This is a genomic window from Paenibacillus sp. MZ04-78.2 (genome assembly GCF_024213375.1).
GTDB lineage: Bacteria > Bacillota > Bacilli > Paenibacillales > NBRC-103111 > Paenibacillus_G.
In genome coordinates this window covers 1-57,026 of sequence record NZ_JANAVJ010000015.1, presented here as the reverse complement: position 1 = coordinate 57,026, position 57,026 = coordinate 1, and the positions used below count along the sequence as shown (strand labels likewise).

Here is a 57,026-nt window from a genome sequence, read left to right as displayed (position 1 = left end):
TTCACGGGCAACTCCGACGCCGGGGCGGTACGAATGCTGCTTGAAGGCAAGTTTTTGTTCGACGTGATCGATCCGGACGCCGATTTTGGCCGATACAAAGTCCTTATACTGCCGGACTACGTGCTGATCTCGGACCAACTGCGCGCGAAGCTGGAGCAGTTTCTCCGGCAGGGCGGGAAGCTGCTCGCTTCGGGCAAGTCCGGCCTGGACGCGGAGGAGCGCGATTTCGCCATCGATTTCGGTGTGCGGCGGGTCGGTGAGAATCCATTCAAGCCGGATTACTTCCGCCCGAAATTTCCGCTGCGGAGCCTTGGCGAAGCGTCGTTCGTCATGTACGCGGCGGGGCAGAAGATCGCTTTGGACGGCGGAACCGAGCTGGGGCGGCGCGAAGATCCTTATTTTAACCGGGAAGTATTCGCATTCTCGTCGCACCAGCATACGCCCAGCTCGATGAACGACGGCGGCCCGGGAATGGTGGAGGGAGCCAGCGGCATTTACATCGCTTGGAACGTTTTTGAGGACTACGCGACGAAGGGCAGCCTGTTCCTGAAAGAAATGGTGCTCTACGCGCTGGACCGGCTGGTGCCGGACAAGACGCTGACGACAAGCCTGCCCGCCCAAGGGATCATCACGCTGCAGGAGCAGCGGGGCGAGCGCCGTCTCGTGAACCATCTGCTGTACGCCGTACCGGTCAAGCGCGGCGAAGGCGTCGAGATCATTGAGGACATCGTTCCGCTCTATCATATCGACGTGAAGCTGCGTTTGCCGGGTCGACAAGTAAAGGGCATCTATTTGGCGCCGCAAGGAACGCCGCTCGATTACAGAGCGTCCGCCGAAGGCATCGAGTATACGCTGCCCGAGCTCGAATGCCACCAGATGGTCGTCATTGATCTGCAGGATTAAAACAACTTCAAAGTTTTACCAATCCGGAGGTGTTCCAATGCACCTCCGTTTTGTCCTATAATAAAACTTTGATAGCGCTTACTGCGGAAGAGGTGACGGGGCTTGCTGACAGCTATGAAAAACCGCGTATTGGACTATTATTACTCGCTTTCCGTCAATAAAAAGATCACGCTCTCGTTTATGACCGCCCTGTCCTTGCTGCTGATTTTGCTGTCCGTCTTTACGTACCGCGTATCATCCGCGATTCTGATCGACAAAGCGGTGGAGAACACAGAGCAAAATTTGCGGCTGGTCTCGGAGAAGCTGGAGATCATCCTCGACAATTCGGAAAACTACTCCAAAATCGCGATTACGAACAGCAGCGTACAGCGCTACCTGAGCGCCCCGCCCACCTCGGACCCGCTGGAAAATTACAGCCGTTCGATTGAGGTTTCGAACGCCCTCGCCGATATCGTCGATTCCAAGACGTTCGTCGACGCTATGCTCATCTATGACCGCAACGGCTATTTGTACGATTCCGGCGGGCTCAAGAACGTCCGGAACGTCAACGACGATTATGTCCGCGCATTTTTGGGTTCCGCTTACGGACCCGTATGGAAGGATACGGCCAAAAGCAACTACGAGAAGGAAGCCGCGGCGCACCCCGTCGTATCGCTCCTTCAAAAATTCAACACCGCCAAGGACGGGAGCCCCCTCGGCGTCATCCAACTATCCATCGACGAGCGGTACATTGCCGATCAATATGCTCATATCAATATCGGGCACAGTGGTGAAATCTTTATCATCAATAAGCAGGGCACGATCGCTTCGCACAGCGACAAAAGCCGGCTCTACGCGTCCATCGGGCAGGAGCCTTATTATTCCTGGGTGATCGGGCATGAGGGCGGCCGGACGTTCAGCTTGAACGGCGAGGACAATCTGGTCGTGGCCCGCACCTATCCGCGCCTGAACTGGATTATTGTAGGCATCGTGCCGATTAAGGAAATTACCCGCGATAATCAGATTTTGACGGAAAAAACCTTTTATTTAAGCCTCATTTTCGTCGTTTCGGCCATCCTTCTGACCATTCTGATCGCCAGATCGATTACGAGGCCGCTGAATCAGATCAAAAAAACGGTCAAGAGCGTGCAGGAGGGCAACCTCGACGTCTGGCTCGAACTGAAGGAACGCGACGAGATCGGCGCTTTGGCCAGAGAGTTTAACAAAATGGTCATCCGCACCAAAACGCTCATGGAAAACATGGTGGAAGAGCAGAAGAAGAAAAAAGAGTACGAGCTCGCCGTCATGCAATCGCAGATCAATCCGCACTTTTTGTACAACACGCTGGAGAGCATCTGCGCGCTTGCGGATTTAAAGCGAAACGCGGATATCGTGAACCTTGTGAACCAGCTGGCGCTGTTTTACCGGGGCGTGCTCAGCAAGGGCAGTCATATCATCTCCATGGAAGACGAAATCATCATTACGCAAACGTACTTGGAAATCTTGAAGGTGCGTTACGGCGACCGGATCGATGCCCGTTTCGAGATCAACGACAACGTGTACCAATACTCAACGATCAAGCTGCTGCTGCAGCCGATTGTGGAAAATTCGATCAATCACGGGCTCCGAAACAAGCGGGGAAGAGGGCTGATCCGCATCCAGGCGCATGTCTTGGACGGCAAGGTGCGGATCGAGGTGAGCGATAACGGCACAGGCATCGCGCCGCAGCGGCTGCGGCAAATTTTGAAGCCGGACCCGGGGCATTACCGGACGAAAAGCTTCGGGCTAAAGAGCACCGACGAGCGCATCAAGCTCTATTTCGGTTCCGAATACGGGCTGGAGATCGACAGTGTGCCGGGGGAAGGAACGACCGTCCGCATTACGCTGCCGGCGATCGAGAACGGAGGGAAACCGCATGATTCAAGCGATGATCGTCGATGACGAATATTTGATCCGGGAGCGGCTGAAGGTCGGCGTCGACTGGCAGGAGCTCGGCTTCGAGATCGCCGGAGAGGCCGAGAACGGGGAGGAGGCGCTGCTGCTGCTTGAGCATGCGCCGATCCGGCTGGCAATCGTCGATATTAACATGCCGATCGTGGACGGCCTGGCGTTCGCGAAGGCGGCGCAGCACCGTTTTCCCGAGCTTCGCATCATCATTCTCACCGGCTACGGGAGCTTCGACTATGCGAGAACGGCTTTGCAGGCAGGCGTATCCGACTATTTGCTGAAGCCGGTCAACATGGAGGAGCTAACGCAGGTGCTGACCGGGATGTCGGCCAAGATTCGGGAGGAGATGGCGCGGCATTCGCAGCAGGAGGATTTCAGGCAGAGCATCCGGGAAAGCAATACGATTTTGCGCCGGACGTTCATTCAAGGCTTGCTGGACGGCACCGGAACCGCCCGACCCGAGCAGAGCCCGGACAAATGGCGGCAGTTTTGCCCGAATCTGCGGGACGATGCTTTGCTTGTCATGGTGTTCTCAATTGACAAATCGCCGGGAGGCGGGAAGGAGCAGCCGCCCTGGAAGCGGTTCGCGGTGTTCAATATCGTCGGCGAGCTGTTCGGCGGGCTTCGGCCTTGCGAGCTGACGCTGGATGACGACGACAGAACGGTGCTGCTGGTGCACCCGAACGCCGATCCTGCCGACGGCAGCCGGGAGAAGGAGTGGCTGGAGCGGCGGGGTGCGGAAGCCGTCGAAGCGGTTCGCCGGTTTTTGAAGTTTACCGTAACCGTCGGCGTCGGCAATATGGCGCAGGAAGGTCCCGGCGGCATTCCGCAGTCGTATAAGGAGGCGGTACTGGCCTGCAAGCATCGCACCGTTCTCGGCGGCGATCGGGTGATCATGTTCGACCGCCTGCCCAAACCAGCGCTAAAAGCCGACCTGTCCTTTATCCGGGAGACGCTGATGGTCCAATTGAGGCTGGGCAACAAGGCGGCGGTGGAGCACGAGCTGCGCCAATGGCTGGAGGGCATCGTCAGGCAGAAGCTGTCTTTGGATACGTTGTACATGACCGTTTATGAGCTTGTGGCCACGCTGAACCTGTATGCCGCCGAGAGCAAGCTGGATATGACGTTTTATGGGGGCGATACGTTCAATCCGGTGCGGCTGGTCGACGAGCTGGAGCGGATGCAGGAGATCGCGGACTGGGCCGCGGCGCTGTTCGGCCGGGTGCTGGAGCAGACGCACAGCTTGAAGCAGTCGACACCGGCCAAGCTGGTGGATAAGGCTAAGCAGTTCATCGACGGGCAGTATGCCGACCCGGACCTCGATTTGAACGCGATTGCCAAAAGCATTTTTATTCATCCGAGCTATTTGAGCCGCATTTTCAAGACTGAGACCGGTTATTCTGTCGTGGAGTACATGACGAGGCGGCGGTTGAACAAGGCCAAGGAAATGATGGAGAACGGATGCAAAAATTTGCTGTTCGTCTCCGAATCCGTCGGCTACAAAGATTCCCATTACTTCAGTAAATGCTTTAAAAAGCATTTCAGCGTGCCGCCTTCCCGATTTACCGGGAGCGATTCCCGCGAATGACTTTTCCGAGACGGCCCCGTTGCGCCGCTGTGCGAACGGTGCGGTCTTTTTTTGCATGGAAAGTTCACAAAATGTTAAAAATATTCCCGGTGGCGTAAAGATATTGCATTCAAGCGGCGAGCCGCGCCCCTTATAATGACACTATGTCGAACAGACAACAACAAAAAGATAACAAACGTAAACGGGGAGGTTGCTTAACACATGAAAAAAAGAGCGCTTACATTAGGGCTGGCATCGTTGTTCGCCGCTTCAAGCCTGCTGGCAGGCTGCGGCTCGAATGACGCCGCCCAAGGCAATGCCGGTTCCAAGGGTGACAGCAAAGGCGGCGACAAAGTCAGCATCCGCATCTTGACGCGTATCTCCGGTACCGATCCGAAGTCCGTGACGTTCCAGAACCTGCTCAAGCAATTTATGGAGAAAAACCCGGATATTACGGTAATCGACGAATCGTTGAACGACGAGGCGGCATTCAACAACAAATTCAAAACGGCCGTCGCGACGGGCAGCGTCCCGGAAATTTGGATGAACTATGGCGGGGTTGCATTTAAAGATTACGCCAAAAACATCGCGATGGACCTCGATCCCGTCCTGAAAGAAGACAAAGCGTGGGCGGACGCGTTCCTGCCGCTGTTCGACACATGGAAATACAAAGACCTGCCGGGAACGTACGGTGTGCCGAACGAGTTCTACAGTGTGGCGATCTACTATAACAAAGAGCTGTTCCAAAAAGTCGGCGCAGAGCCGCCGAAAACGATCGAGGAATTCGAGGCGGTCGCCGACAAATTCAAAGCGATCAATGTCGTTCCGATGGCGATGGCCGACAAAGACAACTTCCGCGGAGGCCACCTGCTGACGAATCTGGCGCTGAAAAAATACGGGTTCCAGAAAACGGAAGACCTGATGAGCGGCAAAGCAAAATGGAACGATCCGGACATGGTTTCCATGCTGCAAACGATGAAAAATTGGCAGGATAAAGGCATTTTCGGCAAAAACATGGTCACGACCGACGGCAACGCGATTTCGAGCATGTTCCTCGGCGGCAAGAGCGCGATGATGTTTGAAGGCGTCTGGGCGATTTCCTCCATCGCAGCTTCTCCGATCGCCGACAAAATCGGGGTCATTCCGTTCCCGGGCTACAAAGACAAGCCGGAATTCAAGGACAACTGGTTCGGCGGAGCGGGCGGTTACTCCGTTTCCAAGGAAGTCACGGGCGCGAAAAAAGATGCTACGATCAAGCTGCTGAAGTTCCTGACCTCCGTCGATGCGTTCAAGTATTTCCTCAAGGAAACGAAGGGCGGCGTTTATCCGGTCAAAATGGATTCCAGCTCGGCTCCGGTCGATCCGGTCACCGCAGAGTACGTCAAGGCGCAAAGCACCGCCAAAGACTTCAAAGGCGAGATTGAGGAGTACAGCCCGATCATGCAGTTGCAGGACAAGGTGCGCAACGAGGTCCAAGGCATGTTCGCCGGCAACCCCCCGCAAAAAACGGCGGATACGATTCAAAGCTTTGTCGATTCGAATAAGAAGTAGGCGGTGGGAAACCAGCTTCGCATTGTAGATTAATTCTCCGTCATAGACCGGTGGGGTATATCCCTCCAGCCGCTCTTGAACCCCGCGAAAGTTTGATTAAAAGTAGAGGTGTTTTCGCGGGGTTCAAAGGCGGACGTTTCACTCTTCCGGGATATACCCCACCTTCTATTTATTGGAGAATTGTTAAACTACAAAAGCTAGTTTTCCTACGGAAAACTCAGCGAATGCTTACGAAGTTAGTTTTCCTGCGGAAAACTCGGAGGAGGGGAACAACATGGTCGGCCGAAAGCCTTATTTTATCGCAGCCGTTTTTTTGCTGCCGGCGCTCTTGCTATATACGCTGGCGTTCATCGTGCCGATCTTTCAGACGGCTTACATGTCCTTTTTTAGCTGGAACGGCATCAAGAACGTCGCCATGGAATACGTCGGGCTGCAAAACTACAGCGCCATGTTTCAAAAGCCTGAATTTTACCGTTCGCTCAAAAATATCGGCGTGTTTATCCTGGCTTCGTTCTTGCTCATTTTGCCGGTCGCTTTCGCACTGGCGCATATCGTCACCAGCAAGATGAAGGGAAGACGGTTTTTCAAGATCGCCTTCTTTATGCCTTCCGTGCTCCCGCTCACGGCCGTCGGCTTGATGTGGCAGTTTTTGCTCAAAGGGGAGGGTGGCCTCGTCAACATGGTGCTGTCGGCGATCGGCGCAAGCTCGCTGACCCACGATTGGCTCGGCGAACCGGCCATTGCCATCTACGTTGTTGTGGTGGTCAACGCCTGGATTTACTGCGGGCTGAACATGATCATATTTGCCAGCGGGATGGTGGCGATTCCGGAGCAATTGTACGAGGCGGCGGCCATGGACGGAGCGGTCGGGTTCAAACGGCTTTGGTACATTACCGTGCCGATGATGAAGGAGACGCTGAAAATTTTCTCGATTCTGGCCGTTACGCAGTCGCTTCGCGTGTTCGGACAAATTTTCGTCATGACCGGCGGAGGACCGAACGGCGCTACGGATGTGCCTACCACGCTGCTCTATTACGAGTCCTTTAAATACAACAACTTCGGGATGGGCAACGCCATCGGGACCTTCATTATCGTAGCAGCGCTCTTATCGACGGTCGTACTCAACAAGCTGATGAACACGAAGACGATGAAATAAAGGCAGGTGAAATGGAACATGACGCTTCGCTCGTATAAAATTCCGGCATATTTGTTTTCTACGCTTTGCGCGGTTATTTTTATGTATCCGTTGTTTTTTTCGGTGATTTCTTCGCTCAAGGACAATCTGGAAATTTACAATAACGTCTTCTCGCTGCCCGAGGTATGGCGCTGGAGCAACTACAAGCTCGCTTTTGTCACCGCACATATTGATAAAGCCGTATGGAACTCCTTCATTTATGCGATTGCAGGCACGCTTTTGACCTTGGTCTTGGGAACTATGGCGTCGTTTATTCTGACCCGGATCTCGATGAGGTGGAACGGCGCTTTATATATTTATTTCATCATGGGGCTGATGATCCCCGTCTATTCTCTCGTCATTCCGATTTCCCGGATGATCGGCTCGTTCAACGGCTTTAACAACTATTTCGTCATGATCGTGCTGTACGCAACGTTTCAACTGCCGCTTACGATTTTTTTGATTACCGGATTTATGAAAGGAATTAACAAGGAAATCGACGAATCGGCGGTCATGGACGGCTGCGGTCCGGCGACGCTGCTGTTTCGGATTTTGACGCCTTTGTCCATGCCGGCCATCTCGACGGCGGGAATTTTGGCCTTTTTCGATATTTACAACGATTTGATTTGGAACGTCATTATGGTCAATGACCGGAGCATGTTCAACATTTCGATGGCGCTGATGTCCTTCGTGGGAGAACGGGGCAGCTCGCAGATGGGTCCGACGTTCGCGGGCATCATTCTCACGATCATTCCGACCATTGCCATCTATTTGCTGTTTCAGGAAAAGGTGGAGTCTGGTCTGAGCGCGGGAGCTGTGAAGGAGTAAAAGAAACGAGTGAGGCCGGCTTTCTTGGGAAGGACTCCGGCATGATCGGCTGAAAGCCCGGCAGAAGGGCTTTCAGCGCCTTGTGTTTTTAAGTAACCTTTACTGTACGTTTGAAAAATTCCGCAGCAGCGCGTTTTGCCCCCTGATTTGGACCGGCATCAACCGCTTTTCTCCCGTTTCCGGGTTCAAAATCCACCTTTTCGCATCCTTTAAGGTTCCCGGCTTCGGCGCAGAAATAAAGGAAAGTTCGTTGCGTTCCAGCGCAATCAGGTTCAGGTTATTGTGATGCTCGGTAGACGGCGGGAAAATCGTTTTAACCTGCGCGCTCGCCAGATCCATATATTCAATCGCTCCGCCTTCCCCGTTGGCCCCGGTGTAGCTGATGAAAGCAACATGCCTGCCGTCCGACGTCCAGACAGCATTCCCGATGGCCGAACGGTCGGAAGGGGAATAGATCATTTTATTTTGACCGCTCGTCAGGTCGTAGACCCACAGGCTTGAGGCCAGCCATAGCGGAACATGTTTTCCTTTGGCATAATTGCGGTTCAATGTGGCGCTGTACACGATCCGATTCCCGTCGGGGGAAAGGACCGGCGCAGCAAACTCGACCATCAAATACTCTCCGGCGTCGTCGAGCGGAACCGGCTTCCCTCCGTACATTTTGACGATTTGATCCAGTTCGTCTTGGGTCATATAAAACTTCATCCGTTCTTCCCCTTTCTCTTCTTCCGCTCGCTTGACCAACCGAATTCCGCCCTTGACCAAGGTCTCGACTTTTCCGCTGCCCGTATCCAACACACCGATCTCCTGATCGACATGAGTAGTTTGGTCGCTTTTCACGAACAAGATCCTCCGGTGATCGGGGAACCACGAGATCGTCTTGATTTCGTTCATCGCGGGGAGGTCGTCGAAAAATACGTGCTGCTTGGCGCTTGTCAGGGACTGAACAACCAGATACCTGACCGTCTGCTGCTCGTTCCATTGGGTGTAGGCGGCTTTTGTCCCGTTTGGGCAGATTACCCCGAAATTGTCCGGAGTCACGTTCGGCAGCTTTAAAATCGTCTTGCTCTCGACCGGCTCCGGACGATAAGCGACAAGCAGGCTCCCCGTGCCGTCGGCCGTAATGCCCGCAAGCCAGCCTTTATAGGCTTGAGCGCCTTTCAGCCCCTGATAGCTTGTGATCAGCAGGTGCACGATCCACGAAAGACCGACAATAAGGATTAAAATTAACGCGATGATATGAAAGCGGTTTACTATTTGCTTAGACCCCATAATTCCACCTCAGCCTGAAAATCTAAATAATACAATAAATAACTATATTTTCCTGACTATATCAAGGCTACAGGATGAGGTTCATATTTTCAATAGCTTCTGAATAAAATGGTAACTTCGAACTAGCCAGGGTCAAAAAAATAGCTTATACCGTCACAGTTTGTCGAGAGGATGAGAGGAGGAAACGCTTGGGGGAGAAGGATGCCATACTCGATTTTTGCGCGTCACATAGGAAAAAGCCGTCCGGCTTGTGCCGCACGGCTGTGATGAATCGAATGAAGCGCCTTTACTTGGAAAATCTTGCGACGATATCCGCCGCCGCCCGTACGAGCTCGGGGTCAACCGTATCCTGCGCACGGTTTCCGCGGCGCACGCCGGTGCCCATATGTACCTCTTGTACGTCGGTATCCCGAATAAACGAGGCCAGCGATTGGAGGTTCAGTCCGCTGCCTGCGAGAATGGCGATTGGACGCGACAACTCGGCGGCCTGCAGCCGGAGAATCTCGTCCCGGGCATCCAGCACGCTCGGCTTGCCGCCGGACGTCAGTACACGGTGGATTTGCGGATACCCGGCGAGCACGTGCAGCGTGTCTTCCAGATCGTCCGTTTCGTCAATCGCCCGGTGAAAGGTAACCGACAATTCGCCGACCTCGGCCAGCAGCTTCTCGAGCAGCTCCGTATCCACCTTGCGTTCCGGCGTCAAGCAGCCGGTTACGATTCCGGCAGCGCCGAGACGCCGCACCGTCCGAATATCCGTCAGCATCGTTTCGAGGTCCCATTCGTCGTAACAGAACGAATTGCTGTGCGGGCGAATCATGACATTGACGGGAATGCTGACCGAAGCGACAACCTGCTCGATGAGTCCATAGCTTGGAGTTACGCCGCCTTCGCAGATGCCGGAAATGAGCTCGATTCGTCCCGCTCCGTTTTTTTCGGCAATAATTGCATCGGTCACGCTCGTGGCAATGACTTCCAAGATCATGTTGACAAGCTCCTTTTATATATAAATTTGGGAAATATGCGAATTGAAAAAACAAGCGCGCATCAATCGGAACCATCGCGGGCTTTCATTCGCCTGAGCTCTTTCAGGGAATAGAAGGTGCCCCTCCAATAAATCCCGCCCTGTCGCAGGGTCAGCCAGACGGAGCGGGTGACGATATAACATAACAGAACGACGGTCAGCGGCATCAGCAGCGCCTCGAAGCCGCCTTCTCCGGTGATCGAGCGGATCAGCAGAAAATAGATGACGAGCATCAGCACAACCGACAGAGCGAATCCCCAGGCCGCCGGGCCGGACAGAAGCAGCATGCCTGCCCATGGAAATAAGAATAGCGCAAGCTGGCCGAGCACGCCGAGAGCTGCGACGCTTAAGCGGTAGCCGAAGCCGGAGAACAGATTTTTCTCCAGACCGCGAATCGCTTCGCCGAGGCTTGAGTACCATTCGACGGCAATATGCTCCGTGCCGGAGGCGATCCGCTGCCGGAGCCGGGCTTCCTTGACCCTCCGTCCGAGCTGGAGATCGTCGTCCGGCCGCAGCGCGATGGCCCGGTGCGTGCCGATCCGTTCGTACGCCTGTCTTGTGATCAGATTGAAGGCTCCGATCCCCATCCCGTGACGATGCTGGAAATCATCGTTCCCCCGCCACGGACGGACGTAGAGACTGAGCGTAAAAAAGAAATATTGCACGAACGTGCGAAGCCATAAGCCGCGGACAAGCATCCGGGGGGCCAGCGTCACATGATCCGCCTGCTGCTCCTGCAGGAAGCGGACCGCATCCTCCACCGTTCCCGGCTCGAACTGCACGTCGGCGTCCGTGAACAGCAAATATTTGCCCCGCGCCTGCAAATAGCCTTGGTACAGCGCATGATTTTTGCCAAGCCAGCCGGATGGCAGTGACGTGATGTGAATGACCCGCAGCGGCACGCCGATGCCGGCTCGTCCCTCGGACCACCGCCGCAGCTCGTCCAGCTTGCGGCCGGTCGTATCCTGCGAGCGATCGTTCACGGCGATGATTTCGAGCCGGGGGTACGTTTGCCCGAGCAGATGCTTCACCGTTTCGATGATGGACGATTCCTCTTCTTTCGCCGCGATAATAATCGAGACGAGAGGCGCTTCGGATTCTTTGCCGTCCTGAGGAGTCTTGCCCGTTCTCCATCCCGCTTGTCCCGGCTCCGGGCGGGGAAGCTTCAGCATCCACTGCCGCGCCCGCAGCGTGTCCCACAGCATGAACAGCCAGTAGGCAAGCGCCGCCAGCGCCCATATGTCCATGACCCCCATCGGGTTGATCCCTGCCTTCCGCCGGTTCTGAGCTGTACTTGCGCTCACCTTGCTTTGTTCGAATTATAGCACGTCTCGCGCTGTAGGAACAAATGTTGAAAGCGGTATTCCCATGCAGTATGCTACTATATAAAACTAACGGAAAGGGGAAACGAAATGACGAATGAGCAGGCGCAGCCGTTATTCCGCAAAAAGCTGAAGGCTGCCGAGCTGCCCGATTTTTTGCGTATGATTCGAATGCGCGGCCTGACGGCAGGAGACTTGGTGTTTCTGTGCATCGGCACCGACCGCTCGACGGGCGACGCTCTCGGACCGCTGGCCGGCACGATGCTGCAGGAAGCGGGGTATCCGCAAGTGATCGGTACGCTTGCCCATCCGTTCGATGCAAGCAACATGCGGGAGCGGCTGAATGAAATTCCGCAGGGGAAAACTGTGATTGCGATCGACGCTTGTCTCGGCCAGGCCGCCTCTTTAGCCTGGTACCAGGTGTCCAACCGTCCGCTGGAGCCGGGCAAGTCGGTCGGCAAGCAGCTTCCGCACGTCGGCGACTATTCGATTGCCGGGATCGTCAATGTGGATGCCGGGCAAAAATATGCGATTCTGCAAAGCACTTCCTTATTCCGCGTCATGAGCATGGCCCAAGAAGTCGTCTCGGCCATCCGCAGCGTATTCCCGCCGGAGGAAGCGGCTTGTCCGCAGATCAGGGAAGAAGCATGAAATAGAGCGGCCGTCCGCAGGGTCAGCAATATGCCGCCGGATGCCGTCGCTCAGCAACAGAGCCGCCGCTCCAGTTCTTGGAGCAGCGGCTCTGCTGATTTCTTTGCGCGCAATCGCATGAGGTTATGCCGTTGCCTTCAATCCGACGATGCCGCCGACGATGCACAGCAGGAACAGAAACCGCAGCAGATCGCGCGGCTCGCCCAGAAAAAGCATTCCCACGATCACCGTACCGATCGCGCCGATACCGGTCCATATCGCGTAAGCCGTTCCGAGCGGCAGCGTCTTGAGCGCTTGAGAGAGAAAATAAAAGCTTATAATCAACCCAACGATCGTCAAGACGCTCGGCCAAAACCGAGTCCAGCCTTGCGTATATTTTAAACCGACCGCCCATACGACCTCCATAACCCCTGCAATAGCCAAATAAACCCATGCCATGATAAATTGCTCCCTTCTAGGATGTTCTGTCTTCCGCAATGCCTTTCCAGTAGATGGACCAAACGGCTTTCAGCCGATGCTCCCAGTCGTCGGGCCGGTAATAGAACTGCTGCAGGAACGAACCGTCCAGCAGGCAGTAGAACGAGGCGGTCAAATCCTCGGAACGTTCGCGGCGCAGTACGCCCGAAGCCATGCCCTCCTCGAAAACCTTCCTCAGCAGCTCGGTAAGCTGCTCCTCCGACGCGGCAAACCGTTCGCGCAGCACTTCCTGCAGCGCATTCGGCGGGAACAGCATCGTCCGTTTAAGAAAGGTCGCGTATTCCTCGCTAAGCAAGTAGGTGCGGCACACGTCAAGCAGAATCGCCTGCAGCTTTTGCTCCGCGCCGAGCCCGGTCAGTGTATCGGTCAATTGCCGGACACGGGAGGCGTGTTCGGCCAGACAATCGTCGTATACGGCCAGAAACAGCTCTTCCTTGCTCTTGAAATGCGCGTAGAGCGAAGGCGTCTTGATCCCAACCTCTTTGGCGATTTCCGATAGCGGCACCGCGTCGTAGCTGTTCTGCGAGAAGAGCCGCAGCGCGGAGGCTTTGATTTTGTGTACTGTCATGAATACAACCTCCTAACTAACGATAATTAGGTTGTGTTCATTATAGACCAACTTTCCTTCCGGATCAACCTTCTTCATTCAAAAAAATTACACATATCCCGGTTCGTCCAGTGAGCGATCCGCATGTGGTCCGCGATCCGTACGCCGAACTGACCAGCAATCAAAAGAAGCAAATTTGGCCGACGGATCATCTGTCAACCTGCATGGTCTTTGGCGGATGAGAAAAAGAGGGATTTGGCAGGAAAATGTCGAATGCTATGCAGAGAGGTCGCAGGCCTGTTTTCCTCAGGCGTAACGACCTCCCTGCGGCGTTTATAGCATGTCCCAGATTTGCTTGCCGATCAATATGGCGGTAATTCCGATAAATAGCGGCTTCACGTACTTGGAGCCCTGGCGGATGGCAACCTGAGAGCCGACGATCGAGCCGGCGATCATGGACAAGCCCATCGGCAAACCGTAGCCGAGATGCACCGACTTTAGCCAGAAAAACGACGCTAAGGAAGCGAAATTGCTGGCAAAATTGAGCACCTTGGCATTGGCCGAAGCGCCTACGAAATCGAATCCCAGCATCAGAAACAGAAAAAGCAGGAACGAGCCGGTGCCGGGACCGAAAAATCCGTCGTAAAAGCCCAAGGCGAACGCGCAAACCGCCGTCGCAAGCCCGCTGGCGAACGTAAACCGGACCTTCTGTCCCGAACCGTCCCAGTTTTTTTTCAGCAGCGTATAGATGAGAATGACGATCAGAAGACCGACCACCATCGGCTTCAAAAACGTGGACGGCACCAGATGAATCGTATACGTGCCGAGAGCCGATCCGATGAAGGACAATGGAAACAGGAGCAGCACCAGCTTGCCGTTAATTTTGCCGGAAAATAAAAAGGAGACGGTGCTGGTTAACGAGGATAGCGTTCCCCCCAGCTTGTTCGTTCCGAGCACCATATTGGTTGGAAGTCCGGTGAACATCAGCGCGGGAACGGCGATGAGTCCCCCTCCTCCGACGACGGAGTCGATGAAGGCGGCGGCGAACCCGACAATAACAAGAAACAGGATCATATCGAATGAGGGCAGTTCCACGTGCAATTTCTCCTTACGACGTCAAGTGATATACTGGCGGACCGAAACGAATGCATTTAAAAAGTATAAAAAAAAATACGGGTTTGTACAATGTCAATTTGTTGGGGACATTACTTGGGAGAGGAGAGGGTCCATGATTCGTTTCATGCGGCCCCGGACGGTGAAGCAGCGTTTTCGTCTGTGGATTGCGCTGGCCATTCTCATGCTCGGGCTTTCGATCAACATCGCCTTATATATATTGTATCAGCAGGAAACTCAGGCGGAGGCGCTGCGCAATTTATCGGACAATCTGAGTCTGCAGACGTTGTTCATCGACCGGTGGGTGCAGGAGCGAACGCTGGATATGCGTCTGCTTACCGAGGAAGACGCTGTCAGAACGCTGAACAAGCCCTTGATGGAGGAAATCTTCCGCGATTTCACCGTATTGCAGAAAGATTTCTCTTCGCTATCCTATGTGAACACAGACGGTGTCACGGAAGTGGATACCTATTCGGCTATCGGCCTCCAGGTCAACGAGCGCGATTCTTATTGGGCTGCGAAACAGGGAAAATCGTCGATGTCGGATGTCGTCATCGGACAAGCCTCCGGCGAACCGGTCATTATTTTCTCGGCGCCTACCTATGACCAAGAGGGACGATGGAGCGGGCTGCTGCTCGGCTCGGTTAAGCTGGAGACGATTCAGCGTGTGGTGGGTTCCCTGAAGTCCGGGGAGACGGGGGATTTTTATCTTCTCGACCGGGTCGGCGTGCCGATGACGAAGCCGCGCTTTATCGAAGACGTACGCCAGAACCCGCTGCCGATCTCGACGGACATTACACGCCGGGCAGCGGCGCAGTCGGTCTCGAAGGAGGCGTATGCCAATTACAAGGGAGACATCGTGTTCGGTTCGTATCAGTGGATAGCCGGCCACCGCTGGCTGCTGATAGGCGAAGTGAGCAAGAAGGAACTGAATGCGAATTTGTACGGGCTGATGCTCGTTTTCATCGCCATCACGTTGGTTACGCTGATGCTAAGCTTCAGCGGTATCGTTATTCTTACGCGGCGGATCGAACGTCCGCTCGAATTTTTGCTGCAGGGCACCCGCATCATCAAGGAAGGGCAATACGGATACCGTATCGACCCGGCTGTCTTCAAGAATGCCCCCGCCGAGCTTCAGGAGCTGTGCGATAATTACAATCTGATGAGCCGTAAGCTGAAAACGACAGTCAAGCTGCTCGAAGAGTCGGCTATGATCGATCCGCTCACCGAGCTGTACAATCGCCGGTATATGATGCAGAACGCCAGCCATCGGCTGCTTCGGGCCTTGGAAGCGGGGTATCCGTGCTCGGTGCTGTTAATCGACATCGATTACTTCAAGCAGGTCAACGATAGCCACGGCCATTTGGTTGGAGACCGGGTACTGCGGCATGTGGCGGGTGTGCTGCAGAGGCAGACGGGAGGCGACGAATTAGCCGCCCGATACGGCGGAGAGGAATTTATGGTGCTTGCGCTGCGCTTGGGGGCGATGCAGGCCAGAGCCTTGGCGGAGACGATCTGCCGGGCCATAGCTGCGGATCCTTACGAAGAGGACGGCGTATGCATTGCACTGACGGTTAGTATCGGCGGCGCAGCGTGTACAGGATCAGTCGAAGGGTCGGCCGCGAGACCGCCGCTGGAGCACATGATCGAAAAGGGGGACAAAGCGCTATACCGGGCCAAGCAGCTCGGCCGCAACCGGGTTGAATGGGAGACCGATCCGGGGGAAGACGGCTGATCGGCCACCGCTGCGGCCGTACAAGCCGATCGCCGCGCAAACGGTGGCAAGCATGCTCGAAGCGGCGCTTCGCGGTAACTCCGGGCACTCATGTGTACCCGTCGGACCGGATCGAAGCGCTGGCTTCCGGTTATATCATGAGAAAAGGCCGCGGATGGCGGCCTGAAAAGGATTACTGCCCCGGCAGCTTCTTAGGCTTGCTGCCGAACCACTTCACGTATAACGCTTCGTACGTTCCGTCTTTGCCGAGAGCTTCGATTGCGCCGTTGATTCTCCCGAGATGCTTGCTTTTCTTTTTCGTAACAATGGCGTAGCTTTCTTTGTTCAGCACTTCTCCGACCATCTTCACTTTGCCTTCCCCGTCGTTTTGCAGGAAGTGGTGGACATTGCGCTCGTCGAAAATGACCGCGTCCAGCTTTTTATTTTTCAAATCGGTGTAAGCATCCGAGATATCGGGATAGCCTCGGACTTCTTTGGTGCCTTGGATTCCGCCGGCATAAATATAAGAGGTCGAGCCGTTTTTGGTTCCGATGACTTTCCCGGTCAGATCGTCCTTGCTCTTAATATCCTCATTGTCCGAAGTGGTAAGCAGGACCAGCCCGGTCTGAAAATACGGATCGGAAAACGCAAAGTTATCCTTGCGGGCTTTGTTGACGGTCATCCCCGCGATCGCCATGTCCACTTGGCCGGATTTCACGGCTTTGTTCAGCTCCCCTTGCGTCATCGGAACAAGCTCGTATTGCAAGTTTGCTTTTTGCGCGATCGCTTTCCACAGCTCCACTTCGAACCCTTTGTTCTCTCCGTCCTCGGTATACGTGAACGGGCGGAAATTGCTTTCTATCCCGACTTTGACCGGTTTTTCCTCGCCGCATCCCGCGATCAAGAGCGTCAAGAGGACGGCCAGCAGTCCGATTCCCCGTCCGCTGCGAATTGCGACATCCATTCCCTTCGTACCTCCTTTTCAGGTAAACAAAGGTATTGTTTGTCTTTCGAGGGGCGGTTATGCAATTCGGGAGGCCGGGCGGATAAAAAAAGAGGGACCCGCTTGGCGTCAGCCCCCGAACGAGTCCCGGAACGCTTTGGCCAAAGCGTCCGATTCCACTTCCCACAAAGCGGCCACTTCGCCGCAGACGTTCTCGTCGAACCAATCCGCCAGCACCTTGCGATTGTCCGCGTGTTCCGAAATATAAGGCAGGTTCAGCAGCACCTTTTTGTAATACAGCTTCTCCGCCTGCTCTACCGCTGGCTGAGGGACGTAACGTCCCAGCTTTTTGCGGGCGCGGTACAGCTCCCGGCTGCAGGTGCGGCGAATTTGCCGGGCGGACGGGTATGGCCGGCTGTGCTTCATTTGGTTTGCTGGATTCATTGATAGCGGCATCTCCTTCCTGCCATTATGCTATGCGGAAGAAGAGCGGGCGGGTACTGCGGAAGGCGGTTTTTGAAAAAGGGCGGGGCTCAATCGTCGATGACCAGATAACCGACCATCGGCCCGTTGTGCGCCATGTCGGGATGGGTCAGACAGAGGATTCGGTAGACGCCCGGCTTGGAGGCGCGGAAGGAAACGACGGTTTCTTTTCCTTTCTTCACCTCGCCTTTAAGGTTAAGGCCTTCGATGATAAAAGGATGGCTGGCGCCGTTGACGCCATAGATGCTGAGCCGGATGCGCTCGCCTTTCTTCATGTAGATCGTTCCCGGGTCCCAGCGGTAAGCTTCGATCGTTTTGCCGTCCGATGTCGTCGACTTGAACTCGCCGGTCACGAGCTGGATCGTCCGTTCGGGTCCGGAGGGGCTCATCGCGGTCCGAATCGTTTCGCGTTCCCAGAAGAGCAGCGCGGCACCGGCTAACAGTACGGCGGCGGCTCCGATTTTCAATCCCTTCAGCCCCTTTGGGCTCAGCACATATACCTTGGTCATCGGCATCCCCTTCGGTTTCGGATCGTTTGTACGAGTATATTCGGGTGCTTGTCTGAACATGCCGGATATCGGTTTCAAACCGGGAAGTGCCGGGTAAAGAAAGATCGCCCTCCCGGCTGTCGGCCGAATAGAAGGCGATCCTTTTTGTGTTGGCAGCTGTGGTACTTCGTTATTTATGCAGCGCAGTAGCTTGGGGCTTGCCTTTAACCAGCGTACCCGCGACGTAGACAGCCAGAAAAAGAAGCATCGCAAGCGCCGACAGCAGATACATCGTGGAATAGCTTGTCCCCGAAGCGATGCCGCCCAGCAGCAGGGAACCGAGCGCGATCCCGAGGTCGATCGAGTTGTAGAACGTTCCGTTCGCCGTACCGCGCATTTCCGGGCTTACCTGCTTTACGGTCCAGGCTTGCAGCGAAGGCTGCAAAACGCCATAGCCGATGCCGTAGCATAGCGCCGAGGCGAGAAGTACGGTCATGCTGGATGTATATGACAGCAGTACGAGTCCGACGGCTACCATGAGCGCGCCGAGGGGCAGGACGGCGATATGGCCTTTTTTATCGAAAATTTTGCCTGCGACCGGGCGAACGAGCAGTACCGCCCCGGCATTGCATAGAAAGAACCAACCGACGTTTCCGATATGCGCCTCTTTGCCGAACAAGACAAGGTAGCTGATCAAACCCCCGTACGTAATCGAGAGCAGCATGTTCAGAAAACAGGGCAGCGCCACTCGTTTGTAGGTGCCGCGTGTATCCCGGGCAGCGGTAGGCGAAGGGGCGGTTGCCGGCTGCGGGACGGCCGGGGTGCTGCGGATCAGCAGCGACAGCGGGATGATCAGGATCGCAAGCAGCGACGAGACGAGGATCAGCGTGCCGAACCCGTAGCTGCCGAGCAGCCACAACCCGATGAGCGGAGCGGCTGACATCGACAAGCTCGTTGACAGGCCGAAGTACCCCATCCCTTCACCCATCCGCCGGATCGGAATGATATCGGACACCATCGTGCCGAACGCCGTGCTGGACACGCCGAATCCGATGCCGTACAAGATGCGGATGAGCAGAAATAAAGCCAGCGTTCCTGCGGCATAAAAGCTCGCTGTTGCCAGCGTATAGACGGTAAGGCCGAGCAGCAGGATAAGCGCGGTCCGCCCGCGTTTAAGCCAGGCGCCAGCGAAGAACCGGGTGACGATGGCCGCTAAAGCGAACAGACTGATGACCAGACTGACGGTCCACTGGCCCGCCCCGAATCGTTCGGTAACATAGGCGGGCAGCGCTGGAGTGATCATTTGCAGATTCAAATACAAAAATAAATTGCTGATTGTAAGCAGGACGAAGTCCCGAGTCCATAATTTCGAAGCGGGTATGTCGTGTTGTTCCTTCATGCAGCGGTTCTCCTAGTCTTAAGGTTTCAGTAATGTATCCAGATGGGCGATAAGCCGCAGATGAGTTTGTCTGAAGGCTTCGAGCTCGGGTTCGGACATCCATGAGAAAATGTCTTCAAGCGTTTGCTGTTCGATCGGCATCAGCACTTGGAGCTTATGCCGGCCTTGCTCCGTCAGATAGACGAGAAACGATCTCCGGTCCGTCGCGCTCGTTTGCTTGCGCACCAGTTCTTTGCGGATCAGGCAGTCCAGGATGCGGGCGGTCGTAGGCTGATCCTTCACCGTACGGTCGGCGATTTCTTTCTGGCTGATGCCGTCCGATTCGTGCAAGCGGCACAGCACCGAAAACTGCTCCGGCGTCATGTCGTGCTCTTTCAGTCGCGAGGTCAAAACGTTCAGCATCTTCCGGTACGTTTGGCCGAGAATAAAGCCGGTCGACCATTCGTGCAGGTTAGGATTCAATCGCAGCACTTCCTTTATTCCGAATTAATTGTCACAACAATTATAAGTCTGACATGTAAAAAAGTAAACAGATTTCGACAAACGGAGCAAACGTCCGTGCCGAAACCTGCTTTGTTAAGATGCGGCATGAAAGAGGTTATGGTAGAATAGGATTGGTTGAGAGAGATAGCGGACAAAATAAGTATTCGGAGAGGAAGAGGACAGAGCAATGCTGCATGACTTGATTCAATCGGCGCTTCGGTTTATTGAAGGGCTGGGCGTATGGGGAATTCTGCTGGGCTTGATGCTCGAAGTGATTCCGAGCGAAATCGTCCTCGCTTACGGAGGGTACCTGGTTTCCATTGGCCAAGTATCCATGATCGGCGCCATCGTGTTCGGCACGATAGGCTGCATGTTTCAACAAATCATCTTGTATTGGCTCGGGCGCTACGGCGGCAGGCCGGCCTTGAACAAATTCGGCAAGTTTCTCCATCTGAAGAGCAAGCATCTCGATATTGCGGAGGGCTGGTTCAACCGGTACGGTCCCGTCATGGTGTTTCTGGCCCGTTTCGTCCCCGTGCTGCGGCAGGCGATTTCCATCCCGGCGGGCATGGCGCGGATGCCGATGTGGAAGTTTTTGTTCTACACGCTTCTCGGTACGATTCCTTGGACGATTCTGTTCGTTTACCTTGGACAGCAGCTCGGGGATAACTGGGAGCAAATTGGTGAAGTGGCCGCTCCTTATACGAAGCCTGCTCTGATCGTCGTTGCCGTCATTGTTGTGCTGTATGTGCTGTGGAAGGTGCTGAACCGCAAGAAGTCCGGCAAAAATGGCGACCGCGCCGACACGAACAACGGCTACGGCGAGGAAGGCGAGAAAAGCACGGCCCATCAGCTCAAATATATTGGCGGTGAGTACCGTGTCCTGCACGGACGCCGCGTACATGCAGGCGGGGGCACGCAGGAATTCGACCATATCGTGGTTGGACCTAACGGCGTGTTTCATATCGACTCGAAGCATTGGTCGGGGGACATCCATTTTACCGGTCAAGGGGTCGAACGCGTCAAGACGCGGTCCGATCAAGGAAAGCAAGACGAGCCGCACAGCCAGGACCCGACGGCGCAGCTGTACCGGCACGAGTACGTGCTGAAGGCGTTGTTCAAGCAGCACCAGATACAGGCGGATTTGGTCGGCATCGTATGCTTCACGCATCCGAACTGCCGTCTTGTGGGGACGAGCCCTGCTTTTGCGACGCTCAAGCTGGACCGCCTCGTCCATCACATCAAGTCCTACAAGCCGAAGCGGACGTTAAGCGCCGCCGAGGTAGCGTCCATCGAAAAGCTGATTAAAGAGAACAGCAAATAGCGTACCCGGTCCGTCTCCTTTGTTGGAGCGGACTCTTTTTTTTGGTACAATGAACCATAGTGTGACATATTCCGAAGGAGGAGAAACGTGATGAGCAAAAACTTGAGCGCCAAGCTGCGCCAAGGCTTGTCCCCGCAGCAGTTTACGGACGGCATGACGAAAAATCAGGAGAAATTCAAAGAATGGTACGATCTGTTCGTATGGGAAAGCGAAGAGGACAAGGAGTTTTTCGAATCACTCAATAACCGCGACGATCTTCGCTGCCTGATCCTTGCGGCGGACTGGTGCGGCGACGTGATATACAACGTTCCTGCCGTGTTCCGCGCGCTCGAAATTTCGGGCATCCCGACGGAGGTGCTGATCAAGGAAGAGCATCCGGACGTGATGGCGCAGTTTTTGACCGGTGGCGGAGAAGCGATTCCGATCGTCATTTTTACCGATTTCAGCGGTTTCGTCCTCGGCCATTGGGGGCCGCGCCCGGCGCACGTGCAGGCGGTCATGACAAAGTTCAAGCAGGAGAACCCGGACCGCGAAGCGCCGGATTATAACGACAAAATCCAGATTGCCCGCCAGGAAATGGTCAAGCAGTACGGCGAAGGAACCGGCTACCAGACGGTGATCGTGAAAGAGCTGCGCGAGCTGCTGTCCACATTCTAGTCCGACACCCGACGTATATGTAAAGGAGCTCGTCACCATATGGAAACAAAGCAAATCAAAATCGAAACCTTCCCGCTCGGCCCGCTGCAAACAAACGCTTATCTCGTCTCCTTGCCCGAAGAGAACCGCGGCTTCGTCATCGATCCCGGGATGAATCCGCAGCCGCTGCTCAAGCGGATCGAAGACATGGAGATCGAAGCGGTCGTCCTGACGCACGCTCATTTCGATCATATTGGCGGCGTGGACGCCGTGCGGCGTCTGAAGGGCAGTCCCGTGTACCTGCACGATGCGGAGGCGGAATGGCTGACGAACCCGAAGCGCAACGGCTCCACGATGTGGCCGGAGCTGGGCGGGGCGATCACGACCGACCCGGCGGAGTATGCGCTGGACGACGGGCAGGAGCTTAAGCTGCTCGGCCTCGTCTTCAAAGTGTTTCATACGCCGGGCCATTCCCCCGGCAGCGTCAGCTTGTTCTACGGAAACCATCTGTTCGGCGGCGACGTGCTGTTCCGGCTGTCGGTCGGACGCACCGATCTGCCCGGCGGCGACCATCAGGAGCTGCTGGATTCGATTCATGACAAGCTGTTCAAGCTGCCGGATGAGACCATCGTCTACCCCGGGCACGGAAGCCGGACGACGATCGGCTACGAGCGCGAACATAACCCGTACGTTTAAACGATATCCATTTTAGCCAATCGGCCGCCGGTTTCCGGCGGTCGTTTTGCTGCGCTACGGAGAGCCATGAGGGGGCGGATTTACGCGGATGGCTGCTACCGGGGCAGGCGTCTAATTTTGCGCGGCTAGGTGAATACCGTGTTCCCTATAGGTGCTACACCATAGACTGTTGGTGTGTTCGATAGGAACACGTAACCAGTCCAAGCGACTGCAAGTTGCAGGTACGGCGCCGCTGCCTACCTTTGCAATTTGGGTAAATATTACGGAGGTGTTCATCTGTATGGAAAAGTTTCAACCGAATGCGTTCCCCAAACAGAGCATGGTGTCGCCATTATCGTCGAATTTTCCGCCTTCCCCGAACGTATCGCCGTTTTCGGCGCCAGGGCCGAATATCGCTCCCTTCGCGGCTCCGATGCCGAATATTGCGCCGATGGCGAATATGCCTCCGATGCCGACAGCCGTCTCGCCTTCATACGTAGCTCCTACGTCGAACTATCCAACGGCAAATGTTCACAACTTTAATGAGGTCAACGTTTTTTTCCCGAAGAAGAAGAAAAAACACCACCACTTCTATCCTTCGTTCGGGTGTGGGACATCGCTAGGCATTATCCTCGTCTTGTTTATTTTGTTGGTCATTGTCCTGCGCAGCAGGCACCGTCACCATTGCTGACGCGTAGCGCAGGCGGTCATGCTCGGTAGTTTTCTGCCGGCTCCACCGCCGCTATGCCAAGGCTCCCTGCGGTAACGCCCGTCCTTCGATCCGAGCATCGCTCGTTGATTGCCGCGCGTTACGACGGTTCGATCGCAATCGGCGAAACCGTCCCATCCCGCAAAGAGTGCAGGGAGCCTTGCGAGGGTGGAAAAATTTAATTTAAATACATAACAACGCGACGCTGGCTCACAAGCAAATCGGCTGCGGCCGGACGGTGCTGTCGCTCCGGGACCTGCTTGTAGACGAGACGGCGGAGCATAAACGAGAGGGGAGAGCGCAGGGTGAGCAAGCTGCCTACGGTATTCCGCAGTGTCAACGAAAGCCTGGATGAAATTTTGACCGCTTTCGACAAAATCAATTCGATCTACCGGTCGGCGAAGCAGATATCCCCGATGCTGAAGCAGGCGGTCAACCTGATTGCCGAGGCGAATGCGGCGGCGGAGCAGCAGCAAGTGAGGCTAAGCGAAGCGATGAAGGCCGCAAGGAACAGGTCGTTCGGAGAAAAGCAAGGCCGAAGGGCACCGGTCCGCAAACGGAGACGGATGCTTTAAATCGAATCGGATGCCGGGCCCGGATAAGCCGGGCTTTTTTTGCGTGCAGCCGCTTCCCCTCCCTTCCATCGCTTTCACAGCAGGTTTTCAATGGCGCGTTTTGGTCCGAAGCGATATACTGGGTTTGGGAATTGACGGGATACGATAGGATTCGCTACAACGGGAGGTAACTCACATGGCTTTTATCGATTGTCATTTTTTCTCCGAGTCGCTCGGGCTGTCCACGTCGATGTACGTCCTATTGCCCCAGACGACGCCGGTTATCCGGGTATTCACAGGGAGCTTGTAGAAATTTACCCCTCTTTCTGGAGAAAATTATCCGTTACAACGTGGGGGAGAACCCTGATAATGGAAGCTAGGATGATGAGAGGAGGGAACCCTGCCGATAATTGATGATGATGTCAGCCCGATGGTTAAGGACGATATGCCGGAAAGGAAAACGTAAACAAAGGAGCTGTTGTAGTTTATGATGAAACGAAAAGCTTGGGCGCTGCTGCTGGTCGTCGTGCTGCTTGCCTCGCTGCTGCCGGCGGCCGCCTTCGCCGCTGCTGCTTGGGCGCCGAATACCTCGTACAAAATGGGCGATATTGTCACTTATGGAGGCTCAGATTATCAATGTCTTCAAGCCCATACCTCGCTCGCCGGATGGGAGCCGCCGAACGTTCCCGCCCTGTGGAAGACGCATAGCGGCGGCGGGACGGATACCCAGCCTCCTGCCGCACCGGCCAATCTAAACATTACCGGCAAAACATCGACTACCGTCAACTTATCCTGGGGCGCATCGACCGATAACGTCGGCGTAACGGGATATGACGTGTACCAAAGCGGGACGTTTGTTGGAAGCGCTGCCACGACTTCGTATACCGTGAGTGGCCTAACGCCGTCGACTTCGTACACGTTTACGGTGAAAGCCAAGGACGCCGCCGGCAACGTATCTGCCGCCAGCAATGCCGTCACCGTCACGACGGACGGCGCTCCTACCGACACGACGCCGCCTACCGCGCCAACAAGTGTTAGCGCTTCCAACGTAACATCAACCAGCGTGACGCTAACGTGGACGGCATCGACCGATAACGTCGGCGTGACGGGATATGATGTGTACCAAGGCGGGACGCTTGTTGGAAGCGCTGCCACGACCTCGTATACCGTAGCCGGTCTAACGGATTCGACCTCGTATACGTTTACAGTGAAAGCTAAAGACGCGGCCGGTAACGTATCCGCTGCCAGCAATGCCGTGACGGTTACAACATCCGGCAGCGGTAGTGGCGGCGACAAGAAAATCGTCACGTATTACCCGGCTTGGGCGGTCTATGGGCGCAACTTCAAGGTGCCGGAAATCGACGCTTCGAAGATCACCCATATCAACTACGCCTTCGCGGACATTTGCTGGAACGGCAGACACGGCAACCCGGAGCCGACCGGACCGAACCCGCAAACCTGGGCTTGCCAAGATGAAAAGGGCAATATCAACGTACCGAACGGCTCCATCGTTCAGGGCGATCCTTGGGCCGATACCGGCATGTCGTATCCGGGAGATACGTGGGATCAGCCGCTCAAAGGCAGCTTCAATCAATTGATCAAGCTGAAGAAGGCGAACCCGCATCTGAAGACGCTCATTTCCGTCGGCGGGTGGAGCTGGTCCAACCGGTTCTCGGACGTGGCGGCCGATCCGGCGGCACGGACCAATTTTGCCAAATCGGCGGTTGACTTCCTCCGCAAATACCAGTTTGACGGCGTCGATCTCGACTGGGAATACCCGGTCAGCGGCGGTCTGGCGGGCAACGGCAAGCGTCCGGAGGATAAGCAAAACTTCACGCTGCTGCTGCAGGCGGTCAGGAGCGAGCTGAATGCCGCCGGCGCAGCCGACGGTAAGCAGTACTTGCTGACGATTGCATCCGGGGCAGGCCCAAATTTCGTGAACAACACGGAGCTGTCCAAAGTCGCGCAAACTCTCGATTGGATCAACATCATGACGTACGATTTCCACGGCGGCTGGGAATCCAAATCCGGACACAACGCTCCGCTGTACTTTGACCCGGCGGATAACAGCGCAGATCCGGTCAACTTCAACGTTGACAAGGCGGTTACAAATCATTTGAACGCCGGCGTGCCCGCTTCCAAGCTGGTGCTCGGCCTCCCGTACTACGGCAAAGGCTGGCAGGGCTGCGCCTCGGCGAATAACGGCCAGTATCAACAATGCTCCGGCGTATCTCAGAAAGGAACGTGGGAGAAAGGAACGTTCGACTTCTACGATCTGGAAGCCAACTATATCAACAAAAACGGCTATACCCGCCACTGGAACAACGTAACTAAAACACCGTTCCTGTATCAGCCGAACGGCGGCGTCTTCATCTCGTACGACGACGCCGAATCGATTCAGCATAAGGTCGATTACATCAAGTCCAAAGGACTTGCCGGCGCCATGACGTGGGAATTGACGCAGGACCGCAACAAAACGTTGCAAACGATCGTGAAAAACGGTCTCAATCCGTAAAATACCCGATAATAAGAGCACCGCAGACGCTTCATATCGCACTAATGATTTCCGGCCTTCGCCCTCATCGGGCGGAGGTCTTTTGTTTGTCCTTTAACTTCCCTCCGAAAGAAGTCTCCCACTTCTAAATCTTGCGAAGCTTGATGAAAGTGGGAGATGAATTTCGGTAGGCGAAGCCTACAGTCTTTTTTTGTTGCCATATTTTCTATGATGAGATATAATCAGTCTTAGATTAAAAGAAATACTGTTATATAAATGAAATTAGACAACAATAATCATTCGGTGTTCTCTCTGTATTATCATCTTGTTTTGGTTGTGAAATATCGTAGAAAAGTGATGGATGATACCCTATCTGACTATGCGAAAGAAATGTTTGTTCGATTAGGTGAAAACTATAATATATCCTTAGTCGAATGGAATCATGACATGGACCATGTGCATATTTTGTTCAAAGCACACCCGAACACCGAATTGTCAAAATTCATCAATGCTTATAAAAGTGCAAGCTCGAGGCTGATGAAAAAAGAGTTTCCACAAGTGAGAGAGAAGCTTTGGAAAGAATACTTTTGGTCAAGAAGTTTTTGCTTACTTACAACTGGTGGCGCACCCCTTGAAGTGATAAAGAAATATATCGAAAATCAAGGGATGAAGTGAGGTGACTGGACATAGCAAACAAGGCCTATAAGTTCCGATTGTACCCAACGGCTCAACAAGAACAACTGCTTGTAAAAACCTTCGGTTGCGTTCGTTTTGTGTACAACAAAATGTTGGCTGAACGAAAGGAAACCTACGAGCAATTCAAGGATGATCCAGATGCGTTGAAGAAACAAAAGTTACCTACACCTGCAAAATACAAGAGTGAGCATCCTTGGCTAAAGGAAGTAGATAGCCTTGCGTTAGCAAACGCTCAGCTCCATCTGCAAAAGGCATACCAAAACTTCTTTTCCAGACGTGCTGAATTTCCGAAGTTCAAAAGTCACAAAGCAAAGCAGTCTTATACAACGAACGTGGTCAACGGGAACATCATGCTCTTGGATGGCTGTATCAAATTACCGAAACTGAAACTTGTAAAAATGAAGCAGCATCGAGAAATTCCGTCACATCACATCATCAAGTCTTGTACGGTTTCTCGAACAAAAACAGGAAAATACTATATTTCGATCCTCACCGAATACGAACATCAACCTGTACCAAAAGAAGTACAAGCTGTTGTTGGCTTGGATTTTTCCATGAACAGCTTATTTGTTGAAAGTGAAGAGGGGAAGACAGCCAATTCCCCTCATTTCTATCGTCGAGCCTTGGAAAAATTAGCGAAGGAACAGCGTATTCTGTCACGTAGAAAGAAAGGTTCTAACCGTTGGCATAAGCAACGATTGAAAATTGCCAAATTACACGAAAGAATTGCAAACGGGCGAAAAGACTTTCTACATAAGGAATCGCACAGATTAGCGAAACAGTATGATTGCGTGGTTATCGAAGATCTCAACATGAAGGGAATGTCACAAGCCCTTAATTTCGGTAAAAGCGTTGCCGATAATGCATGGGGCATGTTCACGACATTTCTCCAATACAAGTTAGAGGAGCTAGGGAAAAGGCTTATCAAAATAGATAAGTGGTTTCCCTCATCCAAAACATGTTCAAGTTGCGGTCAAGTGAAGGAGTCTCTGTCTCTTTCTGAGCGTACATTCCACTGCGATTGTGGTTTTGTAGCAGATCGAGACTGGAATGCTTCGATCAATATCAAGCGTGAAGGATTGCGATGGTTAGCATAATCATATATAGAGCATGGAACAGGCTCGATAGCTAAGTAAATTTCGTACCGCTAGGTACGATTACCTTAGAAGCCCCCACCTCTAAGCCAAGCGCAGGTGGCGGGTAGTTCACATCCTCGTAAAAGCTATTGAACCTGACCTTGGCCGTATTGGGGCCTGCAACCGCACGCCGGATGGGAAGGCTGAGAACCGTCAGAAACGAGATAAAAAAAGTGGCGCTGTTGACGAGTATTGCATATCCGGGATTGTATAAGCTGATTACCATTCCTCCGAGACCGGGCGCTGCGAGAACGGCCAAGTTCGCAAAACCTGAATTGACCGCATTCACCGTTTGTAAATCGCTTTTTCGGACGAGATTCGGCACGGAGGCAATTTGCGCCGTCGTATAGATTTGACCGAGCATGCCGGCGGTCAAGGCGCCGATGTACATGTGCCACATTTCCAGCGAATCCATGATGAACAGAAGACCCAGCAGCCCCGTAATGACGCCTCTGCCGAGATCACAGAGCAGCAGCAGCGTTTTACGGTTCAACCGGTCGGACCAGATACCGGTCAAGGGCTGCAGCAGCACCGGCAGGCGTTCGAGCGCGGTTACGGTTCCCATACTGACCGGCGAGCCTGTAATCGCCAGAACGAGCAGGGGAATCGCGATAAGCTGAATTTGATCTCCGCAGTAGGAAATAAAGCTGCTTCCGACGAAGCGGAAGACGGGATAGTTCCTTTTGAATTCCGGCAGCGAAGGCCTATGGCTTCGTTCGGCAGCCGATGCTTCCATGCTCCGCCCACCTTTATTAGTCTTGTCGTAAATAATCGGCCAGCTCTTGGGCCAGCGTATCGATGGCTTTCGTTTTGACACGGTACTTGGCATCGCGGATGTCGACCAGCCTTGCCGCACGGAGCAGCTTCAAATGATGATGAATCGTCGATTTTCCGATATTCAGCCGATCCGTCAAATCTTGCAGGCTCCGGTCCTCTTCAGACAGCAGCTTGACGATGCGCAGCCGGATTTCGTCGCCGAGCGCCTTATGCTTAAGAACGAGCGACGCGTTAGGCATGTACTTATCGGCAGGGTGGATGCTATCGCTTGCTACGGGATAATGAAACACCTTCGTCCCTTCGATATCCGCTTCGATGTTCCATGGCCGGTAAGCGATTTGCGGGATGAGCAGCACCCGGTGAACGCTCGGTTCCGGCGAATACGCGACCCCGCCGGTGGCCCATTCGACAAGCTCCTCCGGGGCCATCCTTTGCTGCATGTTGCGCTTGGCTTCGCAGTCTCTGGTCAAAACGGCAAGGAGCTGCTCCGCTTCCGCCTCGATAACCTCCTCGTACCAGCCTGACATCACTTCCGTGAGATGACGCTTCAGCTTTGCTGGATCGGTTGTGCAGATAAAATCGATATAGGCCGGGAAGAACGGGTTCCCGCTTGTCAGTTCCTGCAGCTCTTGTACGGCCTTCCTGTCGCCGGAAGCCGCCTGCTTGCGCGAATTCTGGTACTCTTTTCCTAGATAGGGAAGGCAGATGCTTTTCAACTCCTCCGGGGCCAAACGCTCGGTATAGGCCAGAAAATCGGGCAGAGAAGCGAAAGCCTGTTGATGGAGCAGCTGAAGCAAAGCCTTCCAAGTATTGTGCTTTTCTACAAAAGCCAAGTGCCCCAGCAGCTCTTTGGATAACGAGGCTTTGAGCTGCGTCCAATGTTCCATCGGCTTCTCCAGCGTATGAAGAAGCGGTGTGTTCGTCACAGCCGCAATCCCCATCGCGCATTCCCACAGCAGCGAATATTCGAGCTGCACTTGATACGTCTCCCGCTTCCGTCCCGTGGCTTGAATGATGTCCAACCCAATCACCTCTTCGAATTAAATGATTTTCATTTATTCTATAACATTAGAATTTACAATTCAATATATTTAGAATCCAAATTCGAAAAAGACCGACGGTCTTCCTTTAGGTATGGGACAAAGGCTGTCTTTAAATCGGTTGTTGAAATTTTGGTAAAACTATGATAGTTTATAAACAATCTCATTACATTGTGCGGAAGAACCGCCTTATGTCATGCATTGTTTGCATGCGTAAGGCGGTTTTTTGTCGTTGTCTGCGAACGAAAGGCGGGGAAACGAAGCCATGCTGCATTATGGTTTACAGCCGGGTCAGACGCTGACGGGGCGCTACCGGATCATGGCTCCTCTGGGGAGCGGCGGGATGAGCCGGGTGTTTTTGGCGGAAGACTTGAAGCTGAAGGGGAAGAAGTGGGCCGTGAAGGAGACATATGTCGGGGACGACCCGTCCGCGGGGGAAAGCGGCCAGGAGGCGGCGTTGCGGCGGCACGTGCTGCTTAAGGAAGCGGAGACGATGAGCCGTTTGAGTCATCCGAATCTGCCGGATATCGTCGATTACGTTCCTGCCAACGCCCACGGTTTTCTGTATCTGGTCATGGATTATATCGAAGGGGAAACGCTGTTGCAGCGTTTCGAGCGGCTGGGCCGCCGCATGAGCGAGGGACAGGCGGCGGAGATTGCGCAGCAGCTCTGCGGGCTGCTCGATTATTTGCATTCGCTCCGTCCGGAGCCGATCATTCACCGCGATTTGAAGCCGTCCAACCTGATGCTGGATACGGACGGACGGGTGCGCTTGATCGACTTCGGGACCGCACGCAGCTTTAAAGCGGAGCAAGCCGCCGATACGGTGCTGCTCGGCACGGTCGGCTTTGCCGCGCCGGAGCAGTTCGACGGGCGGCAGAGCGATCCGCACACCGATCTGTACGGCCTCGGCGCATTGCTGTATTTTTTGCTGAGCGGGGGCGCGTATTACAATCCGCAAAGCCCTTACCGCGAAGCGGAAGCGGCGATCCCGCCCGGGCTCACGCCGATTGTGCTGCGGCTGCTGCGCGCAAGCCCGGACGGCCGGTTCGCGGACGCGCGCGAAGCCGGGGCCGCGCTGGCGGGCTGGCTGGCTGCGCAGCTGCCGCAGCGGCCGGCGGCGCAGGCCGGCGCGCCGCTACAGCCGGGAGCGGCGTGGACGCCGCCGCTCGTGGTGGCGGTCGGCGCCCTGTACCCGGGCGCCGGGGCCACCTTTGCCGCGCTTGCGCTCGCGCGGCAGCTTCACGATCTCGGCGTCCCGCACGCCGTGATCGAGCCGCCTGCTCCGCAGGCGGAGCTGTCCGCGCTGCTGTTCGCGGACAAGAACGCGCCGTCGGCGTATCGCTGCTACAACGCGGCGGGGCAAGGCGGCCGCCCGGACGAGCGGCCTTGGGCGGACGGCCACACGCTGTGGCTGCCCGCCGAAGAGCCCGCCGCCGGCGCGGAAGAAACGCAGCTTGACGCCGGAGGCTGGCTGAAGCTGTTTCACGCGGTCCGACGCCCAGTGTGCATCGTGGACGTCGGCGCGCAGTGGGACCATCCTGCGGTGCGCGAGCTGCTCGAAACCGCGACGGACGTCGTCTATGCCGTCGACCCTTTCGCGCATAAGCTGGAGCTTCCCGCGACGCGCCGACGCCTGCGGCAGCTTGAAGCGTGGCTGGCGCCGGGACGGCGACTGCACTGCTTCGCGGTCAAGGCGCTGAAGTCGCCGCAAACGGAAGCGTGGCTGCGCTTGCTCCCGCAGCGCCCCGCCTGCCTGCTGCCCGCAGTGGATCTGGCGGCGCTGACCGAGGCCGGCTGGCAAGGGCGGCTGCCGCACGACATGCCGCCGGTCCGGGACGCGCTTCGCGAGGCCATGCTGCCGTGGCTCCGGCGGTGGCTGCCGGACGAGGTCATCCCCGCGCAGCGGGAGCGGAATCGTTTCGGTCCCGCGACCAAGCTGCTGCGGTTGTTCCAATCCAACAAATAACCCGTTTATCCAGAAAAACAGGAGGAGGTAGCGGTTTGCAGAAAGCATGGATCGTCATCACGCTGGGCTGCGTGCTGATGGCGGGATCGATATACGGATATTGGCAGTTCATGAAGCATACCGAAATTCAAGTTCGCACCATGACGACGGTCAAGCCGGTAAGGATGCTGCAAAGCGGGGAAGTCGTCGAAGCTTCCATGCTCCGCAAAGCGGTCATTCCGCTGGCGGCTCACAGCTCCGAAGCCGTAACGGACCTTGAAGCGCTGATCGGCAAGACGGTGCTTGTGCCGATTGCGGACAGCGAGGAGCTGGTTTCGTGGAAGTTGACCGACCGCAGCACAGTACCCCGTATGGGAGAGCGTTATTTCAGCTTCAAGACGGATGCGGCCGTCAATGTCAACAATATGGTTCGGCGCGGCGATCGCGTCGACGTATGGGTCGAATTCGAGACGCCCAAGTTCGTCACGACCGGCTCCGGCGCGCTATGGAGCGTCGGCGCGGTCAAAATTATCGAGCAGCTTCCGGTTACGGCGGTCAAGACGGCCGAAGGGCTGGAGGTGACGGACGGAGCGACGATTGAAACGGTCGTTCAGCCGAACCAAATCCAATTGCAGAACGCCCGTTCCAAGCCGAACGGGAAGCCAGAGCTGAACACTTACATGATGAACGACGAAGTGTACGAGGCCTACGTGCTCGGCGGCATCGGCGGAAAGATTAAGCTGGCGCTGCCCGACCTGTCCGCGCCCGCCGCCGTTTCGGGAACCGTTACGGGATTGTTTCAGGAGCTTAAGGAAGCGGATTTGTTCAGCAAAACCAAGCCCCAGGTTCAAGTGAAAGGCGAGCTGAATCGAAGCCAGATCAGCGGCAAGGAAAAGGAGCCCGCTGCCGCGCAGGGGAACGGCAGCGTTTTGCCAGGGCTCAAAGCAACGGAGGTGAAACCGGCATCATGAACCTATTGTTGGCACACCCGCAGGCCGGAGCGGCGGATCTTTTGGGGGCGCAATTAAGTCGTGCCGGCTCGGACTCGGATAGCATCGTGACGGTACAGCACCGTGACCGGTTGCTCGCCCGGCTGGAAGAACCGTTCGACGTTATTGCCGTCCATACCGGCTTGTTCTACGATTCGTATCCTTGGGATTGGATGCCGGAGATCCGGCGCAAGCAGCCTCAGGCCCGCGTCGTCGTAGCCCCGGACGAAGCCGTATACGATTCGTTCATGCTGGAGGCGTTGACGCGACTGGCGTTGACGCTCGGTTTCACCGTTTTGCCGCTGGGCGGAACGGAGCAGGAGACGTTCGAGGCGCTCGCCGCTTCCGTCGAAGGACGCAGCGTCCGCAAGGCGACCGGCGAGAAGCGAAGCGGCATCGTGGTTGCCGTCTGGTCTGCGAGCAGCAAGGACGGGGCGACGACGGTCGCCGTCAATACGGCGCTTGCGCTGGCATCGGCGAACCGTCTGCGCGTCGGGCTGATCGATGCGAATCTGCGCAACCCGGAAATTCGCTCGCAGCTGAATTTGACGGAGACGGACCGCAGCCAATTCAAGCTGCGGCCGAAGCTGCAGACCCATACGCTGCAGCCCGAAGACCTGCTCGATTCATGTATGACGTATCGGAAGATGACCGGACTGCACATTTTGACCGGCTCGCCCCGCCGAGACACCGCGCTCGATATGACGCCGGAAATGATGGCGCATTTGCTACAGACGGCAAGATCCGTATTCGACGTTACGCTGGTCGATCTGAACGCCTACCCGGATAACGCCGCGACGGTGTGTGTCGTCCGCGGAGCCGACATTCGTTGGCTCGTCGCCCAGAACAACTATGCTTCTTACCGCACGAGTTGGCGCGAATGGTTTGATTGCTATTGGAAATATTGCGGCCTGACTCCGTCTGACATCTCGCTGATCCTCAACCGTGCATCGTCGGACGATAAGCCCGAACGGATCGCGGACGCGCTGCACATGTCTTTGGGCGCTTCGATTCCGAATGCGCCGGGCGGTCTCGGCATGAAAGCCGTGCATGAAGGGGTGCCCCTTTACTTGATGCCGAAGGCGGAGCCGTTCACCGAAGCGATCGACGGGTTGGCGGCATTGCTGACGAAGCGCGCCGAAGGAGACGTGCAGGGAATGGAGCTTGTTCCGGGCCAGCGGCGTAAACCGGGGTGGATCTCCAGATTGAGCGCCTTGTTCGGATAGGAGGGACTGATTTGTCATTACCGACAGCCCATCGAGCGGGCGGGCGGATGCGCCCGAGAACCCGATTCGACGCCGGGCAATATTTGAAGGATCTGATGCAGGCGGACCAAGCGCGCGAGCGTATGCCTGCCTCGTGGGCGAGCCTGAACGCGGCCGTGCATAAAAAAGGCGTGCAGCGGATACCGCTGGCCGATGCGGTGAAGCTGGTGTACGAGCATTTAACCGAGCGCTCCAAGAAGGACCAGGCGCTGTACGAAGATATTTTGCAAGCCGGACTTGGCGAGCCGCTGGCGCAGGTACGGATGAAAGCGGTCATCGATACGCTGCTGACCGAATACCGCATCGATATCGACCCGGACACGCTGACGCCGCCGCTGACCCCGACGGAGTGCGTATTTGCCGACACGTGCGGCGCGGGATTGATCGAGGATTTGTACCGGCTGCCCGACGTGGAAGAGGTTCAGGTCATCGGCTGCGACATCTTTCTGCTTCGCAACGGAGAGATGACGCGTCATTCCCGCCGGTTCGCTTCACTTGCCGACGTTTTGCTGCTGCAGGACCGTTTGGCGCTGTGCGGCAAAAAGCCGATCAACGAGCGGCAGCCGTTCATCCAGTCCTATTTGTGGAACCGTTCGCGGCTCGTGATGACCCGGCCGCCTTATTCCGATGTCCCGAGCATTCATATCCGCAATTTCATCGTCAAGGACGTGACTCTTGAACTGCTGGCCGATTTACATACGTTGAACGAGCCGATGGCGCGTCTCCTGCGCCTGCTGGTCCGCTACCATGCCAGCTTTTTGATCGGCGGGGGCACGGCGACCGGCAAGACGACGTTTTTGTTCGCGCTGGCGCAGGAAATTCCGGAGAACGAACGGATTCGGACGCTGGAGAAAGAATTCGAGGTCGCGCTCCGTGAGCGGCTACGGGGGAACCGGAACATTTTGGCCGTCCGGGAAGTGGATGAGATCGGGCTGAGCATGGAGGAATCGTTCAAGCCATTGCTTGTGATGAGCCCGCATTGGGTGATCGTCGGTGAAGCGAAAGGCTCCGAGGTGTCCCAGATGGTGCAGGGCGCGCTGCGCGGTCACGACATGATGGGCACGATGCATACGAAGTATCGCGATTCGTTTATCAGCGACGTCGTGGATATGATCAAGCAGGACGGGCGGCAGCATGACCAAACCGATACCGTCCGGCGCGTAGCCCGGGCGTTTAACCTTATTGTGTTTTTGCGGCTGGTGCGCATCGGGGGAAAGCCGGTTCGGGTCGCGACGGAAATTACGGAGCTTTCTGTGGACGAGCGGCAGACGGTACATATCCGTCCGCTGGTCGAATGGGATTTTCAGCGGCAGACGTGGAGGTTTACCGGTGAGCGGTTCAGCCGTTCGCTGATGGACCATCTCGTGGCAAACGGCGCCAATCCCGACGAGTTTCGGGAACTGGGGGTATGGGGAGCATGAGTGTGTCGGCGCAGCTCATTCAAGGCAGTCTCAAGGGCTTGCTCTTTGGCTGCTGGATCGTCGGGTCGCTGCTGCTGGTCGTGTGGTTGTTGCGGGTGACCGGGGCCGGCGCGGCCCGGCGCCGCCGCTTCCGGTCGCTCGGGGGCGATCCCGGCCGTCGAACCATGGGGAGATCGCTTACCGGCCTTAGGCCTATCCGACATTTGGCCGAGGAAATGGAAGTTGCCGAGCTCAAGATCGGGGTCGAGGCGATCGGCGCAGTCATGCTGCTGTTGGCGTTTGTCGGATTTTTCGGTTCGGATGCGGCCGTGCAGCTGATGCAGCAGCGTTTTGCCGTCGGCGCGGACCGGCTGCAGGGCTTTCACGTATGGACGCTCAGCGGCGCTATCGCCTTTTTGCTCGGCTCGTTTCCTTACTTTTATGTCCGGTTTCGCGTTCAGCGCAAGCGTCACCGCATTGCGAACCGCATGATCATGCTCGTGCAGAACTTGATCGGCTATTACCGCCCCCGGCTGACGCTGGCCGAAGTGATCGTCAAAGCGTCGAAGACGATGCCGGACGAGGTCCAAAGCGAATGGAGACGCTTGGAGCTCGCGCTTCATATGAAATCGGTCGATGAAGCGCTGTACGAGTTTGCGCGCCGAATCCAGAGCGAATGGGCCGACGATCTCGCGGATTTGCTGCTGATCGGCTCGCACTACGGCACCGATGTCACCGAATCGCTGCATCACTTGGTCGGCAAGATGCAAGCGGCCAAGCGGCACGAAGAGAACCGGCTCGCCATGATTACCGTTTACCGGCTCGGTACGGCATTTATGATCGGCTTTGCTTTCTTCGTTGTCGGCTTCAACATTTATGCCGACGGGGCGAACTACCGCCACTATTTCGTCGATCCGGTCGGCAAGTCGCTGCTGATCGTCTCCAGCGCCGTCATGTTTATTTCGATGATCATGGTCATCAAATCGGGCCGCAAAGCGTTTTAAGCGAGCGATGATTAGCCAGTCGGCAAAACTTTCGCTGCGACGCGATATCCTATTTTCCGGAGAGGAGAATGCCCGATGACGGGAGTGGTTTCAAACGGTTGGATGCTGGCCTTTCAAGCGCTGTTTGCCCTGTTGTTCATAGCGGGCAGCGCGCTGTTGTGGTTCCCGCTTCTCGGACGCATCCGCTTCGGAAGGGCCAGCCGTTTGGCGATGATGCTGGAAGCGCTGAAGCGGCGGGAGCATCGGATGCTTGCCATGGACCGGCAGGAGGAAGCGCTGAGTCCCAAGGCGCGCGCGTTTGCCGAGAAAGCCCGGCTTGCCGGTCTGCCTGCGGATTGGGGCTATCAGCGCTTTCGCCTGCTTCGCGCAGGGCTCGCTCTCACGATGCTGTTGGTCGGCTTTATGGCTCAAGCGGCGGCAAGCCCCGATTTGCTTGCGAATCCGGGGCTCGGCCCGTGGTTCGGATTAGGGCTTAAGCTGCTGCTTTGCACAGCTTTGGGCTGGTGGGCTCCGCTGTTGTTTGTCCATGTGGCGGCGGCGCAGAAGCGAACCGGGTATCTGCTCGAAATCGCCAAGCTGTCTCAGCGGCTGTCGATCTGTGTCAGTGAGAAGGCGGACATTCGGGAGATGCTGATTCGCGCCGGACGGCCGCTCAAGCTGTTGAAGCCGCATTTGCAGGAGCTGACGGTCATGTGGGGCAAAGATCAGCGGGCTGCCATTTGGCGCTTTAAGGAAGCGGTCGGCATCTCGGAGGTGTTCCCGCTCGTTAACGCCTTGGATGCGGTCTGCCAGGCCGATACGAACGAAATGGCCAAAGTGCTCAAGGAGCAGACCTCCAGCATCGAGGCGACGCTGACGGCGGATATTCAACGGAAACTGGAGAACGCCCCGATTTGGATCAGCTTTTATATCATGATTCCGTTTGCCGTTATCGTTCTGCTGTTTTTGTACCCATGGATTGTCACCATATCCGAGCAGTTGATGACAAGCTTCGAGGGTTAGGCGCAGGGAAAGGCGGGGACGCATATGTCCAAAATCGTAATTGCCATGCTGATGGCGGTACTGCTGGGGGGCGCTACGCTGTATGTGCTCGGCGCGCAGATCGTTCCGGCGGCCGGCACGGCGGGAGCGAAGACGAACACGCAAATCAACAATGCGTTTCAATGAAACGATAACGATCGCGAAGGAGAGAGAGCTATGGGAAAGTTAGTCATTGCCTGCCTGCTGACCGTCCTGTTGGGTGGAGCGGCGATGTTCGTCGCAGGAGCGAAGGTCGGTCCGGCAGTAGGGGATAAGGGAGGCAGGCTCAACACAAGCATCTCCGGAGCTCAGGTGGATGTACGCAGCGGCTCCGTCATTACGACCGCACCATAATCTAAACGACAGAAAAGGATGAGAGCCCTGTGGGAAAACTGGTTATTGCCTGCTTATTGACGGTATTGCTCGGCGGAGCGGCTATGTTTGTAGCCGGATCGAAGGTTGGTCCTGCGGTAGGGGGCAAGGGAACAAAACTTTACGAGAGCGTGTCTCAGGCAACGGTCAATCAAACAAGCGGCGAAGCTACCTTGAAGCAGCCTTGAACCATGAGCAAACTAATTACATTATGTTTAGCGGTCGTGCTCATTTTCGGCATTTCGATTTATATTTTTCAACCGGCCGGCGGCGCTGGTCTGAAGCAGCAGGTTCGCAACGGTCATACGACGGTTACGAATCAGGTACGCAGCTTCGATTATGTCACAAATTGACGGTGATGTTGTAGTGAAAAGCAAAATCGCTGCTTTTCTGCAAGACGAGCAGGGAATGGCCAACGTCCTCGTAACGCTCTTCTTAATGCCTGTGCTGCTGTTTCTTTCGCTCGCGATCGTCCCGTTCTTTGTCTATACGATGAAGGCGGACCATCTGAACACGATTGCCAATCATGCGCTCAAGGAAATGGAATCCGTCGGCTATTTAAGCCCGACAGTGGAGTCCAATATGAACGCCAGATTAGCCTCGCTCGGGATGGGAGACGTGACGGTGAACGGCACGGCCTATCCGTCCTATATGGGGAGCACTCGGAGCAAAGTGCTTCGCGATGCCGCTGACCCGACGGTGAAGCTCGTTCTCAAGTATCCCGCGCCGAATTTGAGCCGTATGCTGAACGCCATCGGGGGTGGAGGGAACGCATCGGCCCAAGAAGGGTTTTATCATTTGGTGCTGTACGGAAAAAGCGAAGCTTATGAGTAGCTTGAAGCAATTTACTGGAAAAGGAGGGAAATACGTGTGCGGCGGGCATGGCAATGTCGGTTGAGAGCGGGAGCGTACGGCTTGCTGAAGGACGAAAAGGGGAGCGCGCATTTGTTGCTGTTTGGCTTGCTCGGTATGATGACAGCCGCTTTTATTTGGGTTATTGCGTTCAATTGGATGATGCAAACGTACGGCATGAACAAAACCAAACCGCTGCTTGATCGTGCTACGCATGCCGCCTCATTGGACATCGTGCCGGAGGAAGCGGCGCTCGGCCGCCTTGTGTGGGACAGCGCGAAGGGGACGGATGATTTCTACCGGTACCTTCGGCTGAACTTGAAGCTGGACAGCGATCTGACGCCGGAAGCGGGAAGCCACCTTCGCGAGGCCCCCATCGTGCATCGTTTGGAATTTGTCACCAGTCCCGCGTATCCTTATGTGCTTCAGCGAACGATTACCATTCATACCGGTACAGCCAAGCAAACGACGCGTAACGTTCAGGTGACGATTTATGGGCCTTCTGTCGTTGCTATCGTGGAGATGAACCAGCCTTTGCTCGGTCTTTCCCGCAACGAGCCGGTTGTGCTCAGCAGCGTCGCCAGCGTCCGATTCCGTTAACTCTCCAAAGACCGGAGTCTTTCGTTCAAAGCTCCTCTTTTGCATTTTCCAGTTGCGGCAGGTAATGTAGAGATACAGGATTTCTGCCATAGGAGGGACTAAATATGACCGAATACGTACAACGCATCGGTCGCTTGCAGCAGAAGCTGCAGGCCCATCAGCTTGACGGCATGATGATTACGCAAAATGTGGACTTGTATTATTTGACCGGCTCCATGCAGACCGGTTATCTGTTCGTTCCTGCGGAGGGCGAGCCGCGCTTTTACGTCCGCCGCAGCGTCTTGCGCGCACAGGAGGAATCCGCAGCCGCAGTAGAGCCGCTCGGCTCGTTCCGCGCCTTCGGCGCCCAACTGGCCCAAACGTTTCCGCAGCTTGCGTCCGGTTCCGCCGTAACGCTTGCCGCTGAATTCGACGTGCTGCCCGTACAGCAATGGCAGCGGTTGCAAAGTGTGCTTCCACACGTTGTGTGGAAGGATGGGTCCATGCTGATCCGCGAGACGCGCATGATCAAATCGCCGCACGAGATCGCTTGTATCCGCGAAGCTGCACGAATCATCGACGGCGCGCTTGAGGATGCGCTCGCGAAGCTTAAGCCGGGCATGACCGAATTGGAGCTGATGAGCGCCGTCGAACACCATATCCGGCTGCACGGCCATATCGGGGTGATGCGTCTGCGCGGATATAACCAAGAAGTGCTTACCGGAGTGATTGGCGCAGGCGAAGCCGTTGCCAAGCCGACATACTTTGACGGCCCGGCGGGCGGTCAAGGGCTCGGTCCGGCCGTCCCGCAGAGCGTAAGCCGGAGGCCGATCGAGCGGAACGAGCCGATCTTGATCGATATCGGATGCTGCATCGACGGATACGTGATCGATCAGACCCGGACGGCTGTGATCGGCGATTTGCCAGACGACCTGCGACAGGCATATGACGTATCCGAGGCCATCATCCGCAGCGTCGAATCGATGCTGAAGCCCGGTACGTTGTGCGAGCAGCTCTACATCCATTCGCTTGGCATGGCCCAGGAAGCAGGGCTTGGTGAGCAATATATGGGCTTCGGCGACGACCAGGTCAAATTTTTAGGACACGGTATCGGCCTGGAGCTCGACGAGCTGCCTGTGCTGGCCAAAGGCTTCCGGTATCCGTTGGAGCCGGGGATGGTTATTGCGATCGAACCGAAGTTTACCTTCCCCGGGCGGGGGGTTGTCGGAATTGAGAATAGCTACGCGGTGACGGACAACGGCTTCGAGAAGCTGACTGTATCGCGGGAAGGGCTCATCCGGTTATAAGGCGTATGTGCGCCAAATGGTGCCTGCCGTGCCAAGCGTACAGCCCAATATTTTGATCGAGCCGGATGATGCCGCTGTCCGGATGGCGAAACTCTCTTGCAAGCTCCTCATCCGAGAGGCTACGCAGCAGCAGCACCCATCGTTCGTGCAAGGCGTCCAGCAGCGCTAGCGATAACGCGACCGGGGCTTGCCGGGTATCCGGCAGCTCCGCCCAGCGTTCCTCCCGATACGGCTTGATCATGGGCACTTCCTCCGTCAATGCCAGCTTAAAGCGAATGAAGCTGTTCATGTGGCTGTCCGCCATATGATGAACGACCTGTCTCATCGTCCATCCTCCCGGCCGGTAAGGCATATCGAGCCGAGCCTCATAAAAGATAAAATTGAAGACCAATCCCTTCTAAATCTGGTCTAGCAATCTCTGTCTCTTAGATAGATTGGCTGGAACAGCGTTGAAGTCCTTCTGCCACCCAACAAGCGGGATATTTTTGGTTCACTCGGACGAGGTACATCACATTGCCTAACCCTCGAAAAGATGATAATATAATAGAATTCATTATCAACGCTCTGTGACCGTTGTAAGAGAGATTCATTGCATCATACACAAATTCCTTACACCATGCATTCTATGTTAATGAAGTCAGCAAATAGAGCATGAATCCAAGGCAAGGGCCGGTTGACCAAGAGGGGGAACGTCCATGCTGCGTCTGGGACAGAAGATCGTTATTATTGGCGACAGCTTCGAACTAAATTTGCCGATCGGCGAATATGGATATATTATCGCGTACGACCGCAATGCGGACAATGTGTTCGATTACGTGGTTCGGATTCCGAAAGTGAACAAGCATTACTTCGTACCGGGCGCCGATGTCGAGCTGGAGGAAGTACTCATTCAGCTGGAAGTGGATCGGCTGGAACGAGAAGCGCTGATCGATTTTGCACTCGCGACGAAGAACGAAGAGCTGTTTCGCCGGGTAATGAACGGCGATACGGAAGAAGTCGTAGCGGAGACGAATAAAGAGGTGCAGTCCAAAGAAGACTTCATCAAGCAAGTCAATCTGAGGGCTTGGATCTGAAGCGTGTATTTAATAGAAACGTGATAGAGTAGAAACGAAAGAATCGGGTTGTGGCCTCGAAAGGGGCGCTGCTGGTTCTTTTTCTTTTGGGCAAAATCACGCCGTTCCCAATTGAGTTCAACCTTTAACTCCGCTATAATGATAAGAATGATCGTCAGTAGAGTGAGGTGCAGGAATGAGCATAACCGTGAAGGATGTCGAACATGTGGCCGCGCTCGCCCGACTGGAGCTAAGCGACCGCGAGAAAGAGCAGTTTACCGAGCAGTTGAACGCCATATTGAAATATGCCGGGCAGCTGGAGCAATTGAACACGGACGATGTCGAACCGACCAGCCACGCGATGCCGCTTGTCAATGTCATGCGTGAAGACGAGGTCAGACCGTCGCTGCCGATTGAGAAAGTGCTGCTTAACGCCCCGGACGAAGAAGACGGGCAGATCAAAGTGCCTGCCGTATTGGAATAAGTGTGGAATCTACCGAGGCGAACCTGAAGGGAGGACTTGTGCTTGTCTTTGTTTAATTTGCGTTTGCAGGAACTGCATAACAAGCTTCATGCGAAGGAACTCACCGTCTCCGATCTGGTGGACGAGTCGTATAAACGCATTGCCGCTGTTGACGGCAAAGTGAAGGCGTTTCTCAAGTTGGACGAGGAGAACGCCCGTACGAAGGCGAAGGAGCTGGACGCCAAAGCAGGCGGCAGCGAACCGCGCGGGTTGCTGTTCGGGCTGCCGATCGGCATCAAGGATAACATGGTGACCGAAGGCGTCACGACAACGTGCGCAAGCCAATTTTTACGCAACTACAACCCGATTTATGACGGAACAGCGGTCCGTAAGATCAAGGAAGCGGATGCGGTCAGCATCGGTAAGCTGAATATGGACGAGTTCGCGATGGGCGGCTCCAACGAAAACTCCAGCTTCCATCCGACGCACAATCCGTGGAATCTCGACTACGTTCCGGGCGGCTCCAGCGGTGGCTCTGCGGCGGCGGTTGCTGCTGGCGAAGTGTATTTCTCGCTTGGCTCCGACACCGGCGGTTCGATCCGACAACCTGCGGCATACTGCGGCATTGTCGGCCTTAAGCCGACTTACGGACTCGTTTCCCGCTTCGGCCTGGTCGCGTTCGCGTCCTCGCTCGACCAAATCGGTCCGCTCACCAAAAACGTCGAAGACAGCGCTTATTTGCTCCAGGCGATTGCCGGGCACGATCCGCTCGATTCCACGTCGCTTAACACGGAAATTCCGGATTACGTCAGCGCTTTGACGGGCGACGTTCAAGGGCTGCGGATTGCCGTCCCAAAGGAATATTTGGGCGAAGGCATCGATCCGAAGGTGAAGGATGCCGTCTTGACCGCTTTGAAGGTGCTGGAAGGCCAAGGAGCGATTGTGGAAGAAGTATCGCTGCCGCATTCGGAATACGCAGTTGCGACTTATTATTTGCTCGCTTCCTCCGAAGCGTCCTCCAACCTGGCGCGCTTCGACGGCGTACGTTACGGCGTGCGCGCGGACAATCCGAAAAATTTGCTTGATATGTACGTCCAATCCCGCAGCCAAGGATTCGGCGATGAAGTGAAGCGCCGCATCATGCTCGGAACGTATGCGCTCAGCTCTGGTTATTACGACGCCTACTACTTGAAGGCGCAAAAGGTCCGTACGCTGATCAAGCGCGACTTCGAGCAGGTGTTCGAAAAATACGACGTGGTTATCGGACCGACGGCTCCGACGCCGGCCTTTAAAATCGGCGCTCAAGCGGACGACCCTCTGACCATGTATCTGAACGATATTTTGACGATTCCCGTCAGCCTCGCCGGCATTCCGGCCATCAACGTTCCTTGCGGATTTGCCGACGGTCTTCCGATCGGATTGCAGATTATCGGCAAGGCGCTGGACGAATCGACGATTTTGCGCGTCGCTCACGCTTATGAGCAGCAAACCGACTTCCACAAGCAGCGTCCGCAGCTGTAATAGAAAGGAGCCACCTTTAGTGACAGCAGCAACCGACAAGAAATACGAGACGGTCATCGGGCTCGAGGTGCACGTTGAACTGCACACGAACTCCAAAATTTTCTGCGGCTGCTCCACCGCCTTCGGAGCTCCGCCGAACACCCATACGTGTCCGATTTGTCTCGGACATCCCGGCGTGCTTCCCGTGCTGAACAAGCAAGCGGTGGAGTACGCGATGAAAGCGTCGATGGCGCTCAACTGCCAGATTGCAACGGAGAGCAAATTCGACCGCAAAAACTATTTTTACCCCGACTCCCCGAAGGCGTACCAAATTTCGCAGTATGACAAGCCGGTCGGCGAGCATGGCTGGATTGAAATCGAGGTCAACGGCGAAACGAAGCGCATCGGCATTACGCGCGTGCATTTGGAGGAAGATGCGGGCAAGCTGACGCACGTGGACGGAGGCCATGCCTCGCTCGTCGACTTCAACCGCGTCGGCACGCCGCTGATCGAGATCGTGTCCGAACCGGACCTCCGCTCTCCCGAGGAAGCGCGGGCGTATCTGGAGAAGCTGAAAGCGATCATGCAGTACTGCGATGTCTCCGACGTGAAGATGGAGGAAGGCTCGCTGCGATGCGATGCGAACATCAGCTTGCGGCCTTACGGGCAGGAGGAATTCGGCACCAAGGCCGAGCTGAAGAACATGAACTCGTTCCGTGGCGTACAGCGCGGACTGGAATACGAAGAATGGCGTCAGGCGGACGTGCTGGACAGCGGCGGTAAAGTCGTACAGGAAACGCGCCGTTGGGACGAAGCTCAGGGCAAGACGCTGACGATGCGGAGCAAGGAACAAGCGCACGACTATCGTTATTTTCCGGACCCGGACCTTGTGGCGCTGCACATCGAAGACGCTTGGAAAGCGCGCGTCCGCGATTCGATTCCCGAGCTGCCGGACGCCCGCAAGAAGCGGTACGTCAGCGAATACGGTCTGCCGAGCTATGACGCGGAGGTCATCACGTCGTCGATCAAAGTGGCCGACTTTTTCGAGGAAAGCCTCAACTTCACCAAGGACGCCAAAGCCGTCTCCAACTGGATTATGGGCGATCTGCTCGGCTACTTGAACGCGAACAACCTGGAGCTGCAGGATGTCAAAGTGACCGGTAAAGGTCTCGGCGAAATGATCGGACTGATGGAGAAAGGGACGATCAGCAGCAAAATTGCCAAAACTGTCTTTAAAACGATGCTGGAAACGGGCAAAGCCCCGCAGACGATCGTTGAGGAGCAGGGGCTTGTGCAGATCAGCGACGAAGGCGCGATTTTGGCTGTCGTTGAGCAGATCGTTGCGGGCAATCCGCAATCGGTGGCAGACTTCAAAGCGGGCAAAGAGAAAGCCGTCGGCTTCCTGGTCGGTCAAGTAATGAAAGAGACGAAGGGGAAAGCTAACCCCGGATTAGTAAACAAATTGATTATCGAGGTCTTGAACCGTTAAGACTATCAAAAAGAGGCTATCCTTGGGGACAGCCTCTTTTGTTGTGACCCAACGTTTCGTTTGGTAAAATATAGGGCAATCTAAGTGCCACCGCTGTCGCATGAGGCTCGAAGGAGGCTGCATCCTCATGATCAGACCGATTGATTTAAGCGATTTGAACGCCGTGCTGGAGCTGCTGTCGCTTCAGCAGATCGCATACCGTATCGAAGCGGAGCTTGTCGGCTTCGAAGAGATTCCGCCGCTGCTCGATTCGCCGCTTTCGCTCCGGGAGTCGGGGGAAGCGTTTTTCGGCTGCTATTCGGATGAGCGGCTTGTCGGTGCGGCAGCCTGCAAGCAATCGCCCAAGGAAATGACCGTTTGCCGGATGATGGTGCATCCCGACTGGTTCCGTCACGGGATTGCCAGCCGTCTGCTGGAGCATATTGAGCAGCATACCCCGCCGGGAACGGTGATTAAAGTCGCTACGGGCACGAACAATACGCCGGCAGTACGGCTCTACGAAAAGCACGGGTACGAGCCGGTACAGGTCCATTTGCTCGCACCCGGCATTACGCTGACCCAATTTCAAAAAATCGTGTAGTCGTCAAAGGCAACCGCCGCGCCGTCGACCGTACGCTGTACAATCGTTTCCCCGCGTATGGTCAGCTGCAATCGGTGGCCGCAGCGAGTCGTATAAGCAACCGATAAGGCTCCATCGCCGTCTTCGAAGACAGGCTGCTTGTCCGGAGTGCCTGCAAACGCACGCCAGTCGTCCAGCGTCTTTACGCTGGACGCTTCTGCTTCCGCCGTCCCCATCGCTTCGACCACGACAGCGTTCCGTCCGTTAGAAAGCAGCGAGGCTGCGGACAGGCGATCATTTTGTTCCGTCACGCGCAACGGCTGCATCAGGTGGACTGCTACGAAGACCTGCCCGAGCTTTCCGTAGCCACTTCGTTCTTCGACATGCCATTCGCCCTTGGGCAGGCATCCGATCAGCGTATCGGCGGCCTCAGCGTCCGGCGGCACGTCCCAGACGGCAATGACCGTGTCTTTGTCCAGCAGCACCTGTCCGTAAGAGCTGGCGTGGCGGTCGTCACCCGGCGTGTAATTGGCCCCGGGATGGAAGAAGTACAGCTGATTTACGCCGAGCGCAGCCGTTGCCGTATCCAAGGGCAGCGAGACATCCCAACGCAGCTGTTCGTTGTCGAATTCGTCGCGCCGCTCCCAAATGCCACCGAGGGCATAGTCGTTCGTCAAATAGGCATACGTATGAGCTTCGGACTCGACTTTCTCATCGGCTTCGGCAAAACGGATTTTGCGCTTGACCTCGTAAGGCGCTTGGCGGTTCATGGCCGCCTCCCGGACAGCCTCCGATACTTCATAGGTGAAGAGCGCCGCTCCCTCCAGACGCGGGAAAGTCGTCGGCGCCGGAAAATCGCCGAACTGGATATAGTCGTGCGGCGTATTCGTATCCTTCGGAGCATCGTGCGGCCAGATCCGGGACTGCGGCCCGACCCAAGCGCCGCGCAAATACAATTCCGCGCGGAGTCTCCACAAGTATTCGAGCAGCTCCTCCGCGACCTTACGCGCTTGTTCATTCCGGACGATTTCCCATACGCAAGTGAAAGCTTGAATCCAATGCCAATGCCAAGGGAGGCAGCCGTATTCTTTGAATCCGAACGTATATACGTGGTTCAGCTGGCGGCGGGCGCATGCCGTCCCTTCCCGAAGCAGCTCCTCGTCGGCGAATACGTGCCCAAGCAGCAGCTTTAATGCGGTATGCTTCGCTTCGTGATGGTGCATCGACGCCAAAGGGTGGCGGTATACGCCGCTTTTGTATATGTGCAGCAGAGCCGCTTGAAGCTCGCCGTCCAGTTCAGGGGGCAGCGCGTGCCGCATCCTTTCGTGGAACAGGATCAGCAGGCATCCCATCAGCTCTACCGGCAGTACGTGCGGCTTCGCCGCGGCCGGCTCGTCTCCCAGATTTAACGGCCAATGCCCGTACATCGGGCTGTCCGGATTTTGGTCCTGCAGCGTCAGTACTTGCCGAAGCATCCGGACCGACAGACCGGCTGCCGCTTTCCGGGTCCCCTCGCTCCATCCGGGAGCGCCTTCCGCCACATAGGCAAACAGATGGGAAGCAAAATAAAAGTTGTCGCGCACATCATTATGAAACCAATAGCCGCTCTCCAGCAGAGGCAGAGCAAGAGCCTGCTCGGCCGCAAGACGGAGAACGAGACGTCTCCGTTCGTTCGTTTCCTGTTTCATGAAGCACCATTCCTCCAGTACTCGTCCCATGCTTAATTTAAACGTTTCACTTCTTTAGTCTACCTGCAACTGTACCGAAGTCAATGACTTTTCTGCGGAATATTTTTACAGGGTCTCCATCGGAAGTCATGACGTGTTACAATAGTCATCAATATCTCTTGTTGTAAGGAGGCGGTTTCATTTATGCATGATCCATGGACGATCGATACGCTTCATATTACGCTCAGATTAGTATTGTCGCTGCTGTTCGGCGGCTTGATCGGGATCGAGAGGGAGCAGAGCAGCCATGCCGCCGGACTGCGCACGCACATGCTCGTTTGCCTCGGTTCCACGCTGATTATGCTCTTATCCATGTATGGTTTTTCCGAATTTGCCAAGCTGGACAACGTACGGTTGGACCCGTCCCGACTGGCGGCTCAAGTCATCAGCGGAATCGGATTTCTCGGTGCGGGCACCATTCTATATACAGGCAAATCGATCACCGGCCTTACGACGGCCGCTTCCCTATGGGTGGTAGCCGCGATCGGTCTTGCGACGGGAGCAGGCTTTTATTATGCGGCCGCACTAAGCTGCGTGTTTGCCTTGATCAGTTTGTTTGTGCTTAACCTGGTGGAGAAAAAATACTTCCGCGCCAAAAAGCTGCACCATATTCAACTGAAAGCGCTGGATACGCCGAGCTTGATTGGCAAAGTTACAGTTCTGATTGCTAATAAAGGAAGCGTAATCCAGAAGCTTTCCGTCGAAGAGATGCCCTTGGAAGAAGAGGATTTCATTCATATCACCCTCACGCTGAGGCTTGCCAACGGCGACAATCTCAGCCAAACCGTCGAAGATCTGATGCGGCTGGACGGCGTCCGTTCCGTTTCCTGCGATTAAAATAAAACTTTTTGAATGGTTTTGAAGGGGGTTCGGGGAGGAACGGCGTCTAAGGTTTCAAGTGCGCAGATCAAGGCGGTGAGCAATGTGGAGAGCATGGCGGATGAACAGTTGGTCGACCTAATCCGTCAAGGAGATGAAGAAGCGTACCGGGTATTGATGGCACGTTATCAGGACTATATCTATACGCTGATTTATCGCATGACCTTACATCGCGAAACAGCCGAAGATTTGACTCAGGAAGTATTTATCAAGCTGTACCGTTCCCTCGCCAACTTTCGCGGCGACGCCAAGTTTAAAACCTGGCTTTACCGGATGACCGTCAATCTGGTCACCGACTACAGGCGTTCGCAGCGGCGCAAGCCGTACGAAGCGATTTTGGACAAAATTAAGGGCTGGTTCGGAGACCGCCGGGAAGAGCCTGAGGCCCGCGCGCTGCAAAAGGAAGAGCAGGAAACGATGCAGCGGCTGCTCGCCGACCTGCCGGACAAATACCGGCTCATTCTGTATTTATATCACTACAAACAGTTGTCGTATCAAGAAATTTCGGATGTGACCGGGCTGCCGATGAAGACGATTGAAACGAGACTGTATCGCGGCAAATCGCTGCTTAAAGAAAAATGGCTGGAGGTGCGGGGACATGACCATCATGCATCCAAACGATCAAGAGCTGCTACGCTTTCTGAATAAAAGCTGCTCTGAATTGGAATACCATCGGATTGCACGTCACATGAAGACTTGCGCTCCATGCCGCAGGAAACTGTCTGACTTGTTGGACCTCGAACTGATGTTGGATCAGCTTGCCGTCGAACAGGCGCCTGCGGAGTTGACGGACCGCGTCATGTCTGCTTTGCGTTCGGGAAGAGCGCATGCGTCATCGGACCGGCCGCTGCCGGGTCACCCGGCGTTCGAGGCGCAAGCTTCCTCGGCCTGGCGCAAATGGAAGCCTTATTGGCGTACCGAGCTGCTTCACGGGATGGTCGCCATGGCCGCTACGTTCCTGTTTATCGTTTCCGGCGCATTCGGGAAGCTGGCGTCTCTGGATCCGAATCAATGGGAGGCCGACGTTCGTACCGGCGCCCTTCAATTGTTCCACGTCGTCGAATCGGTATCGCGCCAATTGCTGTCATAAGGAGGGAATCAACGAATGCAGGACCAACCGAAAGGCCCACATTATCATCGTGAGGATCGGGAAGACGAGTTTTTGCGGGAACGAATGGAGCGGTGGGGACAGTCTCAAAAACCGCCGTTCGACCCTTTTTTCAGACCGAAGCCTCATAAGAGCAAATGGCTAGCCGGGTTATTTTCGTTTTTTATTCCAGGCACCGGACAATTATATCTGGGCTTGATGCAGCGGGGCTTGGGGATCATGCTGCTGTTTATGATGAATATTTTCGCCATTGTATATTTCGCAACGAGAGGATCGGAAAGCATTCCGCTGATCGTTTTGTTTTCGCTGCTTATGCCTGTCACTTACTTCTACAATATCTTCGATGCGCTGCAGCAGACGGATCGGGTTAACGGGTACGGGCATCCCCTATATTTTGACGAACCCCGGATGGAAGGGGATTCCCCGTTTGCATCCGAAAAGCCGCTGCGCAAACTGCGTCAGGGAAACATATTCGGCTATGCGCTCATCGCAGCGGGCGCGCTGTTGTTTTTGGCCGGAGGGAAGCCGCAGTGGCTCGAACGCATATTTGACTTTGTCGGTTCGTCATTTGGCGCCGTGATTTTGATTGCCATCGGGGTATTCATGTTCTATAAAGAATCCAGGAAAAAATAAGGAGAGAATTCGCATGCATAAGGCGGGCCGTTACACGGCGGCAATTTTGCTCGTATGTGTCGGCGGCGCCGTAATTGCCGACAAGACGACGGGCACACACCTGACTACGATGCTGGCGGATTGGTGGCCTCTGTTGTTTGTTTTGCTCGGAATTGAATATATTTTGTTCAATATCAAATTTGGAAACAGCGATCGTCAATTGAAGCTCGACATCGGCGGGATTATTTTCGCGGTCCTTATCGCTGCCATCGTCATTATCAGCGCCCAGAGCGGTGAGCTTCTGAAAAAGTTCAACGGCTTGAACGTTAACGGGACGATCGATATGATGGCTGAAGGAAAAAAATTCGATAAAGGCATAACTGCCATCGAGCTTCCTGTTCCCGTCGACAACGTGAAGGTGGACAATGAAAGTGGCAACGTCGTTCTTAAGGCCGGGCCGGTCGGCCAGCTTCAAGTCGAAGTTAAGGTTTATGTTAAAGGTGTCAGTGAAGACGACGCGCAAGCACTCGCGAACGAATCCAAGCTGGAACACAGCGTGAGCGGCAATACGCTCAATATCCAGACTGTCGCCAAAGAATACGAAGGCGTCGGCGCCCTGTTCGGAAACCGCAAACCGCGGATGGATCTGGTCGTCACGTAGGGGACGTTTAAAGGCGTAAAATTACAATCGACCAACGGGTCCATCGAAGTGAGAGGCGCGGTTGTCGACGGCGACCGGGACGTGAAAACGACCCACGGCAAGCTTGAGGTCAAGCTTCCGCAAAAAGGCGACTACCGGATCGACGGCACAGGGGACAAGGGAGGCATCAAAACCAATCTGCCTTTGTCCATTCAAGAAGACAGCGTCCAAGGAACGGTCGGCAGCGGCAAACATACGATTAAGCTGCATACCAACGACAGGCTTACCATCCAGGAGGCCAATTGACAATTTGCTGAAAATCCGGATAAAATAAAGTGATACACTCTTTTCCCGGATTAGGCGGTGAGCACCATTGAACCATTCATTGGAACAGGCACTTAACAAACTCAAAACGATGGGCATTCGGATGACTCCGCAGCGGCATGCCATTTTATCTTATTTGATCAACACAATGTCCCATCCGACGGCGGATGACATATATAAAGCGTTGTCGCCGCTTTTTCCTAGCATGAGCGTGGCGACGGTATACAATAACCTTAAGGTATTTATCGAAAGCGGATTGGTTCGGGAGATGACCTATGGTGATCATTCCAGCCGCTTTGACGCGGATTTGTCCGAGCACTACCATGCGCTTTGCGAGGAATGCGGCAAGCTAGTCGACTTCGCTTACAAGCCGCTGGACGACCTGGAGCAGGCAGCCGGCGAAATGACCGGATTCCAGGTGAAAAGCCATCGGGTGGAAGTTTACGGCATTTGTTCGGACTGTGCCAAGCAGGCGACATGATAGATTCGTAGAATTAAGGTATAATGGGCGTGTCTGGATTCCCGCGGCTGCGGGTCGACGCGTCCTTTTTTTCTTTAACCATTAGCTTTTCCTCATCATGTGACGGGAGTGAAACCATGGAACCGACGTTTGAAGCGGGAGGCGGGTCGCGCCGCAAAAAAAGAAAGACGACCTTTGTCCTGTTGTTTTTTGCCCTCTTATGCGGTCTTAGTTTAGGCGCTTATTTATGGGTCAAGTATGTCCCGAATTGGCAGCATGAGCAGCCTGACTTTAACGGTAATCCCAAACCGATCTTCTCCGAAGGCGGTATGCTGGGCCAACCCGCTGTTGGGCAGAAGGAAAGCTTGAAGCTTCCGTTCGACATTGTGAAGGAACGGATTGATTCGACGCTGGTCTATGAGAAAGCGAGCGAATCGACGATCATTACGACGCAAAACAAAGTGGTCCGGCTGCGAACCAGCCAGTTGACCGGGATGGTCAACGAAAAGCCGTTCACGCTTAAATTCCCGCTTGAGAAGTCGAAGGGGATTTTATACCTGCCGATCGATCCGCTGAAAGAATTATATAAGATCGACTTGCGGGAATCGCCGGATACGGGGGCCGTTTTGCTTTTTAAGGAAGGCGAGACGATTCGGTGGTACAAGACGATGGCCATTCCGGATAAGCCCGATAAAACGATTGCCATGCGGCGGGACCCGACAATCAAAGCTCCGATTTATGCGGATTTGAAGCAGGGAGAGAGCTTGATCGTATGGGGCGAGGAAGGCGAATGGTACCGGGTGCAGCAGACGAACGGCTATATGGGATATATCCGCAAGGATCAGTTGGTTGCCGACCGGGACGAAGTGATCCCGAAAAAAGTACCGGAGCCTCCGTTCGCGGCTAAAAAGCCCATCAGCGGCAAAATCAATATGACTTGGGAGCAGGTCGTGACGAAAAATCCGGACACCGCCAAAATTCCCGACATGCCGGGACTGGATGTGGTCAGTCCGACGTGGTTCCATCTGGAGGACGGCGAGGGCAATCTGAAAAACTTGGCCGATCCTGCCTATGTCAAATGGGCTCACGACCGAGGGTACCAAGTTTGGGGGCTATTCAGCAACGGCTTCGAGCAGAAGCGGACGACCCAAGCGCTCTCCACTTACGACAAACGCATGAAGATGATCAAGCAGCTGCTTGCCTTCGCGCAGATGTATTCCCTGCAAGGAATCAACATCGACTTCGAGAACGTGAATATAAAAGATAAGCAAAACCTGGTTCAATTCGTCCGGGAAATGTCGCCGCTCTTGCATGAGCAAGGCCTCGTCGTTTCCATGGATGTCACCGCCAAATCAAGCAGCGAGTCATGGTCCAAGTTTTACGACCGGAAAGCGCTGATCCAGTCGCTCGACTATATGATGCTGATGGCTTATGACGAGCATTGGGCGAGCAGTCCGAAGGCCGGTTCCGTCGCTTCGTTGCCGTGGGTGGAGAAGTCGATTTCCGAACTGCTGACTGAAGAGCAGATTCCACCGTCCAAGCTGATTCTCAGCATTCCTTTCTATACGCGGGTATGGACCGAAACGAAAAAGAACGACAAAACCAAAGTAAGCTCGAAAGCCGTGTTTATGGATATGCCCCAGCGCATTATCAAGGAGAAGAAGCTTACCCCTGTATTTTCCCCGGAAACGGGACAAAATTACATCGAATATACGGAAGCGGGCAAGCTCAACAAAATTTGGATCGAAGACGAAACGTCGGTAAAGGCGCGTATCGAGCTCGTGAAAAAGTACGATTTGGCCGGTGTCGCATCGTGGCGGAGAGGATTCGAGAATCCTGATGCGTGGAACTGGATCAGTGCGTCACTGGAAACACCGAAAAAATAACGATCAATAACAAAATAAACCGGCTTGCCATCGAACGATAATTGGCAGAGCCGGTTTATTTTATGGCGGTTACGGAGAAGTCGTTTCACTGGCTTGATGCGTCGTCGGGCTTGCTGCCGAATCGGTGGCCGGAGCATATTTCGGGTCAAGCGTCAGAATCGTTTTGCAGAACATGCAGCGGTCTGTTTTCCCCAGCATCTTGGTTGGCTTTCCGCATTCGGGGCATTCGATTACCGTAGCGCTGGTCGACATCATTCCCGCGGCAAAATAGACTCCCATGCTCACCAGCATGGCAATGGCCCCGATGACCATACATACGGCTGCAAGCATACGGCCGGCGGCCCCCCATTCGAAGACGATCCCGGCAAGTCCGAGGATCATCAGAAGCATTCCGCCCATGGTCAGCAGCAGCCCCCACAGCCGGAATTCATTTACTTTACTTGACTTGAATTTCATGTCTTTCACTTCTTTCTTGTAAGAATTGTGAGTGTCGTCACAAAAGAATGCAGGAAACGGCGGCTTCATGTAGAAATAACTATTCCATGTAGAAATAACTTTTCAATGAAGAACGCATGTGGCTATCGTCAGGAGGCTTTCACGATGGATTCCTTAAAAGCATATTGGGTGGAAAGGCTCCGTCAAGAAGAGTCCGTTATCAGCGTAGCGGCCGTCGACAATCCTTCTTTGTTCTCGGCTGTCACCGACGGATTCGACATTGTGCTTTTGGTTGTCAGCAACAATAACGAACGCGCTCATCAACAAGTTCATTATATAAAAGACAACCGCCGTATACAAGAAAGATGGTTAAGCCCGGATACTCTGGATGCGCTGATTTTGCGCGGCGAGTATCGCAATATGATTTATTGGATCTTAAAAGGGGAGATACTCTTGGATCGGGATATGTATTTGGAGACCCTGCGGCATAAAGTGCTTGAGTTCCCTCCTCCGCTGAGAGAGCACAAGCTGCTGATCGAGTTCTCCAAATTTTTGCGATGCTATTCGCAAAGTAAGGAATACATCTTAGACGAGCATTTGCTCGATGCATACAACAATATATTGGAGGCGCTGCATCATTGGGCGCGAATCGTCATTATCGATTCCGGCAATCATCCGGAGGTGACGGTTTGGCGGCAGGTGAAGACGATCAATCCCGGCGTGTACAAGCTGTACGAGGAGCTGACGTTAAGTAAAGAGACGTTAAAACAGCGCGTTCAACTGTTGCTGTTGGCCAGCGAATTTTCCGTCATGTCCAAGATGGAGCGCTGCTGCAAACCGCTGATCGAACTGCTTGCCAGCCGCGAGGAAGCTTGGAGCCTTCAGGAGCTGCAGCAGCAGCCTGAGCTGGCGGACATTAAAGCGGATCTCCCGCTGCTCTTGAATAAGCTGGTCAAAAAATCGTTGGCTAAAGAAATCGTCTTTACCCATGACCCGGAACTATCCGTGCTGGAGATGCGGTATAAGGATGTCAAAAGCTAACTGTTGTGCTATAATGTATCGGACAATCAAATAGCCACTAGGGGAGCTCCGACTTGCGGAGCTGAGAAAAAGAAGCGTGTTCTTTGACCCTTGGAACCTGTTATGAAGTCTGCGTACAGCAGGCATCACTGGATTATACCAGCGTAGGGAAGTGGACGAATGCCAGCAAACTGCATATGAAGTATGCAGACAACATTCGGCCAGCCCGCCTGCGGGTTGGCTTTTTTTGCTTTTATCGGCAAAGTGGGTGGAGGTGATAAGGATGCGATTAACCGTGAACGGGGAACTGAGGGAGATGGACAACGCGGCTACCGTAGCCGAACTGCTTTCGGCGTTTAAACTGGACAATAAAATTTTGGTTGTCGAATTAAACCGGGAAATTATTGATCGCACCCGGTATGAGGAAGCCCGCCTGAACGACGGAGACCAGATCGAAATCGTCCATTTTGTCGGCGGCGGCTGAATAAAATTTATGTTGAAGGAGCTACCAGCATGAGCGACACGTTAAAAATTGGCCCTTATGAATTTCAATCCCGGCTGCTGCTCGGGACAGGGAAGTTTTCGGATTTGAAGATTCAAGAGCAGGCTGTTCAGGCTTCGGATGCGGAAGTGTTGACTTTTGCCATCCGCCGTTTGCCGATCGACAATCCAGATGCGCTTAACTTTTTGGAAACGGTAGATTTGAAAAAGTTCACGCTGCTTCCTAATACGGCCGGCGCCTATACTGTAGAGGAAGCTGTGCGCATTGCGCGGCTGTCCAAAGCTTCCGGGCTTTGCGATATGATCAAAGTAGAAGTGATTGGAGATCCCAAAACGCTGCTTCCCGATCCGGTAGGAACGCTGGAGGCAACGAAAATTTTAGTAGAGGAAGGCTTTATCGTATTGCCTTATACTTCGGATGACCCGATATTGGCCCGCAAGCTGCAGGAAGCGGGAGCCGCGGCCGTTATGCCCGGAGCATCGCCGATCGGTTCCGGTCAAGGGATCGTTAACCCGAATAATTTGCGTTTTATTATTGAGGAAGCCAAAGTTCCGATTATCGTCGATGCGGGCATTGGCGGTCCTGCGGATGCTGCCTTAGCTATGGAGCTTGGCGCGGATGGCGTGCTGTTGAACACGGCTGTTGCCGGTGCGCATGACCCTGTTCTGATGGCCGAAGCGTTCAAGCTGGCTGTGGTCGCGGGGCGCAAAGGCTTCTTGGCGGGCCGCATCCCCAAAAAGCGCTATGCGTCTGCCAGCAGCCCCGTCGAAGGCATGATAGAGTAGTAGAGTGTTGTTATCGTCCGGCTGCTTTCGAGCGGCCGGATATTTTTATTTATTTTAAGGGTTGACTTTCAAACTTAAGATGTGTTAAATTAAATCTCGCCGCTAAAAACGGCTGCCTTTAAAAACTTAATCCAGCAGCTTCAAAAAAATGGTTTTGAAAAAAATGCTTGCATTAAGTTAGGCAAATGTGATATATTATAAAAGTCGCCGCTAAACAAGGTGACAACAACCGACAAAGCTTGAGATGCTTGACAGTATGGGTTTTGTTGGAGAAATTGCCCTTTGAAAACTGAACATTGAGTGAGTGTCATAAAGAGAATTCTCGTCAGTAGTAAATTTTGAGCTTGTCAGCTTTTCTTTAATGGAGAGTTTGATCCTGGCTCAGGACGAACGCTGGCGGCGTGCCTAATACATGCAAGTCGAGCGGGCTTTGCCTTCGGGTAAAGCTAGCGGCGGACGGGTGAGTAACACGTAGGCAACCTGCCTGTAAGACTGGGATAACTACCGGAAACGGTAGCTAAGACCGGATAAGTGGTCTTCTCGCATGAGGGGATCAAGAAACACGGGGCAACCTGTGACTTACAGATGGGCCTGCGGCGCATTAGCTAGTTGGTGGGGTAATGGCTCACCAAGGCGACGATGCGTAGCCGACCTGAGAGGGTGATCGGCCACACTGGGACTGAGACACGGCCCAGACTCCTACGGGAGGCAGCAGTAGGGAATCTTCCGCAATGGACGCAAGTCTGACGGAGCAACGCCGCGTGAGTGATGAAGGTTTTCGGATCGTAAAGCTCTGTTGCCAGGGAAGAACGTCGCGGAGAGTAACTGCTCTGCGAATGACGGTACCTGAGAAGAAAGCCCCGGCTAACTACGTGCCAGCAGCCGCGGTAATACGTAGGGGGCAAGCGTTGTCCGGAATTATTGGGCGTAAAGCGCGCGCAGGCGG

The 57,026-nt window shown here is 54.9% G+C and carries 59 protein-coding genes, 1 rRNA gene and 3 pseudogenes (1 of these 63 running past the window's edge); 47 read left to right on the top strand and 16 right to left on the bottom strand.

Translation table 11 applies throughout. From position 1 onward, the window contains the following. From NLX71_RS13370 to NLX71_RS13345, 6 genes are all read left to right on the top strand, one after another. A protein-coding gene (locus NLX71_RS13370) for an alpha-amylase family protein (RefSeq protein ID WP_254364174.1) crosses the window boundary here: on the top strand, positions 1-903 show its end. Its footprint begins 1,074 nt before the window's first position; the window shows 903 of its 1,977 coding nt (coding positions 1,075-1,977); its start codon lies off the left edge, out of view; its stop codon occupies positions 901-903. A 102-nt stretch (positions 904-1,005) separates the two neighbouring features. Then, the gene (locus NLX71_RS13365; RefSeq protein WP_254364173.1) at positions 1,006-2,823 is read left to right on the top strand and encodes a sensor histidine kinase; all 1,818 of its coding nucleotides are present in this window, start codon (positions 1,006-1,008) and stop codon (positions 2,821-2,823) included. Then, positions 2,798-4,417 (top strand): response regulator, encoded by a 1,620-nt coding sequence (locus NLX71_RS13360; RefSeq protein ID WP_254364172.1) that lies wholly within the window; start codon positions 2,798-2,800, stop codon positions 4,415-4,417. Before NLX71_RS13365 ends, NLX71_RS13360 begins: the two co-directional genes overlap by 26 nt. A gap of 201 nt (positions 4,418-4,618) precedes the next feature. Further along, a complete protein-coding gene (locus NLX71_RS13355) occupies positions 4,619-5,947 on the top strand; it encodes an ABC transporter substrate-binding protein (protein ID WP_254364171.1) in 1,329 nt (442 codons plus the stop codon). Positions 5,948-6,221: 274 nt separating this feature from the next. Beyond that, positions 6,222-7,103, top strand: a complete 882-nt coding sequence (locus NLX71_RS13350) for a carbohydrate ABC transporter permease (protein WP_254364170.1) — start codon at positions 6,222-6,224, stop codon at positions 7,101-7,103. An 18-nt stretch (positions 7,104-7,121) separates the two neighbouring features. Next, entirely contained in the window at positions 7,122-7,949 is an 828-nt protein-coding gene (locus NLX71_RS13345; protein WP_254364169.1) for a carbohydrate ABC transporter permease, read from the top strand. Between the two features lie 99 nt (positions 7,950-8,048). Here the strand turns inward: NLX71_RS13345 and NLX71_RS13340 are convergent, their stop codons facing one another. The 3 genes from NLX71_RS13340 to NLX71_RS13330 form a co-directional block, all read right to left on the bottom strand. Further along, positions 8,049-9,221 (bottom strand): TolB family protein, encoded by a 1,173-nt coding sequence (locus NLX71_RS13340; protein WP_254364168.1) that lies wholly within the window; start codon positions 9,219-9,221, stop codon positions 8,049-8,051. A gap of 286 nt (positions 9,222-9,507) precedes the next feature. After that, positions 9,508-10,203 carry a copper homeostasis protein CutC gene (locus NLX71_RS13335; protein WP_254364167.1) on the bottom strand — a complete coding sequence of 232 codons (696 nt, stop codon included), beginning with the start codon at positions 10,201-10,203 and terminating at the stop codon, positions 9,508-9,510. 62 nt (positions 10,204-10,265) lie between these two features. Beyond that, positions 10,266-11,498 carry a glycosyltransferase family 2 protein gene (locus NLX71_RS13330; RefSeq protein WP_254364166.1) on the bottom strand — a complete coding sequence of 411 codons (1,233 nt, stop codon included), beginning with the start codon at positions 11,496-11,498 and terminating at the stop codon, positions 10,266-10,268. A 156-nt stretch (positions 11,499-11,654) separates the two neighbouring features. Between NLX71_RS13330 and yyaC the strand changes: the two genes are divergently transcribed. After that, positions 11,655-12,215 carry a spore protease YyaC gene (gene yyaC, locus NLX71_RS13325; RefSeq protein ID WP_254364165.1) on the top strand — a complete coding sequence of 187 codons (561 nt, stop codon included), beginning with the start codon at positions 11,655-11,657 and terminating at the stop codon, positions 12,213-12,215. 123 nt (positions 12,216-12,338) lie between these two features. On the opposite strand, the gene NLX71_RS13320 is transcribed toward yyaC, so the two are convergent. The 3 genes from NLX71_RS13320 to NLX71_RS13310 form a co-directional block, all read right to left on the bottom strand. Next, the gene (locus NLX71_RS13320) at positions 12,339-12,653 is read right to left on the bottom strand and encodes a DMT family transporter (protein WP_254364164.1); all 315 of its coding nucleotides are present in this window, start codon (positions 12,651-12,653) and stop codon (positions 12,339-12,341) included. Between the two features lie 16 nt (positions 12,654-12,669). Further along, the gene (locus NLX71_RS13315; RefSeq protein WP_254364163.1) at positions 12,670-13,260 is read right to left on the bottom strand and encodes a TetR/AcrR family transcriptional regulator; all 591 of its coding nucleotides are present in this window, start codon (positions 13,258-13,260) and stop codon (positions 12,670-12,672) included. 312 nt (positions 13,261-13,572) lie between these two features. Continuing rightward, positions 13,573-14,334 (bottom strand): sulfite exporter TauE/SafE family protein, encoded by a 762-nt coding sequence (locus tag NLX71_RS13310; protein WP_254364162.1) that lies wholly within the window; start codon positions 14,332-14,334, stop codon positions 13,573-13,575. 133 nt (positions 14,335-14,467) lie between these two features. On the opposite strand from NLX71_RS13310, the gene NLX71_RS13305 reads away from it, so the two are divergent. Next, positions 14,468-16,087 carry a sensor domain-containing diguanylate cyclase gene (locus tag NLX71_RS13305; protein WP_254364161.1) on the top strand — a complete coding sequence of 540 codons (1,620 nt, stop codon included), beginning with the start codon at positions 14,468-14,470 and terminating at the stop codon, positions 16,085-16,087. Positions 16,088-16,259: 172 nt separating this feature from the next. On the opposite strand, the gene NLX71_RS13300 is transcribed toward NLX71_RS13305, so the two are convergent. The 5 genes from NLX71_RS13300 to NLX71_RS13280 all read right to left on the bottom strand — a co-directional run bounded on the left by NLX71_RS13300 (position 16,260) and on the right by NLX71_RS13280 (position 19,850). After that, complete coding sequence (locus NLX71_RS13300; RefSeq protein ID WP_254364160.1) at positions 16,260-17,030, bottom strand: substrate-binding periplasmic protein; 771 nt, start codon at positions 17,028-17,030, stop codon at positions 16,260-16,262. Positions 17,031-17,138: 108 nt separating this feature from the next. Beyond that, positions 17,139-17,453 (bottom strand): dehydrogenase, encoded by a 315-nt coding sequence (locus NLX71_RS13295; protein ID WP_254364159.1) that lies wholly within the window; start codon positions 17,451-17,453, stop codon positions 17,139-17,141. Between the two features lie 89 nt (positions 17,454-17,542). Further along, entirely contained in the window at positions 17,543-18,001 is a 459-nt protein-coding gene (locus tag NLX71_RS13290; RefSeq protein WP_254364158.1) for a cupredoxin domain-containing protein, read from the bottom strand. Positions 18,002-18,170: 169 nt separating this feature from the next. Then, positions 18,171-19,379 carry an MFS transporter gene (locus NLX71_RS13285; protein ID WP_254364156.1) on the bottom strand — a complete coding sequence of 403 codons (1,209 nt, stop codon included), beginning with the start codon at positions 19,377-19,379 and terminating at the stop codon, positions 18,171-18,173. 18 nt (positions 19,380-19,397) lie between these two features. Then, positions 19,398-19,850: a MarR family winged helix-turn-helix transcriptional regulator gene (locus tag NLX71_RS13280; RefSeq protein ID WP_254364154.1), complete on the bottom strand. Its 453-nt coding sequence runs from the start codon at positions 19,848-19,850 to the stop codon at positions 19,398-19,400. Positions 19,851-20,049: 199 nt separating this feature from the next. Between NLX71_RS13280 and uptA the strand changes: the two are divergent. The 9 genes and pseudogenes from uptA to NLX71_RS13235 all read left to right on the top strand — a co-directional run. Continuing rightward, positions 20,050-20,646: pseudogene (uptA, locus tag NLX71_RS13275) on the top strand (undecaprenyl phosphate transporter UptA); the annotation flags it as partial. Continuing rightward, entirely contained in the window at positions 20,623-21,186 is a 564-nt protein-coding gene (locus NLX71_RS13270; RefSeq protein ID WP_254364217.1) for a nuclease-related domain-containing protein, read from the top strand. The pseudogene uptA and the gene NLX71_RS13270, both read left to right, overlap by 24 nt. Positions 21,187-21,276: 90 nt before the next feature. After that, positions 21,277-21,843, top strand: coding sequence for a thioredoxin family protein (locus tag NLX71_RS13265; protein WP_254364153.1), 567 nt, complete (start codon positions 21,277-21,279; stop codon positions 21,841-21,843). 39 nt (positions 21,844-21,882) lie between these two features. After that, positions 21,883-22,518: an MBL fold metallo-hydrolase gene (locus tag NLX71_RS13260; protein ID WP_254364152.1), complete on the top strand. Its 636-nt coding sequence runs from the start codon at positions 21,883-21,885 to the stop codon at positions 22,516-22,518. Positions 22,519-22,798: 280 nt separating this feature from the next. Beyond that, positions 22,799-23,188 carry a hypothetical protein gene (locus NLX71_RS13255; RefSeq protein WP_254364151.1) on the top strand — a complete coding sequence of 130 codons (390 nt, stop codon included), beginning with the start codon at positions 22,799-22,801 and terminating at the stop codon, positions 23,186-23,188. 323 nt (positions 23,189-23,511) lie between these two features. After that, a complete protein-coding gene (locus NLX71_RS13250; protein ID WP_254364150.1) occupies positions 23,512-23,781 on the top strand; it encodes a hypothetical protein in 270 nt (89 codons plus the stop codon). A 466-nt stretch (positions 23,782-24,247) separates the two neighbouring features. After that, on the top strand, positions 24,248-26,275 hold the full coding sequence (locus tag NLX71_RS13245; protein WP_254364149.1) for a glycosyl hydrolase family 18 protein: 2,028 nt from the start codon (positions 24,248-24,250) through the stop codon (positions 26,273-26,275). Between the two features lie 255 nt (positions 26,276-26,530). After that, entirely contained in the window at positions 26,531-26,929 is a 399-nt protein-coding gene (gene tnpA, locus NLX71_RS13240) for an IS200/IS605 family transposase (RefSeq protein ID WP_254364148.1), read from the top strand. Positions 26,930-26,940: 11 nt separating this feature from the next. Further along, entirely contained in the window at positions 26,941-28,047 is a 1,107-nt protein-coding gene (locus tag NLX71_RS13235; protein ID WP_375377923.1) for an RNA-guided endonuclease TnpB family protein, read from the top strand. Between the two features lie 31 nt (positions 28,048-28,078). On the opposite strand, the gene NLX71_RS13230 is transcribed toward NLX71_RS13235, so the two are convergent. Together NLX71_RS13230 and NLX71_RS13225 are read right to left on the bottom strand one after the other, a co-directional pair. After that, on the bottom strand, positions 28,079-28,822 hold the full coding sequence (locus NLX71_RS13230; protein ID WP_254364147.1) for an MFS transporter: 744 nt from the start codon (positions 28,820-28,822) through the stop codon (positions 28,079-28,081). 16 nt (positions 28,823-28,838) lie between these two features. Then, positions 28,839-29,885: an ArsR/SmtB family transcription factor gene (locus NLX71_RS13225; protein WP_254364145.1), complete on the bottom strand. Its 1,047-nt coding sequence runs from the start codon at positions 29,883-29,885 to the stop codon at positions 28,839-28,841. A gap of 250 nt (positions 29,886-30,135) precedes the next feature. On the opposite strand from NLX71_RS13225, the gene NLX71_RS13220 reads away from it, so the two are divergent. The 13 genes from NLX71_RS13220 to NLX71_RS13160 all read left to right on the top strand — a co-directional run bounded on the left by NLX71_RS13220 (position 30,136) and on the right by NLX71_RS13160 (position 40,639). Continuing rightward, positions 30,136-31,872, top strand: a complete 1,737-nt coding sequence (locus NLX71_RS13220; RefSeq protein ID WP_254364142.1) for a serine/threonine-protein kinase — start codon at positions 30,136-30,138, stop codon at positions 31,870-31,872. 35 nt (positions 31,873-31,907) lie between these two features. Further along, the gene (locus NLX71_RS13215) at positions 31,908-32,822 is read left to right on the top strand and encodes a CpaB family protein (RefSeq protein ID WP_254364140.1); all 915 of its coding nucleotides are present in this window, start codon (positions 31,908-31,910) and stop codon (positions 32,820-32,822) included. Next, positions 32,819-34,066 carry a CpaE/TadZ family protein gene (locus tag NLX71_RS13210; protein ID WP_254364138.1) on the top strand — a complete coding sequence of 416 codons (1,248 nt, stop codon included), beginning with the start codon at positions 32,819-32,821 and terminating at the stop codon, positions 34,064-34,066. The genes NLX71_RS13215 and NLX71_RS13210 overlap by 4 nt, the downstream gene beginning before the upstream one ends. An 11-nt stretch (positions 34,067-34,077) precedes the next feature. Then, positions 34,078-35,526 carry an ATPase, T2SS/T4P/T4SS family gene (locus tag NLX71_RS13205; protein ID WP_254364136.1) on the top strand — a complete coding sequence of 483 codons (1,449 nt, stop codon included), beginning with the start codon at positions 34,078-34,080 and terminating at the stop codon, positions 35,524-35,526. Then, positions 35,523-36,509 carry a type II secretion system F family protein gene (locus tag NLX71_RS13200; RefSeq protein ID WP_254364134.1) on the top strand — a complete coding sequence of 329 codons (987 nt, stop codon included), beginning with the start codon at positions 35,523-35,525 and terminating at the stop codon, positions 36,507-36,509. The genes NLX71_RS13205 and NLX71_RS13200 overlap by 4 nt, the downstream gene beginning before the upstream one ends. A gap of 75 nt (positions 36,510-36,584) precedes the next feature. Then, the gene (locus NLX71_RS13195; RefSeq protein ID WP_254364128.1) at positions 36,585-37,511 is read left to right on the top strand and encodes a hypothetical protein; all 927 of its coding nucleotides are present in this window, start codon (positions 36,585-36,587) and stop codon (positions 37,509-37,511) included. 24 nt (positions 37,512-37,535) lie between these two features. Next, on the top strand, positions 37,536-37,676 hold the full coding sequence (locus tag NLX71_RS13190; RefSeq protein ID WP_254364126.1) for a hypothetical protein: 141 nt from the start codon (positions 37,536-37,538) through the stop codon (positions 37,674-37,676). Between the two features lie 30 nt (positions 37,677-37,706). Beyond that, entirely contained in the window at positions 37,707-37,883 is a 177-nt protein-coding gene (locus tag NLX71_RS13185; RefSeq protein ID WP_254364124.1) for a hypothetical protein, read from the top strand. Positions 37,884-37,912: 29 nt separating this feature from the next. After that, entirely contained in the window at positions 37,913-38,089 is a 177-nt protein-coding gene (locus tag NLX71_RS13180; protein ID WP_167670326.1) for a hypothetical protein, read from the top strand. Positions 38,090-38,092: 3 nt separating this feature from the next. Further along, a complete protein-coding gene (locus NLX71_RS13175) occupies positions 38,093-38,254 on the top strand; it encodes a hypothetical protein (protein WP_010502157.1) in 162 nt (53 codons plus the stop codon). A 13-nt stretch (positions 38,255-38,267) separates the two neighbouring features. Further along, positions 38,268-38,735 carry a hypothetical protein gene (locus NLX71_RS13170; protein ID WP_254364122.1) on the top strand — a complete coding sequence of 156 codons (468 nt, stop codon included), beginning with the start codon at positions 38,268-38,270 and terminating at the stop codon, positions 38,733-38,735. Positions 38,736-38,771: 36 nt separating this feature from the next. Then, positions 38,772-39,353: a hypothetical protein gene (locus tag NLX71_RS13165; RefSeq protein ID WP_254364120.1), complete on the top strand. Its 582-nt coding sequence runs from the start codon at positions 38,772-38,774 to the stop codon at positions 39,351-39,353. A 104-nt stretch (positions 39,354-39,457) separates the two neighbouring features. After that, positions 39,458-40,639 (top strand): M24 family metallopeptidase, encoded by a 1,182-nt coding sequence (locus NLX71_RS13160; RefSeq protein WP_254364119.1) that lies wholly within the window; start codon positions 39,458-39,460, stop codon positions 40,637-40,639. Here NLX71_RS13160 and NLX71_RS13155 read toward each other — a convergent pair. After that, a pseudogene (locus NLX71_RS13155) lies at positions 40,626-41,006 on the bottom strand (YfiT family bacillithiol transferase); the annotation flags it as partial. The gene NLX71_RS13160 and the pseudogene NLX71_RS13155 overlap by 14 nt on opposite strands. Positions 41,007-41,334: 328 nt before the next feature. Between NLX71_RS13155 and NLX71_RS13150 the strand changes: the two are divergent. The 5 genes from NLX71_RS13150 to NLX71_RS13130 all read left to right on the top strand — a co-directional run bounded on the left by NLX71_RS13150 (position 41,335) and on the right by NLX71_RS13130 (position 45,723). Then, entirely contained in the window at positions 41,335-41,712 is a 378-nt protein-coding gene (locus NLX71_RS13150; RefSeq protein WP_254364117.1) for an ATPase, read from the top strand. Positions 41,713-41,887: 175 nt separating this feature from the next. Next, positions 41,888-42,175: an Asp-tRNA(Asn)/Glu-tRNA(Gln) amidotransferase subunit GatC gene (gene gatC, locus NLX71_RS13145; RefSeq protein ID WP_036684822.1), complete on the top strand. Its 288-nt coding sequence runs from the start codon at positions 41,888-41,890 to the stop codon at positions 42,173-42,175. A gap of 42 nt (positions 42,176-42,217) precedes the next feature. Continuing rightward, a complete protein-coding gene (gene gatA / locus NLX71_RS13140; RefSeq protein ID WP_254364115.1) occupies positions 42,218-43,675 on the top strand; it encodes an Asp-tRNA(Asn)/Glu-tRNA(Gln) amidotransferase subunit GatA in 1,458 nt (485 codons plus the stop codon). A 19-nt stretch (positions 43,676-43,694) separates the two neighbouring features. Further along, positions 43,695-45,143: an Asp-tRNA(Asn)/Glu-tRNA(Gln) amidotransferase subunit GatB gene (gene gatB, locus NLX71_RS13135; protein WP_254364113.1), complete on the top strand. Its 1,449-nt coding sequence runs from the start codon at positions 43,695-43,697 to the stop codon at positions 45,141-45,143. Between the two features lie 127 nt (positions 45,144-45,270). After that, positions 45,271-45,723 carry a GNAT family N-acetyltransferase gene (locus tag NLX71_RS13130; RefSeq protein ID WP_254364112.1) on the top strand — a complete coding sequence of 151 codons (453 nt, stop codon included), beginning with the start codon at positions 45,271-45,273 and terminating at the stop codon, positions 45,721-45,723. Here the strand turns inward: NLX71_RS13130 and NLX71_RS13125 are convergent. Further along, entirely contained in the window at positions 45,708-47,390 is a 1,683-nt protein-coding gene (locus NLX71_RS13125) for a hypothetical protein (RefSeq protein WP_254364110.1), read from the bottom strand. The two genes, NLX71_RS13130 and NLX71_RS13125, sit on opposite strands and share 16 nt — an antisense overlap. Positions 47,391-47,573: 183 nt before the next feature. Here NLX71_RS13125 and NLX71_RS13120 point away from each other — a divergent pair, with 183 nt between their 5' ends. From NLX71_RS13120 to NLX71_RS13085, 8 genes and pseudogenes are all read left to right on the top strand, one after another. After that, positions 47,574-48,266, top strand: a complete 693-nt coding sequence (locus tag NLX71_RS13120; protein ID WP_254364108.1) for an MgtC/SapB family protein — start codon at positions 47,574-47,576, stop codon at positions 48,264-48,266. Positions 48,267-48,362: 96 nt separating this feature from the next. Continuing rightward, positions 48,363-48,956 carry an RNA polymerase sigma factor gene (locus tag NLX71_RS13115; RefSeq protein ID WP_254364215.1) on the top strand — a complete coding sequence of 198 codons (594 nt, stop codon included), beginning with the start codon at positions 48,363-48,365 and terminating at the stop codon, positions 48,954-48,956. A gap of 79 nt (positions 48,957-49,035) precedes the next feature. After that, positions 49,036-49,398, top strand: coding sequence for a hypothetical protein (locus NLX71_RS13110; protein WP_254364106.1), 363 nt, complete (start codon positions 49,036-49,038; stop codon positions 49,396-49,398). Between the two features lie 15 nt (positions 49,399-49,413). Then, a complete protein-coding gene (locus NLX71_RS13105; RefSeq protein ID WP_254364104.1) occupies positions 49,414-50,049 on the top strand; it encodes a hypothetical protein in 636 nt (211 codons plus the stop codon). Positions 50,050-50,062: 13 nt separating this feature from the next. Beyond that, positions 50,063-50,689 (top strand): LiaF transmembrane domain-containing protein, encoded by a 627-nt coding sequence (locus NLX71_RS13100; protein ID WP_254364103.1) that lies wholly within the window; start codon positions 50,063-50,065, stop codon positions 50,687-50,689. Between the two features lie 15 nt (positions 50,690-50,704). Then, positions 50,705-50,974: pseudogene (locus NLX71_RS13095) on the top strand (DUF4097 family beta strand repeat-containing protein); the annotation flags it as partial. Positions 50,975-51,041: 67 nt separating this feature from the next. Beyond that, a complete protein-coding gene (perR, locus tag NLX71_RS13090; protein WP_302058223.1) occupies positions 51,042-51,473 on the top strand; it encodes a peroxide-responsive transcriptional repressor PerR in 432 nt (143 codons plus the stop codon). Positions 51,474-51,589: 116 nt separating this feature from the next. Then, positions 51,590-53,338 carry a glycosyl hydrolase family 18 protein gene (locus NLX71_RS13085; RefSeq protein WP_254364100.1) on the top strand — a complete coding sequence of 583 codons (1,749 nt, stop codon included), beginning with the start codon at positions 51,590-51,592 and terminating at the stop codon, positions 53,336-53,338. A 69-nt stretch (positions 53,339-53,407) separates the two neighbouring features. Here NLX71_RS13085 and NLX71_RS13080 read toward each other — a convergent pair whose 3' ends face one another. After that, positions 53,408-53,794, bottom strand: coding sequence for a DUF2614 family zinc ribbon-containing protein (locus NLX71_RS13080; protein WP_254364098.1), 387 nt, complete (start codon positions 53,792-53,794; stop codon positions 53,408-53,410). A 144-nt stretch (positions 53,795-53,938) separates the two neighbouring features. Here NLX71_RS13080 and NLX71_RS13075 point away from each other — a divergent pair, with 144 nt between their 5' ends. From NLX71_RS13075 to NLX71_RS13060, 4 genes are all read left to right on the top strand, one after another. After that, a complete protein-coding gene (locus NLX71_RS13075; RefSeq protein WP_254364097.1) occupies positions 53,939-54,814 on the top strand; it encodes a nucleotidyltransferase-like protein in 876 nt (291 codons plus the stop codon). 262 nt (positions 54,815-55,076) lie between these two features. Further along, positions 55,077-55,277, top strand: coding sequence for a sulfur carrier protein ThiS (gene thiS / locus NLX71_RS13070; protein WP_254364095.1), 201 nt, complete (start codon positions 55,077-55,079; stop codon positions 55,275-55,277). A 29-nt stretch (positions 55,278-55,306) separates the two neighbouring features. Continuing rightward, positions 55,307-56,080, top strand: coding sequence for a thiazole synthase (locus NLX71_RS13065; RefSeq protein WP_254364093.1), 774 nt, complete (start codon positions 55,307-55,309; stop codon positions 56,078-56,080). Between the two features lie 358 nt (positions 56,081-56,438). Next, positions 56,439-57,026: ribosomal RNA gene (locus NLX71_RS13060) — 16S ribosomal RNA — on the top strand; the annotation flags it as partial.

Coding starts and splice junctions, on each gene's coding strand:
- NLX71_RS13340 (WP_254364168.1), bottom strand. CDS start 9,221: ATGGGGTCTAAGCAAATAGTAAACCGCTTTCATATCATCGCGTTAATT.
- yyaC (WP_254364165.1), top strand. CDS start 11,655: ATGACGAATGAGCAGGCGCAGCCGTTATTCCGCAAAAAGCTGAAGGCT.
- NLX71_RS13175 (WP_010502157.1), top strand. CDS start 38,093: ATGAGCAAACTAATTACATTATGTTTAGCGGTCGTGCTCATTTTCGGC.
- NLX71_RS13300 (WP_254364160.1), bottom strand. CDS start 17,030: ATGGATGTCGCAATTCGCAGCGGACGGGGAATCGGACTGCTGGCCGTC.
- NLX71_RS13330 (WP_254364166.1), bottom strand. CDS start 11,498: ATGGGGGTCATGGACATATGGGCGCTGGCGGCGCTTGCCTACTGGCTG.
- NLX71_RS13075 (WP_254364097.1), top strand. CDS start 53,939: ATGGATTCCTTAAAAGCATATTGGGTGGAAAGGCTCCGTCAAGAAGAG.
- NLX71_RS13085 (WP_254364100.1), top strand. CDS start 51,590: ATGGAACCGACGTTTGAAGCGGGAGGCGGGTCGCGCCGCAAAAAAAGA.
- NLX71_RS13335 (WP_254364167.1), bottom strand. CDS start 10,203: ATGATCTTGGAAGTCATTGCCACGAGCGTGACCGATGCAATTATTGCC.
- gatC (WP_036684822.1), top strand. CDS start 41,888: ATGAGCATAACCGTGAAGGATGTCGAACATGTGGCCGCGCTCGCCCGA.
- NLX71_RS13160 (WP_254364119.1), top strand. CDS start 39,458: ATGACCGAATACGTACAACGCATCGGTCGCTTGCAGCAGAAGCTGCAG.
- NLX71_RS13345 (WP_254364169.1), top strand. CDS start 7,122: ATGACGCTTCGCTCGTATAAAATTCCGGCATATTTGTTTTCTACGCTT.
- NLX71_RS13355 (WP_254364171.1), top strand. CDS start 4,619: ATGAAAAAAAGAGCGCTTACATTAGGGCTGGCATCGTTGTTCGCCGCT.
- NLX71_RS13190 (WP_254364126.1), top strand. CDS start 37,536: ATGTCCAAAATCGTAATTGCCATGCTGATGGCGGTACTGCTGGGGGGC.
- tnpA (WP_254364148.1), top strand. CDS start 26,531: ATGAAATTAGACAACAATAATCATTCGGTGTTCTCTCTGTATTATCAT.
- NLX71_RS13360 (WP_254364172.1), top strand. CDS start 2,798: ATGATTCAAGCGATGATCGTCGATGACGAATATTTGATCCGGGAGCGG.
- NLX71_RS13255 (WP_254364151.1), top strand. CDS start 22,799: ATGGAAAAGTTTCAACCGAATGCGTTCCCCAAACAGAGCATGGTGTCG.
- NLX71_RS13100 (WP_254364103.1), top strand. CDS start 50,063: ATGCATAAGGCGGGCCGTTACACGGCGGCAATTTTGCTCGTATGTGTC.
- NLX71_RS13210 (WP_254364138.1), top strand. CDS start 32,819: ATGAACCTATTGTTGGCACACCCGCAGGCCGGAGCGGCGGATCTTTTG.
- thiS (WP_254364095.1), top strand. CDS start 55,077: ATGCGATTAACCGTGAACGGGGAACTGAGGGAGATGGACAACGCGGCT.
- NLX71_RS13265 (WP_254364153.1), top strand. CDS start 21,277: ATGAGCAAAAACTTGAGCGCCAAGCTGCGCCAAGGCTTGTCCCCGCAG.
- NLX71_RS13200 (WP_254364134.1), top strand. CDS start 35,523: ATGAGTGTGTCGGCGCAGCTCATTCAAGGCAGTCTCAAGGGCTTGCTC.
- NLX71_RS13130 (WP_254364112.1), top strand. CDS start 45,271: ATGATCAGACCGATTGATTTAAGCGATTTGAACGCCGTGCTGGAGCTG.
- NLX71_RS13230 (WP_254364147.1), bottom strand. CDS start 28,822: ATGGAAGCATCGGCTGCCGAACGAAGCCATAGGCCTTCGCTGCCGGAA.
- NLX71_RS13150 (WP_254364117.1), top strand. CDS start 41,335: ATGCTGCGTCTGGGACAGAAGATCGTTATTATTGGCGACAGCTTCGAA.
- NLX71_RS13350 (WP_254364170.1), top strand. CDS start 6,222: ATGGTCGGCCGAAAGCCTTATTTTATCGCAGCCGTTTTTTTGCTGCCG.
- NLX71_RS13105 (WP_254364104.1), top strand. CDS start 49,414: ATGCAGGACCAACCGAAAGGCCCACATTATCATCGTGAGGATCGGGAA.
- NLX71_RS13285 (WP_254364156.1), bottom strand. CDS start 19,379: ATGAAGGAACAACACGACATACCCGCTTCGAAATTATGGACTCGGGAC.
- NLX71_RS13290 (WP_254364158.1), bottom strand. CDS start 18,001: ATGACCAAGGTATATGTGCTGAGCCCAAAGGGGCTGAAGGGATTGAAA.
- NLX71_RS13125 (WP_254364110.1), bottom strand. CDS start 47,390: ATGAAACAGGAAACGAACGAACGGAGACGTCTCGTTCTCCGTCTTGCG.
- NLX71_RS13315 (WP_254364163.1), bottom strand. CDS start 13,260: ATGACAGTACACAAAATCAAAGCCTCCGCGCTGCGGCTCTTCTCGCAG.
- NLX71_RS13115 (WP_254364215.1), top strand. CDS start 48,363: ATGGCGGATGAACAGTTGGTCGACCTAATCCGTCAAGGAGATGAAGAA.
- NLX71_RS13305 (WP_254364161.1), top strand. CDS start 14,468: ATGATTCGTTTCATGCGGCCCCGGACGGTGAAGCAGCGTTTTCGTCTG.
- NLX71_RS13320 (WP_254364164.1), bottom strand. CDS start 12,653: ATGGCATGGGTTTATTTGGCTATTGCAGGGGTTATGGAGGTCGTATGG.
- NLX71_RS13120 (WP_254364108.1), top strand. CDS start 47,574: ATGCATGATCCATGGACGATCGATACGCTTCATATTACGCTCAGATTA.
- NLX71_RS13195 (WP_254364128.1), top strand. CDS start 36,585: ATGACGGGAGTGGTTTCAAACGGTTGGATGCTGGCCTTTCAAGCGCTG.
- NLX71_RS13260 (WP_254364152.1), top strand. CDS start 21,883: ATGGAAACAAAGCAAATCAAAATCGAAACCTTCCCGCTCGGCCCGCTG.
- NLX71_RS13295 (WP_254364159.1), bottom strand. CDS start 17,453: ATGAATCCAGCAAACCAAATGAAGCACAGCCGGCCATACCCGTCCGCC.
- NLX71_RS13245 (WP_254364149.1), top strand. CDS start 24,248: ATGATGAAACGAAAAGCTTGGGCGCTGCTGCTGGTCGTCGTGCTGCTT.
- NLX71_RS13080 (WP_254364098.1), bottom strand. CDS start 53,794: ATGAAATTCAAGTCAAGTAAAGTAAATGAATTCCGGCTGTGGGGGCTG.
- NLX71_RS13185 (WP_254364124.1), top strand. CDS start 37,707: ATGGGAAAGTTAGTCATTGCCTGCCTGCTGACCGTCCTGTTGGGTGGA.
- NLX71_RS13065 (WP_254364093.1), top strand. CDS start 55,307: ATGAGCGACACGTTAAAAATTGGCCCTTATGAATTTCAATCCCGGCTG.